Source organism: Hymenobacter aranciens (assembly GCF_030580865.1).
GTDB classification, from domain to species: domain Bacteria; phylum Bacteroidota; class Bacteroidia; order Cytophagales; family Hymenobacteraceae; genus Hymenobacter; species Hymenobacter aranciens.
On record NZ_JAUQSY010000008.1, the window covers coordinates 286,153 to 337,114 of the forward strand.

Consider the following 50,962-nt stretch of genomic DNA (forward strand, 5'->3'; position numbering starts at 1 on the left):
GCCCTGGCCATCGGCACCGGGCAGCGCTGCCCGGCCTGTCTTATCCCCCTAAGAAGCACCCGGCAGCGCTGCCTGGCTTACTTTACCCCCCTAAGTAAGGCCGGGCACCGGTGGCGGAATATCCCAGCCAGCCTCCGCGGCACTGCGTGACGTGCGTAGCTTTGGCCCCATCCAACGGTTGGGATATGGCTACTACTTCTCATTTGCGGCGGCTGCTGGGACTGGGCTTTGCACTGGCGGTATCGGTGGGCGGCACGGCGGGCACCAGCGTGCTCACCGCCCCCGGCGACCTGGTGCGCGCCTTGGGCAGCCCCCAGCTGGTGCTGGTGCTGTGGGTGGGCGGTGGGCTGTTCACCCTGCTGGCGGCCAACACCCTGGCCGAGCTGGCGGGCCGCCTGCCCCAGGCCGGCGGCTGGTACGGCTACGCCGAGGCGGCCTTCGGCGAGTTTCCGGCTGTGGTGGTGGCCTGGGCCGACTGGACCAGCTCCTGCGTGGCCGGCGGGCTGGTGGCCCTGCTGCTCGGCGACTACCTGGGCCAGCTGCTGCCCGCGCCCCTGGCGGGCCATACTACGCTGCTGGCGGCGGCGGCCATCCTGCTGCTGGGCCTGCTGCAATGGCGCGGGCCCCGCTCGGCGGGCTGGGCGCAGGAAGCCACGGCCGGCCTGCTCATTCTGGTGATGCTGGGCCTGGTGGCGGCCAGCGGCCTGCTGCCCGCCGCGCCCCGGCTGCCCAATCCCGGCCGCCTGCTGGTGCCCGGCGCCAGCCTGGTGGGGGCGCTGCAAATCGTGGTGTTTGCCTACGACGGCTGGTACGGCCCCATCTACTTTGCCGAGGAAACGCCGCAGCCCGGCCGCACCCTGGCGCGGGCGCTGCTGCTGGGCACGGGCATCATTCTCACCCTGTATTTCCTGTTGAATTTCATGCTGCTGCGCGCCCTGCCCTGGCCGCGCTTCACGGCCAGCACCCTGCCGCTGGCCGAAATAGCCCACGACCTGCTGGGCCCGCCGGGCCGCCGGGCGGTGCTGGTGCTGGCCGTGGCGGCCCTCGGCGGCGTGCTCAACTCGGTGCTGCTGATGGCCACGCGGGTGCTGTTTGCGCTGGGCCGGGCCGGGCACCTGCCGGCGGCGCTGGGGCGGGTGCACGCCGGCGGCACGCCCCGCCTGGCGCTGGGCGTGGCCGTAGCGCTCACGCTGGTGCTGGCCCTGAGCGGCACCGTGCCCACGCTGGAGGCCATCACCAGCATTCTCTTCGTGGGGTATTATGTGGTGGGCTTCGCCGCTTTGCTGAAAGTGCGCCGCCTCAGCCCCACCCCGCCCGATGGCAGCTACCGCGCCTGGGGCCACCCCTGGAGCACAGGGCTGCTGGTGGCGCTGTCGGTGGCCTTTCTGGTGCTCAACGTGGTGGCCGATACCGTGCACGCCGCCGTGGCGCTGCTGCTGGTGGTGGGCGCCTGGCCCTTGTGGCGCTGGAAAAAGGCCCGGGAAGCGCAAAAACCGCCAAACTCGACCGCAACCTAGCCGCGCCTGCCGGGGTATGGCTGGCTACGCTCTCCTTCCCCCCCGCTATGAAAACCCCCAACGTCGATGCGCTGACCAAGCAGTTCATTCAGCAAAAGCTGACCCTGGCGCTGGCCGAAAGCTGCACCTGCGGCCTGGTGGCGGCGCAGCTGGCCCCGGCCTTTGGCATCAGCCAGGTGCTGCTGGGCTCGGTGGTGACCTACCACATCGAGGCCAAGCAAAAGCTGCTGGGCGTGAAAAAGGCAACCCTGGCCACCTACTCGGCCGAAAGCCAGCAGACCACCAACGAAATGGCCCTCGGCCTGCACCGCCACTTGCCCCAGGCCGACGTGTGCGTGGCCGTGACCGGCCTCTGCGGCCCCGGTGCCTCCGAAACGCCCGACAAGCCCGTGGGCACGGTCTTCGTCACCATCCTGCTCGAGGGCCACGCCCACGAGTTCCGCCAGCACTTTGCCGGCGGGGCCCTCAAAATCCGCGAGCAGGCCACCACTTTTATTTTCGACAAGCTGGCCGAGCTGCTGGAGCGGCGGCAGGCCGCGCCGAGCAATTAGTAGCGCGAACTTTGTAGTTCGCGCTACTAATTGCTACTTCCCCATCGTGTCCCGGTACAGCCTCACCACCCGGTAGGTTCCGGTTTTCTTGTCGAAATCACTCAGAGCCTGGAGCGTCCCCAGGTCTTTGACGGCTGCCACGAAGGCCGGATTACCGGCCTCGTAGGCCAGGCGCAGATTTTTTTCGGTGAGGGGAAAGATGAGGCCACTGAGGCCACGGCTGAAATAATAGCCAGTGGCGGTGTAGGTGCGCATGGCCGGGCCGCCGCTGCCGGCGTTGCGGTTGGGCGCGTTGTTGGAATAAATGGTGAGCGTATCGGCGGCCTCGATGCGGTATTCCTCGCCCTGAAACAAGCGGTAGCCGACGCCTTTCTCATTGACGTAGCCCCACACGCTGTCGTAGGGCACCACGGTTTTACCAAAAGCCTGGGAACCCTGGCGTTGCATCACTATCAGCCCCTGGCGCTTATCCGAAGCGCGCACCTCGGCCCCGGCGGGCGCGGGCTGGCTGCGGCGGTACTGGGCCGCCGAGCGGTACACGCCCGTGGGGGGCGGCGGGGTGAGCAAGGGGGCCGCCAGCGCGCCACCAACCAATAATGAAAAAGCAACTCCGGCAAACAAGCGCATGACAGTCAAATTAGAAACCAGATAAGAAGACAAACCTACGGCCGGACCAGACAACGCCCGGCGCCAGCCGCGGGGTAAAAACCCCGTTGGCGGGCCGAACGTTCGCCCGCCGGGTGGGCAACGGGCTTGCCGGCCGTGCTGTACCTTCGCAGGCGGGTCCGCTTTCCGGCCCCCTTCCCACCCATGAAAAAACTTCTGCTTCCCCTGTTGCTGGCGGCCATCACGGCCGGCTCGGCCAGTGCCTGGGGCTTCTTTGGCCACCGCACCATCACGCAGCTGGCCATCTACGAGTTGCCTTCGCCTATGCAGGCGTTCTACTACCGCCATATGGCCGAGCTGGTGCGCCAGAGCACCGCGCCCGACGAGCGCCGCAACGACGACCCCAGCGAGGGGCCCAAGCACTACATCGACATGGACCATTACTCCGAAGATGACCCCTTCGGCAAGATGCCCCGCGAGTATGACAAGGCCGTGGAGAAATACACCGCCGACACGCTTAAGAAGTACGGCACCGTGCCGTGGGTGATTATGAATATGAAGGACGACCTCGTGACGGCCTTCCGCGACAAGGACACGACGGCCATCATCAAGTATTCGGCCGAGCTGGGACACTACATCAGCGACTCCTTCGTGCCGCTGCACACCACCGAAAACTACGACGGCCAGATGACCGACCAGAAGGGCCTGCACTCGCTCTGGGAAAGCACCCTGCCCGAGAAATACATTCAGGACTACAAGCTCTACGACCCGACGGCACCCAAATTTCTGAAGGACCCGCTGACGGCCGTGTGGACGGAAATCACGAAGAGCTTCGGCTTCCTGGGCGAGACGTTTGACCGAGCCACCAAGATTGAGAAAACCATGAAGCCGGAGGTGCGCTACACCTTCACGCACCGCTACGGCAAAACCCAGCGCCGCTACTCCGACGCCTTCGCCGCCGAGTACGAAAAAGCGGTGGGCGGCATGGTCGACTTCCGCCTGAAAGGCGCGCCTAATGCCGTGGCCTCGTTCTGGCTGACGGCCTGGCAGGAAGCCGGCAAGCCCGACCTCAACGCCCTGATGACCCCGCCCAAGCAGGGCAAGGAGGAAAAGGAAAAGCTTGCCACCGAGCTGGAGTCGTGGAAGAAAAATACCCTCGCCCAGGACCAGCTGCTGCTGGCCCAGCAAAAAGTGAAGAAAGCCGAAGGCGCCGACGAAATCAAAGCCGCCAAGGACATGGCCCCCGCACCCGCCGCCGAACCGGCCGAAGCCGCGCCGGCACCGGCCGCTGCCCCCGCCCCAACTGCCGAGCCCGAGCCCGCCAAGGTGAAAGCTAAAGTGAAGGAAGACGGCAAGACGACCAAACAGAAGGATAAGAAAAAAGACAAGCCCAAGAAGGAAGAGGCGCCAGCTGGCTGGTAAGCCGCTGCCTCCTCCGTAGAATGTCATGCTGAGCGCGGGCTCTGTCATGCTGAATACAGTGAAGCATCTCGCCTGTGGCAGTAATTCCTCTTAACCGGGTTTACTGCTGCAGGCGAGATGCTTCGCTGCGTTCAGCATGACGTTCTTTTTTATTCTTTCACTTTTGCTTTCCGCTCGTTATGTCGCTGAAACCTCTGCTCCTTTCCCTGACCAGCGCCCTGCTGCTCAGCAACTGCGGCCCTGATAAGCCCGCCCCGCCGCCCCCGCCGCCGCCCGCCGCCACCATCCCCGGCCCCGACATCGCGGCCCTCACCGACAGCACCGCCCCGGCCGCGCTACTGGCCTACGGCCAGCAATACCCGGCCTCGGAGGTGCGGGTGAAAACCAGGTTCGGCACCATCCGGGTGAAGCTTTACGACGATACGCCCATCCACAAGGCCAATTTCCTGCTGCTGGCCCGCAAGGGCGTGTTCGACGAAACGATGTTCAACCGCGTGGTGAAGGGCTTTGCCATTCAGGGCGGCCAGACGTTTAAGCCGCGCACCATCCGGCTGCGGCGCTACCGCCTGCCGCCCGAGATGCGCCCGGACCACTTCCATCGCAAAGGCGCCCTGGGCATGGCCCGCTACGACGACGAGGAAAACCCCGGCCGCCTGTCGTCGAACACCGATTTTTACTTCGTGGTGGGCGCGAAGATGCCCGCCGCCCAGGCCCGCGCCGCCGCCGGCCGCCCCCTCACGCCCGCCCAGGCCCAGGCCTACGCCACCGTGGGCGGCACCCCGGGGCTCGACGGGCAGTACACGGTGTTCGGCGAAGTTATCGAAGGACTGGATGTTATCGACAAAATTGCCGCCGTGCCCGTGGACCCGCAGGATAACTGGCCGACGGAAGACGTGGACATCAAGGTGGAAGTGGTGGAGCCTAATGTGAGGTAAGCTTTAGCTTGCCGTGATTCGGTATTGGGTGTTCGGTGTTCGGTGTTCGGTGTTCGGTGTTCGGTGTTCGGTGTTCGGTGTTCGGTGTTTAGGAAAGTTCATATCCAAGACCCAAGACCCAAACACCGAATCACGGCAAGCTAAAGTTTACCTCACACTTTACCTTTGCGGCATGATTCCTCAGCTCGAAGAAAACACCTCCCTACTCCCCTACAACACCTTCGGCCTCGACGTGCGGGCCCGCTACTTCGCCCGCTTCGCCTCGGTGGCCGAGCTGCGGGCGCTGCTGCAGCTACCCGAGGTGCAGGCCGCGCCCAAACTCATCCTCGGTGGCGGCTCCAACCTGCTGTTTACCCAGGATTTCGATGGCGTGGTGCTCAAGAACGAGATTCGCGGGCTGGAAATAATAGCCGACGACCCGACTACCGATACCGTGCTACTGCGGGCCGGCGCCGGCGAAAGCTGGCACGGGCTGGTGGAGTATTCCCTCGGCCAGGACCTGAGCGGCCTGGAGAACCTGTCGCTGATTCCGGGCACGGTGGGCGCGGCCCCGCTGCAGAACATCGGCGCCTACGGGGCCGAACTGCGCGACACCTTTGAGCGGCTGGAGGCGGTGGAAATCAGCACCGGGGCCGTGCGCGAGTTCACGGCCGAGGAATGTGCCTTTGGCTACCGCGAGAGTGTGTTCAAGAATGTGCTCAAAGGGCAGTTTGTGGTGACGGCCGTGCTGTTTCAGCTGCACCGCCAGGGCCAGCCCAACGTGCGCTACGGCGACATCCAGACCACCCTGGCCGAGCAGGGCGTGACCGGGCCGCCCACCCCGCAGCAGGTGAGCCGGGCCGTGGTACACATCCGCCGCTCCAAGTTGCCCGACCCCGCCCAGATTGGCAACGCGGGCTCGTTTTTCAAAAACCCCGAGATTCCGCAGGCGCAGTACGACGCGCTGAAGGCCCGGCACCCCGAGCTGCCCGGCTACCCCGTGCCGGGCGGCGTGAAGGTGCCCGCCGGCTGGCTCATCGAGCGGGCGGGCTGGAAAGGCCAGCGGCGCGGCCCCGGCGCCGGCACCCACGGCGTGCACGACCGGCAGGCGCTGGTGCTGGTGCACCTGGGCGGCGCCCGCGGCGGCGAGCTGCTAGGGCTGGCCCGCGACATTATTGCCTCGGTGCGGGAGCAGTTTGGCGTGGAGCTGCACCCGGAAGTTAACATTTTGTAGGCCCAGAACGGTTTGGCGCCCCGGGCGCGTATGTGGCGGCCGCTCTGCGACGAATGCCGATTTTATGTCCGAACTTTGCGGAGCGCTTCGGCTTCCCGGTCCGTTTTTCTTTCTATTCTGATGATGACAAACCTGCTTTTGCTGGCCAGCCTGCTGGGCAGCGCCACTGCTGCTTTTTTCAACCCGGACGAGCCGGCCGTGCCGCCCGTATTGAGCGTAAAGGCTGCCCGCGCCGCTGGCCCCGGTGCCACGGTCACGCTGCGCGCCGTGGTAATTAACGGCGCCGAACTGGGCAACATCCGCTACGTGCAGGACGGCGAGGCGGGCCTGGCGCTGTATGCCTTGTCGGCCAAAGTGCCTGGTTTTGGCGAGCTGCGGTCCGGCGACAGCATTCAGGTGACGGGGCTGCTGAAAAACTACAATGGCCTGCTGGAAATGGACCCCGTGCAGTCGGTGCACACGCTGGGCCGCAGCTCCCGGCTGCGCGCCCTGCAGGTGCCCGCCGCCCAGGCCGCCAGCCTGATGACCGAAGCCAACGAAGGCCGCCTCCTGGAAATCAAAGGCGTAACCAAGCTGGTTTCGCCGAACGGCAACGACGCCGCCAGCCTCAGCAGCAACTCCAACTACCTCGTCAACGGCTTGCCCGGCGCCCTGGTGCGTGTCAGCAACAGCAGCACCGGCCCCGACGGCCTCGTGGACCACGCCCTGCCCACGGGCGAAACCTTCGACGTGCGCGGCATCCTGAGCCAGTATGCGCCCAGCGGCAGCGGCGGCTACCAGCTATTGCCCCGCGTGGCGGCCGACATCGTGCGCGGCGGCGGCCTGCCCCGTCTCACCGAAGAGCCCGTGCCGGTGAACGTGACCAGCAGCGGCTTCACCATCGTGTTTTCGACCCTTAATCCCGGCGACACCCGCGTGCGCTACGGCCTCAACGCCAAGGAGCTGAAGGAAAGCCGCGTGGATGCGGCCCTCACCACCCGCCACAGCCTGACGCTCGACAATCTCATTGCCGGCACCACTTACTACGTGGAGGTGAGCTCGCGCAACGCCGCCGGCACCGAAACGGCCCCGGCCGTGCCGTTCATCACGGCCAGCGGGGGGAAAAAGCTGCGCATCGGCACTAAAAACTAGACGGCCTTGTTGGGCCGGCCAAGTGTAAAACAGCACGTCATGCTTCACTGCGTTCAGCATGACGTGCTGTTTTTATAGTTCTCATAAGCATAACCTGGCTTTCACCAGTATTTCACGCAAAATTCCAGACCTTTACGGTCCTTTTTCGAATCAGCTTCATTTTCCCCCATTTCTTTCTTTTATGAAGAAAATTACTCTTTTGGCCGCGCTGCTGAGCCTGGCTTGCGGGTGGCAGACGGCTTCGGCCCAAACGGCCATCACCATTGCGCAGGCGCGGGCCCAGGCTCCCGCCACCAACGGCGTGGCTGGCCCCGTAGTAACGGTGCGCGGCATCGTGACCAACGGTGGCGAGCTGGGCTCAACGGTGAGCGTTATCCGCTACATTCAGGATGGTACGGCGGGTATCGGGGTGTATTCCACGGGCTCGCCTACCATTGCGGCACTGCTGAACCCCCTGGTACCCGGCGACAGCATCATCGTGACTGGTGGCCTGAAAATGTTCCGCGGCCTGCTCGAAATCGACCCCGTGCAGTCGCTGACGGTGCTGGCCGGCAACCGCCCACTGCCCGCCCCGGTAACGGTGACGGCGGCGCAGGCCTCGTCGGTGTTTGCCGAGCAGTATGAGGGCCAGCTGGTGCGCATCAACGGCCTGACTTCGCTCACGTCTCACCCCACCAACTGCGCTACTACCGGCGGCCCCGTGTCGGCCTTCGCGGCTCAGACCTCGTACCGCCTCAATGGCACCTGCCCGCTCATCACCTACGTGCCAGCTAATTCCGGCGGGGCCGACGGCCTCATCGGCAAGCCCAGCCCCTCGGGCACGTTCGATGCTATCGGCATCATCAGCCAGTATGCGCCGGGCACCAATGCCACAACGGCCGTCACCGGCGGCTACCAGCTGCTGAACCGGAAGTATGCCGACTTCGTGCAGGGCCTGACCCCCAACCTCACCAGCTCGCCGCTGCCCACCAACATCAGCACCACGGGCTTCACGGTGAGCTTCAACACCCAGAACTCCGGCAGCACGCAGCTGGCCTACGCCACCTCGCCCAACGGCCCCTTCACCCCCACGGCGGCCAACCCGGCCCTGACCACCACCCACAGCCAGACCCTGACCGGCTTGCAGCCCGCCACCATCTATTACGTGCAGGCCATTTCGGTGAACAGCGTTGGCCGCTCCGAGTCGCGCGTGGTGCCCATGATTACGCAGTCGCTGTCGACGGGCACGATTAAGAACTACTTCAACCGCGCCGTGGATGCGACCCTGGCCCTGCCCGGCAACGTGGCGGTAGCCGCCACCAGCGGCGCCATTGCCGATACGCTGGCCCTGCGCTACATCGACCGCGCTACCCAGACGCTGGACATCACCATCTACAACTGGAACAACAGCGCCATTCTGAACGCCGTGAACCGCGCCTTCGGCCGCGGCGTGCGGGTGCGCGTTATCTACGAAGACGACAACGCCAACGTGAGCGTGGGCCAGCTGACGGCCGCTATTCCGCGGGTAGCCCGCCCGGCCGGGGGCTCCAGCAACACCAGCAGCATCATGCACAACAAGTTTGTGATTATCGATGCCAACAATGCTAACCCCAACATTCCGTGGGTGTGGACGGGCTCGATGAACTGGACCTCGGCCCAGCTCACTACCGATGCCAACAACGTGATTGCCGTGCAGGACCAGTCGCTGGCCCGCGTGTACACGGTCGAGTTTGAGGAAATGTGGGGCAGCAGCACTGCCACGCCCGGCGCCAACCTGTTTGGCTCGCGCAAAACCGACAACACTCCGCACCACCTCAACATCGGTGGCAAGCACGTCGAGTCGTACTTCTCGCCCACCGACAACGTCAACAGCCGCCTGCTCGATGCCATTGCCTCGGCCAACAATGACCTGCACTTCGAGTCGATGCTCATCACCCGCGCCGACCTGGCCCGCGCCATCGCCAACCAGATTTCGACCCGCAACATCGGCGCCTGCTCCGACGGCCTCGTGAACGACACCAGCGGCACCGCTGGCTTCTCGTTCCGCCTGATGAAGCCCACCATGGGCAACCGCCTCATCATCAAGCGCAGCGGTGCTGGGTTCGGAATTATGCACCACAAAACCCTGATTGTGGACGCCGGCGCTTCGCAGTCGGACCCCACCGTGTTTGTGGGCTCGCACAACTGGACCCTCTCGGCTGATACCGAAAACGACGAGAATACGCTGGTGGTGCACGATGCGCACGTAACCAACCGCTACTACCAGGAGTACGCTGCCCGCATTGCCGAGCAAAGCCAGGGCTTCACAGCCTGCCGCCTGGTGCTGGCCACCCGCACCGGCACCGTGCAAACCAGCACCATGCAGGCCTACCCCAACCCCACCAAAGGCAGCTTCAGCCTGAAGCTGGCCAGCACCAGCGCCCGCACCGCCACCGTGGTGCTGCGCGACGTGACCGGCCGCGTGGTGCTGGAACGCACCGAGCCCTACACCGGCCAGGACCTCAACGTGGACGCTACGACGCTGAAATCCGGCATCTACATGGTGCAGGTGACGACGCCCGAAGCCGTGCAGGTGAGCCGCGTGGTGGTGGAGTAACCTTCCCTCGCTTAGTTGCTGAAAAAGGCGGCTCCCGGTACGGGGGTCGCCTTTTTTTGTGTAGTTGCGTTACGCTGGCCGCAGTCTTAAGGAAGCGTAGCAACCGTGACTGCTGGCCGCTAAGTGGGGTGAGTCTCCAGACTCAAGGCCGCGCAGCGGCCATCCGATACCGCGCCTTTTTGCTCCGAAAGCCCAGCCGCCAGCTTGCCGCTGCACGGCAGGGAGTTTGGAAACTCCCACCACTGTTCGGCCTGCCGTTACGCACTACGCGCTAAACGGCGGCCAGCACGCAGTCCTCCTACCGCCGCCGCAGGGCCCAGCCCGCCAGCCCGACGCCGGCCAGCAGCAGCAGCCCCACTCCGCCGTCGATGGGTGTTTCGACGGGCGGCAGGTCGTCTTCCTCCATCACGTCGAGGTTGGCGTTGGCGGCCAGGGTTTCCTCCTGCTTGCGGCGCAGGGCTGCTTTTTGGGCATCGTTTTCGAGGGCCAGAAACGAGGTGAAGGGTGTGAGAATGCCCGCCCGGAAGCTGGCCTGCAGGAACGGCAGCCGCTGGCGGTCGGTGCTTTCGGGGTGGAAGGTTTGCCACTGCGAGTAGCCGCTCAGCAGCAGGCCGGTAAGCCAGCGACTGCTGGCCGTGGCCGCCGGTTGCAGCGAGGCTTGCGGATGGCTCAGCACCAGCTCGGCCTGCTGGTTATCGGCCAGGTAGGCGCGGGGCTGCGCGGCCGTGGGCCAGGCCCGCACGACGGGCGCGGGGCCGGGCCGCGGCGCATCGGCCAGCGGCACCGCCGAATGCGCGCGCAACGAATGCGCCAGCAGCTGCTGCTCCGGATTCAGCTCGTAGAAAACGTCGCTTTCGGGGTAGGCGCTTTGGAAGCTCTCGAAATTATCGGCCAGCACCGCGCCGGTGAAATGCTCACTCACCACCACAATGACGGGGTACGTGGGGCCGGGATGCTGCTGCGCCTCAAACAGTACCCGCTGGATGGCCCCAGTGAGGAAGAAGCCGCCGTGGGCCGGCTCGCGGGCCAGCTCGGCCCGCCAGTCGGCCCCGGCGGGCAGGGTAGTCGTGTAGGCATTCACGAGGCTGTAGCGGGGCGCTACACCATTGGGCAATTTCTGAGTCAGCTGGTTATTGATGCGGGCAGCGTAGGCCGTGGGCAGGCCGCGCTGGGTGGAGGCATCGAGCAGAAAATGATAGTAAGGCCGCCGCTGCACCAGCGGCAAACGGCTTTTGGCGGTGGCACTTAGATAAAGCACGCTGCTGTCGGGCGTGGTGACGGGGGCAGCCACGGGCGGCGCGCTGGCATTGCCCAGGGTCAGCTTTTGCCCATCGACACTCAGCTCAAACGGCTCCTTGTGCAGCAGCTGAATGCGGGTGTGGCGGGGCTCTGCGCCGATGACGGGGTACACGCGCAGAGACACTTCGCGGGTATTGTCGTAGGAGAGCAAGCCGGGGTCGCGGCTGGCGCGCTCGTTCAGAATCTGGGCATACACCCAGGCGGCGGCCTTTTTCTCGGCCAGGATGCCCCGCTCCTGCCGCTGCCCGATGGTGAGGTAGTAGTCGCTCACCCAGCACCCGGCGGGCAGCTGGAATTTGGTGGTGTACTCCCAGTCGCCGAAACCGGCCTGGGGATTTGCCACCGTCAAATCGACCCAGCTTACCCAGGATTGCTGGCGGGCATCGTAGCTGCTGGTGGCCGTGAGCGTGCGCAGCTGCGGCGCATCGGCAGGCTGCTGGGTGGGCGGCGGGGCGGGCTGGTAGTCGGGCCGACTTTGGCCGTTAAAAATAACCTGCAAATCGGCCAGCTTGCTTTCTGACAGCATTAGGTTGTCCAGCACCAGCCAGTTGAAATACGTGGACAGGTAGGGCTGGTGCCGCCCAAAGTCCATGCCCCGGCGGCGCTCTTTGTGCTGCCGGATGGTGCCGAGCGTGGTTTGCAGCGCGTTGGCATCGAGGCGAGTGGCTTGGGCGTAGTTGGGCGAATACACGTAGTCCAGCGCTTCGTGTAGGGTGCGCCGGTCGTGCCAATAGCTGGCCGTGAGGTAGAGCGGCAGCACCGTTAGCCCGCCCACCAGCACCGCCAGCACCAGCCGGCGACCGTAGTGCGGCTGCAGGGCCGCCAGGTCGTCGCCCAGCTGCCGCACGTGCACCACGAATAGCAGCACGGGCGTCAGAATCAGAAACCCCACGCCAAAAACCAGAATAGCCGGTATCGACAGCGGCAAAAACGGCAGAAAAACCACCGCGAAGTACAGGGTGAAGCCAAACAGGCCCGCCCGGCCCAGCAGCTGCACCAGCCGTAGCGCCGGGCGGGGGCTGTCGGGCAGGCACAGCAGCACGCCATTCAGCGCCGCCAGAATGTAAAACCACGGGCTGGAAAAATCGCCGAATATTCCTCCGCCGATATTGCCCAACACATCATTCAGCAGCACGCCGCTATTCACCGCCAAGCCGAGCAAGGGCATCACCAAGGCCACCAATACCCGGAATACCCAGCCGCTGCCCGCCCAGAAGCCACCCTTTTTCTGCGCCAGAATGTAGGCCGTTCGTATTAGGAAAAAGAAGAAGCTAATGGTACTCATCACGGCGGCCAGCAGCAGCAGAGCTTCGGCTATGTGCGGAAAGAGGTAATCCCAAGGCAACAAACCCAGCAACCCTCCAACCATCCACCAGCCCAGCGGCACACCCAGAGCCAGCAATAGGCTGGGCAGCACTCGCCCTTCGCCCTCAGGCGTGAAGCGGGCTACCAGCACCAGGACGGCGTGCGCCAGCGTCGGCATCAGCAAGGTCCACGCTATCAGGCCGGGGTCGGTGGGCACCATCCACGGCGGCACGCTGCGCGGGATGGTGCTATCCGACTGGAACACCACCAGCGCGAGCAGGCCGCTGCACACCCCTATCTGCACCAGGCTGTACACCGCGCCCAGCAGCTGCTCGCGCCGCAGCTGCACTGCCGCGAAGCCCGCCGTGCCCAGCCCCAGCAGCCCCAGCCCGGCCCCAAAACGCTGCCACAGCACCACGCTTTCGGGCGGCAGTAGCGAGTGGATAACTGTGTAAATGCCGTAGCACATGGCAAATAGCACCACCAGCGGCCCGGTATTAATCATGAACAGCCACTGTGGTTTGCGGAGGTTTTGCATGGAATTGCGGGTTGAGTGACGAGCGCAGAGAAGGCCATTTCTTTCAAACGGAGCAAATGTATGCAAAAGAACTTTGTATTTCAAAGCAAGCAGCACAAAGTCACCTTGCCCTACCTTTTTCAGCAGGTTTCTTGAAACCCATTAAAGCTCATTCAGCTCAATCAGCCAGCTACTTGGCGGCGCTGAATCAAATCCAGCGCCGGGCCGGTCATGCAGGTGGTGGCCAGGGCCATGAGCACCATCAGGGTGAAGATGCCGGGGCTGAGGATGCCCAGGTCGTAACCAATGTTGAGCACCACCAGCTCCATCAGGCCGCGGGTGTTCATGAGGGCCCCCACGCTGAGGCTGTCGGGCCAGCCGTAGCCCACGGCGCGGGCGGCCAGGGCGCTACCCAGGAATTTGCCGGCCACCGCCACGGCTACGATGGCCGCCCCGACCAGCCAAGCATCGGCTGTATTCAGCAGGCCAATTTCGGTGCGCAAACCGGTGAAAACGAAGAACAGCGGCAGCAACAGTAGCACGGCCACGTCCTGCACCTTGCCGCGCACGGTTTCGCGCAGCTGGTCGTCGGCGGGCAGGATGGCACCGGCCAGGAAGGCCCCGAACAAGGCGTGGATACCAATGACTTCGGCCAGTAGCGCGGAGAAAACCAGCGTGAAGAAGAAGGCGGCCAGACTGCTCAGGCTAAGCACGCCGGCCGGGGAGCGCTGCACCACCCGCGCTAGCAGCGGGCGCACCACGCGCAGCATCAGCAGCACGTAAAGGGCGGCCAGCGCCACGATATAGAGGGCACTGACAAAGGAGCCGGCCTTCACCAGCGCTACCACGGCGGCCAGCAGGCACCAGGCGGTTACGTCGTCGGCGGCGGCGCAGGTGATGACGAGCGTGCCCAGCGGCGTGCCGGTCAGGCCCCGGTCGCGCACGATGCGGGCCAGCACCGGGAAGGCCGTGATGCTCATCGCAATGCCCATGAACAGCCCGAACGAGGCAAACTGCACGCCCGCCGGCGCCCAGTTTTCATACAGAAAATACGCCAGCCCCAGCCCCAGCGAAAACGGAATGACAATGCTGGCGTGGCTGATGACAACAGCCTTGTGCGCCTTGCCGCGCAGGCTACTTAAGTCTAGCTCCAGCCCCACCACGAACATGAACAGCAGCATCCCAATCTGACTCACGAACTTCAGATTGTCGAGCGACCTGGCCGGGAACAGCCCGGCCATGGCCTCGGGCCAGTAGCGGCCCAGCAGCGAAGGGCCCAGCATGATGCCGGCCGCCATTTCGCCCACCACCGCCGGCTGCCCCAGCTTCTGGAACACCCAGCCCAGCCCCCGTGCTACCAGCAGGATGGTGACCATCTGGGCCAGCAGCAGCGCCAGGGGCGCGTGCAGGCCGGCCTGCAGGGCGGCCAGGAAATCCTGCCAGGCGTTGCCATTCGGCGATACCTGGGCGGTGTGCTCCAGCTGCTTGCCGGCCTGCAACACGGCATATATCAGCGCCGAGAAGCCGCCGATGGTGAGGGTGTAAAAGAGCGTGTCGCGCGGGCCCCGGTTTGTCATGGGGCAAATATCGGGGGAGGCTGGCGGGCGCGCAACGCGGGCTCCCTGGCTACTGGGCGGCGCGGGCGGGCAGCTTCAGGAACGTGGCTTTGGGAGCCGTGATTTCCACGCCGCTGGGGAAACGGTCGTCCTCGGGACGACTTTCGTAGCCGTGCAGCCGCAGGGTGTCGCCCGAAAACGCGAAGGAATACTCGCCCAGGTCTTTGCCCCGGGCGTCGCGCCAGCTGAAGCCGTTGGGCAGCAGGAAGTCCCAGTCCATGGCCGCAATTACGTGGTAGGAGCTCACGCCGGGCAGGCCACGCACCCGAAAATCGGGTCCCAGGGTAATGATGCTGTCGGCGGGCCGCTCGCTGTGCAGCCGGCGGTAGCGGCCAGCAAACACCCGCTGGGCCAGTTGCTTTTCCACCATCTTCGGGGTGAGCACCTCCTTGACGCGGTGGTAGGGGTACCACGGCGAAACGGTGGTTTCGTTGCCCGAGATGAGGGTTTCGCGGAACAGCAGGCGGTTGTTCTGCAGCTTCAGGTCCCAGAACTGCCCGTCGCCGCCCAGGCGGTACTCGCCGGTGGCCCTGGGCCGTGCCCGGTAGCCGAATTCCTCGTGCCAGCCACTCATGGCGCAGCTGTCGCCGATGAAACGCAGCGTAGCGGCATACGCCGAATTCCACTTGGAATACGCATACACGTCCTTTTCCAGCAGCAGCGAATCGGGGTAATAATCGAGCTGCCAGATGCCTTGCACCGGCCCGAACGGGTTGGCCGACGGTGCGGGCGGCAGCGTAGCAGCGGCTGGCTCGCGGGGTGTATCGGGGGTGGAGTGGCAACCGCTGGTGGCCAGCATAGTGGCGCCCGACAGCAGGGCAGCAAGGAAACGTGCGGACATAACAAAGCTCTGATGAACCAGAGAAGCGGCAAAATACGCCAACCTAGCTGATAGCACTGTCATGCTGAACGCAGTGAAGCATCCTCTCACCCTATAACGAAATCGTTGCGGCGTGAGAGGATGCTTCACTGCGTTCAGCATGACAGTGCTGCGCTAAAGCACGGCCAGCGCCTTACTTCAGCACGGCGATGGTGACCCCATCCCCGCCCCTATCGGCGTGCTCGTCGGCTACGCTGGCTACGGCGCGCTGGGAGCGCAGGTAGTCGCGCACCACTTGGCGCAGCACGCCGTTGCCGCGGCCGTGGAGGAACTTGATTTCGGGCATGCCCAGCATCACGGCGTCGTCCACGAAGCTCATGGTTTTGGTGAGGGCGTCTTCGGCGCGCTCGCCGCGCAGGTCGAGCGTGGGGCTGAAGTCGGCCATGCGGGAGGTCATGTTGATGTTGCCACCGGTGGCGTTTTTCGAGGCGGCGGCTTTGGCGGCGGTCTCGCGCTCGCGGATTTCGGCGCGGCTCAGCTTTTCGAGCTGGTTGACTTTCACTAGGGTCTTGAGGCCGCCGAACATCACCTCGGCGGTTTTGCCTTTCACGCTCACTACGTCGCCGTGGCCTTCCTGGCCCAGCAGGGCCACTTTGTCGCCGGCGGCGAGGCCGTGGGTGGCGGCCAGCTCGCGGGTGGGGCGGGGCTTGGGCGGCTCGATTTGCAGCTCCTTGCGCACGAACTCGTCCAGCTTTTCGCGGGCCTGCTTATTGACCTCCTTCTCGGCGTTGCCGCGGCGGATTTCGCCGATGGTGGCCTCGATTTTCTGATTGGTATTTACCAGCAGGGCCTTGGCCTGCTGCTTGGCTTCGCGCAGGGTTTCGAGGCGGGTGTCTTCGAGGTGCTTCTTGAGGTCGGCGTATTCCTGGGCGGCCTTCTTGAGGCGGCGCTCCTGCTTGGCGGCTTCGGCGGTGCGTTGTTCGAGCTCGGTTTTCTCTTTTTCGAGGCTTTCGAGCAGCTGGTCGTAGTTGATTTTATCCTTGCCCACGAGCTGGCTGGCCCGCTCCACCACGTCCTTCGGCAGGCCGATTTTGCGGGCTATTTCGATGGCGAAGCTGGAGCCGGGCTTGCCCACTTCGAGGCGGTAGAGCGGCTGCAGGCGCTCGGGGTCGTAGCGCATGGCACCGTTGACGAGGCCCGGGGTGCGCTCGGCGAAGTTCTTGAGATTAGTATAGTGGGTCGTGACGACACCAAATACCCGACTACGGTTTAATTCTTCCAGCACGGCCTCGGCGATGGCGCCGCCCAGGCTGGGCTCGGTGCCGGTACCGAATTCGTCAATCAGTACCAGGCTTTTCTTGCCCGCCAGCAGCATAAACTGCTTCATGGCCAGCAGGTGCGAGGAGTAGGTCGAGAGGTCGTTTTCCAGGCTCTGCTCGTCGCCGATGTCGAGGAAAATATCGTCGAACACGCCGGCCGCTGAGCCGTCGGCGCAGGGAATCAGCAGGCCCATTTGCAGCATGCACTGCACCAGGCCCACGGTTTTCAGGCTGACGGATTTGCCGCCCGCGTTCGGACCCGAAATTACCAGCAGGCGCTGCTCGTTGTTCAGTTCCAAATCCAGCGGCACTACCTGGCGGGGGTCGCCGTTTTCGCGCTTGTGCTCGGCGAAGGCCAGCTGCAGCAGCGGGTGGCGCACGCCGCGCCAGGCCACCAGCGGCTTGGGGAAGAGCACCGGCATCTGGCAGTCGAGCTGCACGGCCAGGCGGGCCTTGGCGCGGATGAAGTCCAGCAAGCCCAGGTAGTCGTAGGCCTTGCGCAAATCGGGCAGGTGGGGGCGCAGCTGGTCGGTGAGGGCGGTGAGGATGCGAATCAGCTCGCGCTGGTAGGCATTCTGCAGGTCTTTGATGTCGTTGTTGAGCTCAAAAACCTCGGCCGGCTCGATGAAAACGGTCTGGCCGGAGGCCGACTCGTCGTGAATCAGGCCCTTCACCTTGCGCTTGTGCTCGGCGATGACGGGCAGCACCAGCCGCCCGCCCCGAATGGTCGGCTCGGAGTCGCCGGGAATCCAGCCCTCGGTTTTGGCGTGGCGCAGGATGCCGGCAATCTGCTTCCGCAATTGCAGCTGGCGCTGAATAAGCTCCTGCCGAATCTGGCGCAGCAGCGGCGAGGCGTCGTCGCGCACGTTGCCGTCGTCGTCCACCACTTTATCCAAAGCGGCCAGTAGGTTTCTATCCACCTGGATGCCGACGCCCAGCAGGCGCAGGGCGGGAAACTCGCCCTCGTCGGCCTGCGAGAAGAAGGTAAGCGCCTGGCGGATGGTGCGCATGCTCATCTTCACCTCGTAGAAGGCCTCCACGTCGAGGTAGGCGCCGGGCAGGGCGGCGCGCTTGAAGTGGGCACGGGCGTCGTGGTAGTGCGAGGCGGGGAAGTCGGCGCCGGAGCGCAGCAGGTAGGCAAACTCGTCGGTCTGGAGCAGCAGCTTGAGCAGGGGCTCGTGCTTGGTCTGGAACTCCATGCGGGCCACGTGCTGGCGGCCCAGGGCCGAGAGGCAGTTGGCTTCGAGCTGCTGCCGCAGGGTAGCAAAGCCAATCTTTTGTTCGAAGTGTTGGGGAAAGAGCAAGTAAGTAGTCGTTCGGTATTCTATCAGTTTCAGGCTACGAAGATAAACAGCCGGCGGGGCGGGAAGATTCGCGGGCTGTGTAGATTGTGTGAAGGCGGACGCTGGCGGGGGCTGGCCGCAGTCTTAAAGGAGCGCAGCGACTGTGACTGCTGGCCAATAGACGGGGGCAGCGCCAGCGGCCGACCGCTTTTTTGTGCCGCTACCGGGCCGCCCGCCCCAAGGCCGCCACTACAGTCACGAGGACATCGATGCAGCTCAGGCAGACATTCACTTTACTAGAAAAGGCATAGATTTTACCCAGGCAGGCCTTATCTGCAACCAGCACGGCATAGGTACTGCTCAGGCGGGCCTTACCTGCCACCAGCACGGCATAGATACTGCTCAGGCGGACCTTACCTGCTACTAGCACGGCATGATTTGACCTGATGCGGACCTTATCTGTCACCAGCACGGCATGATTTGAGCTGATGCGGGCCTTATCTGCCACCAGCAAGGCATTAGCAGACCTCTGGAGGCCGTCATTTATCCCCGGTACCGTCGTGGTTTTGACTTCCAGACGTTTGCCTTTATCTTGCGGGCCTTAGCCGCCCGCTACCATGTCCGAGCCTACTCCTCCTACCCTGGCCGCCCAGTTTGCCCAGCGCCTGCTGGAGCGCGACGCCCCGCCCCCACCGCCCAGCCAGGAGCTCGAGGCAGTGCTCGACCGCATTCAGGCCTGGCTGCTGCCGCCCGGCGGCACCCGCGACACCCGCACCCACCGCCGCCAGGCCCGCATGCTGGTGGCCCTGATGCAGCACCCCGAGCGCAGCACCGAGCAGCTCACCGCCGCCTCCGGGCTGGAATGGCGGGCCGGCTCGCGCATGAGCCTGGTCTTATTCGAGCGCGGCCTGACGCACCGCGAGCGGCGCGGCCGCTACTTCTACCACCGCCTCACCCGGGCCGCCGAGGATGCGCTGCTGCTGGTGGTGGCGGGGTAAAACCCGGCGAGCACAGCTTTTTGCATCACTCTGACAGTCCTGTTTTAGTAGCCCTCATGCGTCTCATCCCGCTGCTGTTCTTAATTCTGGCGTGCTTCGTCGAGCCGGCACAGGCGCAGCATTATTATGCTGCAAGAGCTGATAGCGCCGCCACAGTTCAGGCCGTTCCGGAGCCCGTCGTGACAAGTTTCCGGCGGGTGTTTGCGGTGCTCCCGCCCGATTCCATAGTGTGGTGGGAAGTATTTGGTCCCAATTCCTACTACGGCGTCAATATCGGTAAATATGGGGGCGGCGGGAAAGCGGTTTTCGACTCCTCCGGCCTCGTAACGGAAACGCTACTAAGCATGCAGATGAACATGTTGCCCAAGCCTGTGCAGCATAAAGTTCGGAAAACGGTTCTGCCCTGGATAAAGAGCAAATCCCCTACGGCGGCCGCTCAGCTTCAGGCTTACGTTTACACGGTGGAAGCGGCGGTGAGGTATTATGTAATAGATTTTTACGACCCCGCTGCACCGCGAAGAAGCCGTGACTGGCTGATACGGCCCGACGGCACTTATTACCCCCGCGGCAACCCGGTGTTTCGATAGCTGCAAGGCCGGATTGCAGGCCCGAGTGGCGTGGGGCGCTACCGCTCAGGCCCGAAACGTCCGCAGCCGCAGCGAATTGCTCAGCACCGACACCGAGCTCAAGGCCATGGCCGCCGCCGCCAGCATCGGCGAGAGCAAAATCCCAAACGCCGGGTAGAGCACCCCGGCCGCGATGGGAATGCCCAGCGCATTATACACGAAGGCAAAAAACAGATTCTGCCGGATGACCTGCATGGTGCGGCGCGACAGCGCGATGGCCGTGACCACGCCCTGCAAGTCGGAGCGCATGAGGGTGATGCCGGCGGCGGCCATGGCCACGTCGGTGCCCGCGCCGATGGCCAGGCCCACGTCGGCCTGCGCCAGGGCCGGGGCGTCGTTGATGCCGTCGCCCACCACGGCCACGCGGCGGCCCTCGGCCTGCAGCTCCTTCACTTTGCCGGCCTTGTCGGCGGGCAGCACCTCGGCAAAGTAGCGGGTGATGCCCACCTGCGCCGCCACAGCGGCGGCGGCCTGCGGGTGGTCGCCGGTCAGCAGCAGCACCTCGATGCCCTGGGCCTGCAGGCGCGCTATGGCAGCGGCGGAAGTGGGGCGCACGGTATCGGCCAGGGCCAGCAGGGCCACGGCCTCGCCGGCCACGGCCAGGTAGAGGACGGTTTTGGCCTGTTGGGCGAGCTGGGCGGCGGTGGTTTCCAGGTTGGCGGGCAGGGTGATGCCGGCCTCGGCCAGCAGGCGGCGGTTGCCGATGAGGACGGGCTGGCCGGCCACGGTGGCGGCGGCACCCTGGCCGGCGGTGGCCTGGAAATTGGTAGCCGGGAGCCGCTCGGCGGCCTGGGCTTCGGCGTAGCGCAGCACGGCCGCGGCCAGGGGATGCTCGCTGAGGCGCTCCACGGCGGCGGCCAGGGCCAGCAGGTACGGAGCATTCTGGTCGGGGGCCACGAAGTCCGTCACGCTGAACTCGCCCTGGGTGATGGTGCCGGTTTTATCGAGTAGCACGGTGTCTACCTGATAAGCTTTTTCGAGCGCCTCGGCGCTGCGAATGAGCACGCCGTGCTCGGCGCCCTTGCCCGTGCCCACCATGATGGCCGTGGGCGTGGCCAGCCCCAGCGCACAGGGGCAGGCAATGATGAGCACCGCCACGAAGTTGACCAGCGCCAGCGGCAGCCGCGTCTCGGCCGGGCCCAGCAGCAGCCAGGCAATGAAAGTGAGCACCGCCAGTCCAATCACCACCGGCACAAACACCGCACTTACCCTATCGGCCAGCCGCTGAATGGGCGCGCGACTGCCCTGGGCGTCTTCCACCAGCTTCACAATCTGGGCCAGCACGGTGCCTTCGCCCACCCGCGTAGCCCGGAAGCGGAAGGCCCCGGTGCGGTTCAGCGTCGCACCGAAAACCTGGTCGCCGGGCTGCTTCTCCACGGGTAGGCTCTCGCCGGTCAGCATGGCCTCGTCGAGGGTCGAGCGGCCGTCGAGGATGAGGCCGTCGGTGGGCACTTTCTCGCCGGGGCGCACGCTCAGCACGTCGCCCTCGCGCAGCTGCTCGATGGGCACGTCGGTTTCGGTGCCGTCGGGATTGAGGCGGCGGGCGGTTTTGGCCTGCAAGCCCAGCAGCGCCCGCATAGCGGCCGAGGTGCGGGTTTTGGCTCGCTGCTCCAGCACTTTGCCCAGCAATATCAGGGCAATGATGGTGGCCGTGGTATCGTAGTACACCTCCGGCATCAGCCCCTGCCGGTGGAAAAAGCCGGGGGCCACTGTGGCCGCCAGGCTGTACAGAAACGCCGCCCCGGTGCCCACGGTAATGAGCGTGTCCATCGTTGCCGTGCCGTGCCGCAGAGCCTTCCAGGCCGCCACGTAAAACTCGCGCCCGCTGTAGAGCAGTACCGGCAGCGTGAGCAGCAGCAGACCGTAGTTCAGCCATTGCTCGTTGACGTGCACCAGCATCGGCCACAGCATCAACATGCTCAGGGGCATAATGAGTAGCGTGAGCCCCACGGCCACGCCGAAACGCCGCCGCAACTGCTGGTAGGCCCGGGCCTGCTGCTGCTCGGTTTGGGCCTCGCGCTCGGCGGCGGTACTGGCGGGGGCGCGCTCCATTACACCGTAGCCGGCGCTTTCTACGGCCGCTTTCATGGTGGCCGGGGTGGCCTCGCCGGGCAGGTAGTCCACGGTAGCCTTTTCGGTGGCGTAGTTCACCAGCGCCCGCCGCACGCCGGGCGTGCGGCTCAGCGACTTCTGCACAAAATTGGCGCAGGAGGCGCAGGTCATGCCTGTAATGTCCAGCGTTTCGGTGTGCAGGTCGGGTTCGGGCAGGTCAGCTTCCATAATGCGGGCTTTCGAGGTCGGTTCATCGCCCCGGATTCCAACAACAAAGGAACTACTGCCGGCTCCCGGCTACGGTATTGAATATGGGCCGGGGAGGTGCATAATTTCTCTCGCCCCGCCAACCAGCTACAGCGGCCGCACCCAGATATTGCGGAAGCTCACGGGCTCGCTTTTGTCGCCGTGGGCCTGCAGCTTAATGGGAGCCGGCCCGTGCGCCTGGTAGCTGGGCTGGCCGATGTACTGCGTGGGCCCGGCCAGCTCGGCCGCGTTTTGCACCACCACCCCATTGAAGAGCACCGTGACGCGGGCCGGAGCGGCCAGCGAGCCGTCGGGCCGGAAGGTGGGGGCCAGCCACACCACGTCGTAGGTCTGCCACTCGCCGGGGCGGCGGGTGGGGTTGGCCAGCGGCACGTGCTGCTTATAGATGCTGCCCGCCATACCGTTGGAGTACGTGCTGTTCTGGTAGCTATCGAGGATTTGCAGCTCGTAGCCCAGGTCGCCCTTGCCGGTGGAAGCCAGGAAGACGCCGCTATTGCCCCGCCCCTGCCCGGTGCCGTTGATGTTGACCGGAATGCGCCACTCCAAATGCAGCTGGTAGCTGCCGAAGCTGCGCCGGGTTTCGATGTTGCCAGTGCTTTTGTCGACGGTGAAGGCGCCTTTGGCTACCTTCCATTTGGCCGGCGTGTTGCGGTCGTCGGTCATCACCCATTGGCTTAGGTCTTTGCCGTTGAAGAGAATGATGGCATCGGCGGGCGGGGCGCTGGCGGTAGCGGCCGGCACCACTACCGGCGGCACCGGGGTATATACCTCGGTATCTTCGGGCTTGCCGGTTTGCTGGGCGCAGACGGTGGAAAGGGCGGCTACGCTGAGGGTAGCGGTGAGCAAAAGCTGTTTCATAGAGGATTAAAAAGCGGTGTGGGTTGTAGAGACGCACTATTTTGCGTCTCTACAACCATTTAAAGTGGAGCAACTTCGGCAGCATTTGCCCCAATTTTCTCGTCGCGGAACAGCAGCAGGAACAGCAGTAGCACGACGGCGGCAATAACGGCCGGAATCAGCCAAATCATGCGCCAGTCGTGGGTGCCACCCGGTAGCTGGTAGGCGTCGAAAATGCGGCCCGACAGCAGGGTGCCGATGAGCATGCCCACGCCGTAGGTGGCGAGCGTGATAAAGCCTTGAGCTGCGCTTTTGAACTGCTCGCCCGCCAGGTTGTCGGTGTAAATCTGCCCGGTGACGAAAAAGAAATCGTAGCAGACCCCGTGCAGCACGATGCCCAGCAGCAGCGCCCAGGTAGCATCGGCGCCGCCGAAGGCGAAGAAAACGTAGCGCAGCACCCAGGCGCTCATGCCGATGGCCAGCATCTTCTTCACGCCCAGCCGCCGGAAAAACAGCGGAATAGCCAGCATAAACAGCAGCTCCGATACCTGCCCCAGACTCTGGACGGCCGCCGCCCGCGGCATGTTCACCTCGTTGAGGAAGGGGTTGGTGAAGCCGTAGTAAAAGGCCAGCGGAATGCAGATGGCTACCGAGGCCAGGAAGAAAATCAGGTACGAGCGGTTCTTGAGCAGGCCGACGGCCTCCAGCCCCAGCAGGCTGCCCAGCGAGGTGCCGGCCGCCGCCCGCGGCAGGGGCGGCGTGGCGGGCAGCGCGAAGCTGAACACCCCCAGCACCGCCGAGGCGCCCGCCGCCAGCAGAAAGGTGTTGCGCAGGCCGCCGCCCTGCTCCCAGTTGAGCCAGCCGATGAGCAGGCCCGCCACAATCCAGCCCAGCGTGCCCAGCACCCGGATGGGCGCAAACTCCGTCTGCGGGTCGCGCATCTGCCGGAAGGCGACCGAGTTGACCAGCGCCAGGGTGGGCATGTACAAAACCATGTAGCCCAAAATGCTGGGGTAAAAGTTGCTGAAGTCGGCGGCCCGGGAGGCTTGCCATAGCAGCCCGGCCCCCAGCAGGTGCAGCACGCCCAGGATTTTCTGGGCCGAGAAGTACCGGTCGGCAATCAGCCCCACCACGAAGGGGGCGATAATGGCGCCGATGGATTGCGTGAGAAACGCCGTGCCCACCTGCAAGCCGGTGGCATGCAGGTCGTGCAGCAGGTAGGTGCCCAGCGTCACGAACCAAGCGCCCCAGATGAAGAACTCCAGGAACATCATCAGTGACAATTTCAGGCGGATAGCGGTGGACATGGGTGGGTTTGGATGGTAAAAGAAGAGAATAACTCCAGCTCGGGCGGCTTACTTCAGCGCCAGGATATACTTCGCCATCTCGCGGGCGTCGCTCTCCGAGATGCTAGGGTGCGGGGTCATCGGAATACTGCCCCAGCTGCCGGAGCCGCCGCCGATGATTTTGGAGCCCAGCAGGGCCACGTTGGCGGGCGTGTTGGGGTAGCGCCCGGCAATTTCCTTGTAACCCGGGCCGATGAGCTTGTCGGTCTCGCGGTGGCAGCTGGCGCAGTCCGATTTGGCTACCAGTTGGGCACCCTGGCCGCCGGCCGGCACGCCAGTGGGCGTGGTGCCGATGTGCGTGTTGGCGGTGTCGACCTGCTCCTGGTGCGTCACGGCGGCCTTTTTGGCGTTGGCGGCGCTGTCCTGGTTCAGGGCGTTGGGCGCGGAGGCTGCGGCGCGTTCGGCGCTGGCCACGTCGGGGCCGTCGGGTTTGTAGCCGGTGTCGCAGGCCGTGAGCAGCGCGAGGAGACTAAGCAGGGAAAGAAAATTGGTTTTCATAATCAGAAAGTTACATGCCAAGGAGCTTGTGAAACTGGGTGGCGTCGGCGCCCGAAGCGGCAAAATCGTCGAAGGGCTGCGGCGTGACGCGGATGATGTGCTGGTCGATGAACGGGGCGCCTTCGCGGGCCCCGTCGGCGCTGCTTTTCAGGGCGCACTCCCACTCCAGCACCGCCCAGCCGGGGTAGTTGTACTGCGCGAGCTTGCTGAAAATGGCCTTGAAATCCACCTGCCCGTCGCCCAGGGAGCGGAAACGGCCGGCGCGGTCCAGCCAGGGCTGGTAGCCGCCGTACACCCCCTGCCGGCCGGTGGGGTTGAACTCGGCGTCCTTGACGTGAAAGGCCCGGATGCGCTCGTGGTAGATATCGAGGTAGGCCAGGTAGTCAAGGCATTGCAGCACGAAATGCGAGGGGTCGTAGAGCAGGCAGGCGCGCGGGTGCTGGTCTACCTTGTCCAGGAATTGCTCGTAGCTCACGCCGTCGTGCAGGTCTTCGCCAGGGTGTATTTCGTAGCACACGTCCACGCCGCAGCGGTCAAACTCGTCGAGAATGGGCCGCCAGCGCCGGGCCAATTCCTCAAACCCGGCCTCGACCAGACCGGCGGGCCGCTGGGGCCAGGGGTACACGTAAGGCCAGAGCAAGGCCCCGCTAAAAGTGGCGTGCGCCGTGAGGCCTAGCCGCTGCGAAGCCTGCGCGGCGTAGCGCAGCTGCTGCACCGCCCACTGCTGCCGCGCCGCCGGGTTCCCCCGTAGCGCCTCGGGCGCGAAGCCATCAAACAAGGTATCGTACACTGGATTGACGGCCACCAGCTGGCCCTGCAAATGGGTGGACAGCTCGGTGATTTCCAGCCCGGCGGCCTGCACGGTGCCGCGCAGCTCGTCGGCGTAGTCCTGGCTTTCGGCGGCCAGTTGCAGGTCGATAAACCGGGCGTCGTGGGTGGGCAGCTGCACGCCCCGGTAGCCCAGCCCGGCCGCCCACTCGCAGATGCTGGGCAGGCTGTTGAAGGGCGCGTGCTCGCCCATGAACTGCGCCAGAAAAATACCGGGGCCTTTGATTGTTTTCATAACTTATACTACTAAACCGCAGGAAACTCCGTCCACTTCGCGTCCGACTGCCCCGACGCCACCACGGCTTCGATAAACGCCATCCCGCGCAGGCCCTCAGCGATGCCGGGGAAGTCCAGCATTTCGGCAGTTGGCGGCTGGCCGGCGGCCTCGGCGCGCAGCGTCAGGGCAAAGTTGCGGTAGATGTTGGCGAAGGCTTCGAGGTAGCCCTCGGGGTGGCCGGACGGGATGCGGGCGTTGTGCCGGGCGGCGGCGCTGGTGTAGGGCGCGTTGGTGCGGCGGATTTCGGTGGGCTGGTCCAGCCACTTCACCAGCAGGGTGTTGTTGTCGGCCTGCTGCCAGTCGAGGCCGCCCAGCTCGCCGTACACCCGCAGGCGCAGGTTGTTTTCCTCGCCGGCCGCTACCTGCGTGGCTATCAGCACGCCGCTAACACCCTCACTCAGTTGCAGCAGCACCGCGCCGTCGTCGTCGAGCTGCCGGCCGGGCACCACGGCGCGGATGTCGGCGCAGAGTTGTTCCACGCGCAGGCCGGTCACGTATTCGAGCAAATTAAAGGCGTGGGTACCAATGTCGCCCATAGCACCGGCCAGGCCGCTGCGGGCCGGGTCGGTGCGCCAGCCGGCCTGCTTGTTACTGGCGTCGCCCTCGACGAAGGTGCTCAGCCAGCCCTGCGGGTACTCCACGTACACCTTGCGCAGGCGGCCCAGCGCGCCGGCGGCCACCAGCGCGCGCGCCTCCTTCACCATTGGGTAGCCGGTGTAGGTGTGCGTCAGGACCAGGCGGCGGCCGGTGGTTTGCACGATGTGCGCCAGCTCCCGCGCCTCGGCCAGCGAGAAAGTCAGGGGCTTGTCCAGCACTACGTCGAAGCCGTTTTCCAGAGCCAGCTTGGCCGGGGCAAAGTGCAGGTGGTTGGGCGTTACGATACTGATAACCTGCACGCGCTCATCTACTGGAAGGGCCAGCTCGCCGGCAATCAAGTCTTGGTACGAGTCGTAGACCCGCGCCGGGGCCAGCCCCAGCGCCTGACCGGTGGCCTGCGAGGTGGCAGCGCGGCTGCTGAAGGCGCCGGCTACCAGCTCGTATTCGCCGTCGAGGGCCGCCGCCAGCCGGTGCACCCCGCCGATAAAGGCACCCTGGCCGCCGCCAATCATGGCCAGGCGCAGTTTTGCGTACATTGTTTCCATCTGATTAAGGATTTAGCTGGTAGCCCAGGCCCGGTCGCCCTTCTTGTACGGATAGTCGCCCACGAACTTACCCGGCACCGGCAGGTAGCGCAGCGCCTGCGTGGCGCCCACCTCCGAGGTGAAGAAGCCCAGCAGCGCCAACTCCTTCATCATGCGGAAGTAATGATTGGGCGCTTCGAGCGGCTTGGTTTTGCTGTACTGCTTCTGCTCGGCATCGAGCTGGCGCAATAGGGCCAGGCGCTGCTCGGGCGTACAGCCCAGAAACCCTTTACCGTCGTGCTGCTTTTTGCAGGCTTCTTCCAGCTGGTCAAGGCCTTTGACAAACACCTGCTGGTCGGCCGGCACGTAGCAGTCGCGCACCATCACGGCCATAAAGGGGCCGACGTTGGCGGCTTTGGCGCCGGGGGTTTTGGTGGCGGGCAGCATGGTGTCGGCCACTTCGGTCAGGTAGGCCGTTTGCTCGGGGGTGAGCAGGTCTTTGGGTGGGCCGGGGTTTTCGGCGGCCGTCGGCTGCTTTTCCTGTTTCTGGTCAGATGGTCCGCAGCCCGACAAAAAGGCATCGGAGCCGATGATGGCAGTGCCGCCCATCAGCAAGGCCACGCGGGCCAGGGCTTCTCTTCTGGATATCATGGTGATGTACCGTTTAAGAAGTTACAGGTTTTGCTTGTTCAGCTCGCCCACGGCGTGGTCGACGGCCCGGGCCGTGAGGGCCAGGTAGGTCAGCGAGGGGTTGGCGCAGGCCGAGGAGGTCATGGCGGCCCCGTCGGTCACGTACACGTTGGGGGCGTCCCACACCTGGTTGTGAGCGTTGAGCACCGAGGTTTTAGGGTCGCGGCCCATGCGGGCGGTGCCCATCTCATGGATGCCGCCGCCCATGTTGTAGCCGTTGTTGTAGGTGCGCACGTTCTGGAGGCCGGCGGCTTCGAGCATCTCCTGGGCGTCGTTCATCATGTCAATGCGCATCTTCTGCTCGTTGTCGCGCAGGGTGGCGTCGATGGCCAGCACCGGCAGGCCCCAGATGTCTTTCTTATTGGGGTCGAGCGTGATGTAGTTGTCGTGGTAAGGCAGCGTTTCGCCGAAGCCGCCCAGGCCCATCGTCCACTTGCCGGGCTCGCTCAGGGCGTCTTTCCACTCGCCGCCGATGCTCATTTCCGCAATCTCGCGGCTCCAGCCCTCGCGCCCCGCCGCGCCCTGGTAGCCGAAGCCGCGCAGGTAGTCGCGTTTGTCGGCGCCCACGTTGCGGAAGCGCGGCACGTAGATGCCATTGGCCCGGCGCCCGTACATGTACTTGTCCTCGTAGCCAGGCATGTCGCCGCTGGCACCCACCCGGAAATGGTGGTCCATCACGTTGTGGCCCAGTTCGCCGCTGCTGCTGCCCAGGCCGCCGGGCCATACGTCGGTGGCCGAGTTCATCAGCACCCAGGCCGAGTTCAGGGCCGAGGCGTTGAGGAAGATGATTTTGGCGAAATACTGGTAGGTCTGCCGGGTTTCGGCATCGAGCACCTCCACGCCGGTCGCGCGCTTCTTGTCCTTGTCGTAGAGAATCTTGGTAACAATGGAGAAGGGCCGCAGCGTGAGCTTGCCGGTGGCCATGGCCGCTGGCAGCGTGGCCGACTGCGTGCTGAAGTACGAGCCAAACGGGCAGCCCAGCCAGCACTTGTTGCGGTACTGGCAGTTGACGCGGTTGTGGTGGGGCTTGGTGATGTTGGCCGTGCGCCCGATTATCATGGGGCGCAGGTTGTTGTAGTGCTTTTTGAGACGGGCCGCCACGTCCTTTTCCACCACGTTCATCTCCATAGCCGGCATAAAGTCGCCATCGGGCAGCACGGCCAGCCCGTCGCGGTTGCCACTGATGCCGGCAAACCGCTCGGCGTGCGTGTACCAGGGTGCCAGGTCTTTATAGCGAATGGGCCAGTCCACGGCAATGCCCTCGCGGGCGTTGGCCTCGAAGTCGAGGTCGCTCAGGCGGTAGCTTTGGCGGCCCCATATCAGCGAGCGGCCGCCCACCTGGTAGCCCCGGAACCAGTCGAAGGGCTTCGTCTCCACGTAGGGGCTCTGGCGCTCATCCACCCAGAAGTCGAGGTTGCTCTCGTTTAGGGTGTAGTCGCGCCGCAGCACCGGGTGGTCGGCCCGCATCTGCTGGGTGGGGTTGTCGCGGTGCGGCAGTTCCCAGGGCGCCTTGGTGGCGTTCACGTAGTCCTTGATGTGCTCCACGTTGCGCCCGCGCTCCAGCATGATGGTGCGCAAGCCCTTTTCGGTGAGTTCCTTGGCCGCCATGCCGCCCGAGATGCCGGAGCCGATAACGATGGCGTCGTAAGTATTCTGTGCCATAAAAGTGGGTGGGATTAAGTGGAATGAGCGGCTGGCGCCCTACCGCAGCGTGCGCTTGAGGTAGCTGATGCTCTGCTGAATACTGTCGAAAGGTGAGCCGGGCGTCTCATCCTGCTCGACGAAGAAATGGCGCAGCCCCGCGCACTTGGCCTGGGCGAAAATGCGCGCAAAGTCAATGCTGCCGTTGCCCACTTCGGTGAAGCCGTGTGGTGGCGTTTTGGCCATGTCCTTGACGTGCCAGAGCGGGAAGCGCCCGGGGTGTGCCTTGAACAGGGCTACCGGGTCGTGGCCGGCCTTTACGGCCCAGTACAAGTCCAGCTCCATCTGCACCAGGCTTTTATCCGTCTGACTGAGCAGTACATCGTACGGCAGCTGCCCCCCCAGCGTGGCAAACTCAAAATCGTGGTTGTGGTAGCAGAGCTGAATGCCGGCTGTGCGGCAGCGCTCCCCGGCCTTGTTCAGGCGCTCGGCCAGCAGCTTGTAGTGGTCGAGGTCGCCGCGCTCATCTTCAAACAAATAAGCGCACACCATGTACTTGATGCCGACGGCGGCGGCATCATCCACGGCCCGGTCCCAACCGTGCAGGATGGTGCCCTGCTTGGGCTGGCCGTTCTCCAGCGCTTCGCCCAGCATGTAGTGGCTGCTGGGCATGCTCAGGCCCTGCTGCCGCAGCACCTGCCGGAAGACGGCCGGCATCATCCCGTAAAATTGCTGGGTACCCGTGTAAGTGGCGCCCTCCAGGGACGTAAAGCCCAGTTGGGCCACCTTCGCCAGCGTACCCACGGGGTCCTGCTGCATGGCGTCGCGCACGGTATACAGCTGCAAGCCAATAGCTTTTTGCTTGGCAGTTGCCGCCAGCAGAGCCGGGGCAAGCAGCGCGCCGGTCGAAAGCAGCGCGGCGGATTTTACGAAGTCGCGGCGGGTAGCCATACGGGTGGGATTGGGGAGTGTAGCTGCCTGACATTGCAGATGTCCCTCCTCCCCTGCCTCTTTCCGAACACCTGCCTGCAAGCGGAAGCAAAGTTCGACGCCCTAAAAACGCTTTGCTACGCAATTTTTAGCCAATTTGCATACTCCATTGACCAAAAGCCGGCGTCCGCCGGTCGGCTGGTTTCTTGCCAACGTACCTATGAAGCTTGAGCGCGAACACGTAAGAATTCTGGACGACAGCTCCTTGCAGGCATTTTACCACAATGCGAGCAACCCCTGCCCGGTGCTGTGGCACTACCACCCCGAATACGAGATAGTGTACCTGCCCAGCGGCAGCGGGCAGCGGCGTATCGGCCAGCACCACGGCCGCTACGAGGACGGCGAGCTGCTGCTGCTAGGCCCCAACGTGCCGCACCTGAGCTACGACTACGGACAAGGTCCCGATTTCGAGGAATTCGTGGTGCAGTTTCCGAAAGAGCTGCTGAGCGCCGACATGCTGACCCGGCCGGAGCTGGCCCCCGTGGCGGAGCTGCTGAAGCGGGCCGACTCGGGGCTGGTGTTTGGCGCCGAGGTGCGGCAGGTGGTGGGCCCGCAGTTGCAGCAGCTGCTGACGCTACGCCCTTGGGAGCGGCTGCTGGGGCTGCTGCGCATTCTGCACGAGCTGGCCTCCACCCCTGCCTACACCGAGCTGGAGGCCGGCCCGCCCATCAGCGGCCCGCTGCCGGCGGCCCAGCAGCGGCTCAACCGGGTGCTGGCGCTGCTGGAAAAGCAGCTCTCGCAGGTGGTTAGCGTAAGCGAGCTGGCGGCGGAGGCTTCGCTGACGGTGCCCGCCTTCTGCCGGTTTTTCAAGCGCATGACGCAGCGCACGGTCACCGAGTTCGTGAACGAAAACCGGGTGCAGCACGCCTGCCAGCTGCTGCTGACCACGCCCTCCATCACCGACGCCGCCTACGCCAGCGGCTTCCAAAATCTGTCGTATTTCAACCGCATCTTTCGGCGGCAGATGGGCGAAAGCCCGTCGGCTTACCGTCGGCGGGTGGCAGTTATTTAATAATCTTCCGTGGTGAAGGCTTCTCAGGACTGTAGCATCTGCCCGGCAAGGCGCTACAGTTAATTTCTGAGCATCGAATTAATTATCGCCAAATTCCTAATGATTAATACTTAACCGAAACAAACCGCGGGCGCAGGTGGTGCGGGTGCTTGTGGATGTCGGCGATGAAGTCGAACGAGTTGACGTTGTAGCTAATCAGCAGCTCGCCGGGTTTCGACAGGTGCGGGTGGGCCTTGGCGTTGTAGGTGTAAAAGTCCAGGTCTTCGTACACTTCCGGGGTTTCATACATCTTTTTGGCGGGCTGAAAAGGGCCGGCCGGCGTCTGTCCGGTTTGGATGGCGATGGTCGGGGAATTGGTATCCAGCTGGTACGATGCCAGTACGCGGCCATCCTCCATAAAGCTGACGCTCATTTCGTTCGACACGCGGCTGGTGAGGGCGGCGGCGCGGTGCACGTCCGTGCCCCAGGCGCTGCCGTCCCAGTAGCGCCACTGGCTGAAGTCCTCGAACTGCTGGTCGGGCACCCGTGCCACCAGCAGCTCCTTTTTCTCGCCCCTGATACCGTACACGTAGATGTAGCCGTCGGGCTTGGGTGCTTTGGCACCCACGGTGTTGGCCAGCACGGCCGCCCCAAACACTACCTTGCCTTTGCCGTTGCTGTTTGGGATGAACAGCGGCGTATCCAACTGCCGCTGGTTGGCAAACGGCGGGCGGCTGCCCTTAGGCAGGGCAATGAGCGACACACCCACATCCTCAAAGGGATATACGCCGCCCGGCAGGCTCTTGATGAGGTAGGCGAAGATGTAAATCGTGCTGTCCTTTTGGTGGTTGAAAAAGCCGTCGCCCAGCCAGTAGTAGTCGCCGGGCTTCGATTTGGCCGTGTGTGGCTCAAACATCGAAGCAGCTTTGCCCTTTTCGTCCTTCCGCCAGTGAAACTTAATGTTCTGCGGGTCGGGCTCGCTGCCTGGCAGGTAGCCCACGGAGTTATGCACCATCTCCCAGTCGGCCTGCAGAGAGTCCTCCTTGATGTCCCCGATAATCGTGTCACTGAACCAAAAGAAGCTGCCCTTCCCAGCCGCCTCGCCCGATTTTTCCACGCCGTTCAGCGCCACGCTGTAGATGCCGTCGGCACCCAGCCAGCCGGAGGTTTGCAGCAGCAGCTGGTCCCACTGCGGCATGGCCACGGCCCGCACCGCCGGCTGCGATGTAGCTGCCGAACTGGTCGCTGAGGTTTCCTCGGCGGCGCGTTCCTGCTGGCCGCAGCCCGTAAAAAGCAACGCTAAGGCGGTTAAGGAAAGCAGGCCGGCACTAGCCTGCTGGCGGCGCTGGTGAAGAGTATGGGTTTTCATACAATGGATTTGAGGGCTGACAGATGAGTGGGAAAAGGCCGCCGCTTACCGCTCCCAGGTGTCGGTGCGGAAGGGTTCGGCCGGCAGGCCCAGTTGGTTAGCGAGGTTGGTAACCGGGTAATTGGTAAAGGCGTAGCGCACGGCCACCGGCTTCGGCACTTGGGATGAGGTTAACACTAGGTGCTGCTGCACGATGGTGGCGGTGGCGGGGTAAAAAACCTGGTCCGGCCCAGCCAGGTAAAAGTGCCGGGGTGGGCGGCCATCGTTGGTCGTCAGGCCGCCACCCAGGCTCTTCGGCGCAAAATGCACCTCGACCTGGCGGCCCCGCACCACGTACCTTTTCAGCTGCGGGCCGGTGTCAAGGACTTTGGCGTGGCCGTAGGTGCGGGCCAGCGCCAGCCGGGCCAGGCGTTGGCCGACGGCCTGCTTGTTGCGCGGGTGAATGTTGTCAGGCTCGCCCACATCCATCGTCACCGCCATGCCGGTATTGCGCACGCGGAGCATGGCGGCCTGCGCCTCGCGCAGCCGGGCGTAGTAGGTGGCCGTCGAGTCTTTTTCCTCCCAGTTATAGGGCGTCATCTGCACGTAGTAAAACGGCAGCTCGCCCTGATTGAAGTCGCGGCGCCACCCTTGCAGTAGGGCCGTGCACAGCGCCGTGTAGTCGCGGCCATCCTTTTTATTGGCCTCGCCCTGGTACCACAGAAAGCCCTTGATGGAAAGGCTTTTCAGCGGGTGAATCATGGCATTGTAGAGCAGCGTGGGGCGCGCCAGCACCTCAAACAGCTTTTCCAGGGTTTTCACAGAATCCAGGCTTTCCCGAGCTTGGGGGCTTTGGTCGTAAGGCGTCAGGTATCTGGCCTTGACGCGCAGGTCGGCGGCCAGGGCCTCGCGGCTGGCCCAGGCCTGGCAGGCCGAGCCGCCCATCGAAGCCACTACCAGCCCCACCGGCACCTGCAGTTCCCGCAGCAGTTCGCGCCCGTAGAAATAGGCCACGCCGCTGAAGTCGCCCGCCGTTTGGGGCGAGCACACCAGCCAAGTACCCTTGGCGTTGGGCTGCGGCGTTTTCTTAAAGGAGTTTTCAATATTAATCAGCCGGATGGCCGGGTAATCGGCCGCGCTGATTTCCTTCTCGTAGTCCACCACGCCGCGCAGCCACGGCAGGGCCGGCTTTAGCTCCATATCCATGTTCGACTGCCCGCTGCACACCCACACCTCGCCGATGAGCACGTTGGTGAGGGTCGTTTTCTCCCTGCGGCAAGACACCGTAAGCGTGTGCGGCGCAAAATCCCGGGGCCGGGCGGCGGGCACGGGCAGGCTGCCCTTCCAAGCCCCGCCCGCATCGGCCACCACCCGCACCGGCGCCTGCCGCCAATCGGCCGCCAGCACCACGGTGTCGCCGGCCGGGGCCATGCCCCACAGCGCCAAAGATTTGGCTTGCTGCACCACCATGTCGCTCTGCAGGATGCTGGCCAGCTGAAACGCCGGCCGCGCCGCTGCTGCCGGGCCGCTCTGGCCCACCGAAACCAGCGCAGCCAGTAGCCCAACCAGTGCCAAAACTATCCGTGGGCCTCGCTGCCTCATGATGCGGGGGAAGAAGTAAGCGGAGAAGCCAACCACCACTACTGCAGCTTCACCTTAATGAAGCGCGGGCGGTACAGGTTAGGGTACACCAGAATGTCCTTGAAGAAATCGAAGGAGTTGATATTGTAGCTAATGAGCAGCTCACCGGGCTCCGACAGGTTGGCGTGCACCTTGGCGTTGTAGGGGAAAAAGTCCTTGTCCATCTTCACGTCCTCCGTGCAGTCCCAGAGGTCGATGGGCGGGCCCCAGGGGCCCTGGGGCTTCAGGCCCAGGCGCAGGCCCACGGTTTTGCCCAGGCCTTCGGTTTGAAACACCATCGCGTAGCGGCCATCGGGCAAGGGCGTCACGCTGAGCTCGTTCGAAGCGCGGTCGGTGATATTGGCGATTTTGCTCAGGTCGGCGTTCCAGTCGGTGCCGTCCCAGTAGCGCCACTTGCCGAAGTCCTCGATGTCGGCCGGGAGCACGCGGGCCACCATCACGTTTTTGGCCTTGCCGCGCACGCCGTACACGTACACGTAGCCATCGGGCTGCGGCGCGCCGGCCTCCTTGGTGTTCACAAAAATGCCGCCGCCCAGCGACCCGTAGTCACCGGGGCCGCTGCCGGGCAGGAAAAACGGCGTATCGAGCTGGCGCTGGTCTCTGAACGGCGGCTTGCTGCCGGCCGGAATCACAATCAGCGTATTGCCCACTTCCTGAAAGCCAAATGCTTGGTTGTTGATGTTCTTTACACGGTAGCCGAACACGTACGTGTCGTTATTCTTGGCCGTGTTCACGAAGCCGTCGCCCAGCCAGTAGTACTCGCCGGGCTGCGCGGCGGGCGTATTGGGAATAAACAGCGACTTGTGCTTGCCGGTCGCCGGGTCCCGGTCCCAGTAGAACTCGATGTTCTCGGCCGTCGGCTGGGCGCCTTTCAGGATGGCTACCGAGTTGTTAATCATGGTGTAGCCCGGGCTCAGCTTGCCATCCTTGATGTCGCCAATCATGGTGTCGCTAAAGAGGAGCATCGTCTCGGTATTCCTGGCGGTGCCCGGCGCGTCGACGCCGTTTTTGGGGATGGCAAAGATGCCGTCGGCCCCAAACCAGCCCGAGTTGCGCTTGAACAGGGCCGTCCATTCCGGCGCGGCCTCCACCGTGAACTTCAGGTTCGTAATGTCGGTGTTAGTCGGCTGGGGTGCCTCCTTGCCCGGCGGGTCGCTTTTATTGGAAGAGCAGGCGGCGGTGGCTGCCAGCAGCAGTCCCACGGCGCCTTGTAGCACGATGCGTTTGGATTTCATAACAAGCAGTTTAGAGAATGAAACGGGGCAACTAGTGAGCCCGGAAGCCCCTGGTGCCTGCCCCAGGCCGGCCGTGGGGGCGGCCGACCCGGAACAGGACTTTTCAGGAAAGCGCCGGGGTACCAGCGCCATTCGCCACCAGCCTATTTCGGGCCGGCATCGAAGGTGTACACAAAGGTTTCGGCGTTGGTGTAGGGCGGGCCGAACACGGCCAGGTCCAGGGCGATTTCCATCACCAGCCGGTCTTTGGTCAGGGAGATGACGCGGTAGGTTTCCGTGGTCACTTTGCTCGGGTCGAACACGTCGGAATACGTCTGGGTGAAGGTCTTTTCGTCAGCGCTCAAGGTCCAGCCGCTGTACACGTTGAAGCCGTCGAAGGTGCAGGCCTGCGTGCCGTAGTTCACGGCCATCGTGCCGTTGGCGTTGTACACAAACGAGTCGTCTTTCTCGCACTCCTTGATGTCTTCCACGTCCGGGTTAGGGGTCGTCCACATCTTGGATTTGAGGTTCCAGCGGTAGGTAGCCAGGATTTGGGCTCCCGAGGCAGCAGTGTTCACCGTCAGCACTTTCTCGCTCATCTTGCCGTTGGCATCCTCGGCTTTGAAGGTGAAGCCGACCAGCTTATCCACCTCGCTGGCAGCCAGGGTGTAGGTGAAGTTGTAATCGAGGGTTTTCTGTCCGGCGGTGGGCACGGCAATGGTTTGCACGCCGTTGGTGCCGAAGGTGTTATCGGCCGCCAGGTTCACCTGCTTGCTAACGGTCATGTTCCTGAGTCCGCCGGGGGCCGATACCGAAACCGTTACCGCTACCTGCTGGCCGGATTTACCGCTGAAGTCAGATTGCGAGAGGGTTACGGTGGGCGCGTCGGGCTTGGCTTCTTCGTCCTTGGAACAGGAAACCGTGAATATCATTGCCAGCAGGGCAAGGAAGTGAACGACGAATTGGGTATTCTTTTTCATGTTGGTTTGGGGGTTGAATGGTGGGAATTGAATGATGGATTGGGAGTTGAAAAAAGGCGTTTTTAAGGCATAGGTTAAGCAAGTTGAAAATCAGAATGTCAGAGCCGGATTTAGTTTATTGGCAATGGATTGCCTGGCACCGCCGCCGGCTTATCCGTCCCCCAGGAGTGCTCGATTTCCTCCAGCGTGCGGCCCTTGGTTTCGGGCACTATTTTCCACACGAAGAAGAAGGTGAGCACCGACAGCAGCATGAAAATCCAGAAGGTGTAAGCGCTGCCGATGGACTCCAGCAGGATGGGGAAAAACTGCGACACCAGGTACACCGACACCCACAGCGCGCCCAGGCAGATGGACATGGCCAGGCCGCGGGTGCGGTTGGGGAAAATCTCGGCGATGATGACGAAGGCTAGCGGCCCCAGCGACACCGCGAAAAAGGCGATGTAGGCCAGGATGAACACCAGCACGATGTAGCCCTTCACCATATCAAAATGAAAGGCGCCGCCGATGATGAGCAGGCACACCGCCATGCCCGCCGAGCCCACCAGCAGCAGGCCCTTGCGGCCCCATTGGTCGACGTACTTGATGGCGACGATGGTGAACAGCAGGTTGACGGTGCCCACCAGCACGGTTTGCAGCAGGGCCGAATCGGAGCCGTCGCCGGTCGATTTGAAAATCACCGGCGCGTAGTACATGATGGCGTTGATACCGGTAATCTGCGACAGCACAGCCAGCACGATGCCGATAATCAGTGGCTTGCGCAGCGCCGGACCGAATACCTCGCCCAACGTGCCCGTCTCCTCCGACAGCGCGCTCTGTATCTGGGCCAGTTCGACGCGGGCCTGCTGCTCGCCGTTGATTTTAGTGAGAATGGCCAGCGGCTCGTCCACGTAGCCTTGCTTGGCCAGCCAGCGCGGGCTTTCGGGCACGAAAAACAGCAGCAGCATAAACACCACCGACGGGATGATGCCCGAGCCGAACATCCAGCGCCAGCCGGTGCTGATGTTCCAAGTCTCATCGTAGAGCCCAGCAATACCAGCGTTCACGAAGTAAATGAGCAGAATACCCGTCACAATGCCCAGCTGATTGATGGACACCAGCCGCCCGCGGATAGCCGCCGGGGCAATTTCGGTGATGTACATCGGCGCCAAAATGGAGGCAATGCCGATGCCCAGCCCGCCCACCAGCCGGAACGCCACGAACCAGCTCAGACTCGGCGGCATAGCCGTGCCGATGGACGACACCGCGAAGAGGATGGCCGAGAGCATCAGCACTTTCCGGCGGCCGATGCGGTCGCTGAGCGCACCCGCCCCCAGGGCCCCGAGCATGCAGCCCACGATGGCGCAGGAGGCAATCCAGCCCATCATGGCCGGCGAGAGGCTGTAGTTGGTTTGCAGAAAGCCGATGGCCCCGGCAATGACGGCGGTATCGTAGCCGAAGAGCAGCCCGCCGACGGCGGCTACCGTCGTAATGCGGTACACGAACCAGGTATTTACGGTCTTGTCCATGAGCGGCCTAGTTGTTGAGATTGGCATACTTAGCGTTGAAAGCCAGCGGCGTGCGCACCGACGCTTTCAGCGTGGCGCACTCCTGGCCTAGGCCGGCGCCACAGGGCCGGATGGTGTAGGCGCCCACGGCGGCCGGCACGATAAACGTCTCGGCGTAGTGCACCACGAAGGGGGCAAAGGCGTTAGTCGGGCTTTCCACCACGGCCTCTCGGCCTTCCACCAGGTTCAGCACGTTCACCACGCCGTGGGTGTGATGCGGCACGGCTTTGCTGAACCAGTGCCGGCGGGTTTCGATGAAAGAGGTTTTGTCGAGGCCGGTGCGCTCCTCGCGCCAGCCGTCGCCCTGGCCCAGCGGCTCCACCCGGCTCAGGATATTTTCCCGGGTCCACTCGGTGGTGCGGTCCCACTGAATCACCTGCTTGCCGTGCGCCAGGGAGATGGGGCGCGGCTTGCCGTCGAGGCCCATACGGTTCCAGTCCCAGAGCTTGAAGGTGAAAATGTAAGGCGTAGCGCTGATTTCCAGCACCACGCTGTTGGCGCCGGAGCAGTGCACGGTGCCGGCCGGAATGAGCACGTGGTCGTGCTTTTTGATGGGCCACTTTTCGACGTGGTTTTCGGCCTCGAAGTGCTGGCCCTGAGTTTGGGCGGCCTCCAGCTCCTGCATCATGCGCTCGGGCACCACGCCCTCCTTGAGGCCCAGGTACACGAAGGCATCGGACTTGGCATCCAGCATGTAATAGCTTTCGTCCTGGGTGTAGGGCATCCCGAATTTCTCCCGGATGTAGGCCGTGAGCGGGTGCACCTGCAGGCTGAGGTTTCCGCCCTCCATAGTGTCAAGAAAGTCGAAGCGGATGGGAAATTCATCGCCGAAAGCGGCAAAAACCTCCTCGCCCAGCAGCTCGCGCGGGTGGCTGAACACCAAGTCGAGGGCCGGCACTTCCACCGCGTGCTCGCCGAAGCGGTATAGCAGGCTGTTTTCCTCCGGCACGCAGTCGAAACCCCAGGCGAAATTCTGTTCGCTGCGGTCGAGGTCGCACACTTCCTTGAGCCACTGCCCGCCCCAGGGGCCGGGGTCGAAAAACGGCACTACCCGGAAGGGCCGGGCCACGGTTTCGCGCAATGCTGCGCGTAGGCCGTCGGCGGTGACGAGCTTCGGGGTGGCGGGCACGGTGGTATCGAGCACGTAATCCCACCGGTCCATTAGCGTTTTCTTATGCCGGTCGCACACCCGCCAGTCCACGAAAAACGCTCGTTTATAGAGGTAAGCGAAGCCTTCCTGCCGGTTGGGCACGCCCAGGCTGCCCACTTCTCCGCGCCGGAACCGCAGCTGGATTTCCCAGCGCGGCATGTCGGCATAGATGAGCACGTCAGGCGCCGGCGCCAGGAAGCTGGCGCCCGCGCCCACCAACAGCACCACGCCCTGCGTCACCGCCGCGATTTCGGCCTGAGCGGCCTGCTGCTTCTGCTCGTCAAAAAAGCCCTGCAACGGCAGCGGCGCCATGTAGCCAAATACCGGGTCGTCGGTCACGAAGTCCTGCACGAACTCGTTTATCTGCTGCTCGGCCTTGAACGTAGCGTGGGCATCCACGGTGAGCACCGGCCGGAGCGCGGCTGCCAGCCGGGCCATTACTTCCGGCGAGTCAACGCCGTGGTAGCACTCGACCACCACCACGGTGCGGGTTTGGCTACTATCATTAATGCGCTGCACGACGGTTTGGGCAATAGCGTCCCAGCCGGCCGCGCAGGCGTGGCCTTCTACCTTGATTTCGGGGTACTTGTCGTAGTTCGAAGTGTTTATCATAGCGTTAGTTAGGGTGAGTTACCAGGTAGCCGGCTCCCAGCAGGGCGGCGTGGTCGAGCGAGGCGGCGGGGCGGACTTCTACCCGGCCCCAGGGCGTCCAAGCTAGGGCGTCGATTTTGGCCTGTAGGTAGGGCACGATGTAGGCCCCGCTGCCCATGATGCCGCCGCTCAGCAGCAGCACCTCCGGGTCGTAGGCGTGAATGAGGTTGACGGCGCAGGCGGCCCACACGTCCAGGCACTCGTCGCGCAGCTGCCGGGCCAGGTCGTCGCCCTGCTCGGCGCAACGGAAAAGGGCGGCAAAGTCGATTTTTGGCTCGTCCCGGAGCTGACTGCTGGCGTAGAGCGGGTTGGCTTTCACCTTTTCCCCGATGCTCCACGTCGACGATTCCACCTCCACGCAGCCGACGTTGCCGCAATTGCAGGCGGCGCCATGAACGTTGATGGTGAAGTGCCCGCCGAGGCAGCCGGCCTGAAAGTGTTTACCACGCAACAGCTTGCCTTCAATCACGGCGGAGGTGCCCACGCCGGTGCCGAGGGTCATCAGCGCCACATCGGCGAGGCCCTGGGCGGCGCCGTACTGCCACTCACCCACCAGCGCGGCGCGGGCGTCGTTTTCCAGGATGATGGGCAGGCCCCAGGTTTCCCGGGCCCAGGCCGGGAAGTCCAGGTCCGGCGCATCGGCGTACTTTTTATCGATGGACAGCACCTTTTTCTTCACGCTATCCACGATGCCGGGAATGGAAACGCCCACCCCGACCAACTGCCCCGTGGTGAGGTGCTGCTCCTTCAGCAGCCGGCCGATGGCTTGCTGCACGGCGGGCAGCCGGCCCGCCAGCCCCTGGGCCGACTGGGCTTCGAGCTGCGTGGCGGCCAGCAGGCGACCGTCCTGCACCAGGCCCAGCTTGATGGTGGTGCCCCCCAGGTCCATCGTAATGGCACAATGTTCTGTGTTCATAAGCAACTGGCCTAGTAGCCGTTCTGCGGCAGGTTGGGGTTCAGGTCGCGTTCGCGCTGCGGAATGGGGAAGAGGTAGTGCTTGGCGCTGGGCACCACGCCCGGCTTGGCCAGCGGCACCAGCGTTTCCAGGGTTTTGGTGCGGGCCAGGTCGAACCAGCGGTGGCCTTCGCCCACAAACTCCATTGCCCGTTCCTTCAGAATAGCCGCCCGCATTTGCTCCTGCGTCAGGTTCTGGTAGTCGGGTACGGCCGCGCGGTCAGTAGTGCCGTCGAAGCGGGCGCGCTTGCGCACCATGTTGATGTACTGGTGCGCCAGGGCCGACTGGTTCAGCTCGTTGTTGGCTTCGGCGTAGTTTAGCAACACCTCCGAGTAGCGCATCAGCGGGTAGTCGTTGGCGCTGCCGTTGCCCGTGGGTTCGGCGGCCCGGTCCCAGTACTTCTGGATGTAGGGCCGGATGGGCGTCACCACGCCGCTGCGGTTGGTGTACTGCGTCAGGAACGTAACCTCGCGGCGGCGGTCGTTGAAATCAAACGAGTTATACAGGCTCATGGTGGGCACCTGCCAGCCCTGGGCATTCTCCACGCCCTCGGCGCTCAGCTCAGTGGGCAGCAGCCGCACCTGAAACTGCCCCACTTCCCAGAAGCTGATGGCGCCGCCCTGGTCGCCGAAGCCTACCGAGAAAACCGCCTCCTTGCCGTTGCGACTGCTCAGCTTAAATACATCGGCAAAGTCGGCCCACAGCGCGTAGTTATTGGAGTCGATAACTTCCTTGGATTTCAGACCCGCGTTAGTCCAGTCCTGCCGGGTCAGGTACACCTTGGCCAGCATGGCCTTGGCGGCGCCCTGCGTGGCGCGGCCCCGGCCCGCGCCCGAGGGGTAGCTCACGGGCAGGTTTTCGGCTCCTTTCAGGTCGGCAATGATTTGCGCATAGATTTCGTCGGGCGTGGCTACGGTGGGCGTCAGGGGTTCCACCTCCTTGGTCAGCAGCGGGATGCTGCCAAACATGCGCACCATGTCGAAGTACAGCATCCCACGCAGAAATCGTGCCTCGCCTAGCAGCCGCTCCTTGAGCGCTTGGTCCATCGTGATGCCTGGAATACGCTCAATGGCAATGTTGGCAATGGTGATGGCCTTGTAGTGCATCGCCCAGATTTCCAGCAGCGCCGCGTTCTGCGGGCCGTGGGTGAAGGTAGACAGTTGGTCGAGGTCGGGGGCGAAAATCTGCTGGTTCAGCAGCTCATCCGAGGCCAAACCGGCCGCCACCCAGAACGAGCTGTGGTACACGCCCGCCGTCGAGCCGGTACTCGTCGAGTTCAGGTAAGCGTAAATGGCGTTTACCGCCGCCGTCGCGTCGTCGCCGTTCTTGTAGAAGTTGGTGACGGCCACGAAGTTCTTCGGGTCTTCTTCCAGAAAGTCCTTGCAGGAAGACGCCGACAGCGCCACCAGCAGCGCGGCGGCCCGAGGCACGAGTTTAAGATAAGTTCGCATACGATAGAGCTAAGAAATTAAAAGCCAATGTTCAAACCCACGATGTACGTTTTGGCCTGCGGATACCCGCCACGGTCCACGCCGATGACAGAGGTGCTCTGGCCGAAGGCGTTGGCCTCCGGGTCGTAGCCCGAGTAGTCGGTCAGGGTCCACAGGTTGGTGGCGCTGGCGTAAATCCGCAGGGCCTTCACCCGGGCTTTCTGGGTCAGGGTGCTGGGCACGCGGTAGCCGAGGCTCACGTTTTTCAGGCGCAGGTAGGAGGCATCTTCCACGATGACTGACGAAAACACGCCGTTGTCGAGGCTGCCGGCGGCCAGGGCGCGGGGGTATTTGGTGCTGGGGTTGGTGGGCGTCCAGCGGTCGAGGGCGGGGCCGGCCAGCACGTTGTTCTGGCCGGTGAAATTCTGCAGGTCGAGCAGGTTCAGGTTCGCCAGCTTGTTGCCCTGCGAGCCCTGGAAGAACACGCTCAAATCGAAGCCCTTGTAGGAGAAATTGTTGGTAAAGGCCCAGGTAAATTTGGGCTGGGCGCTGCCCAGAATCGTGCGGTCATTTTCGTCAATCACGCCGTCGCCGTTGATGTCGCGGTACTTGCGGTCGCCGGCCTTCGCCTGCGACGCCGGGCTCGACGAGGTGGCTTCCTGCCCCTTCAGCACCGGGCTGGTGCGGGCTTCCTCGTCGGTCTGGAAAATGCCGGCAAACTCGTAGCCGTAGAAGGTGCCCACCGGCTGGCCCTCGCGCAGCAGCGTGCCGCCGCCCAGCAGAATATCGGTTTCGCTGTTGAGGTTAGTCACCTCGTTGCGGTTTACGCTGAAGTTCAGCGCCGTGCTCCAGTTGAAGGCACTTTTCACGTTCACCGTGCGGATGTCCAGCTCCACGCCGCGGTTCTGGATGTTGCCCACATTCAGCACCGTCGAGTTGAAGCCGGTGGTGTAAGGAATGGGGGTCGAGAGCAGCAGGTCGGAGGTTTTCTTCTGGTACACGTCGGCGGTCACCGTCAGGCGGTTATTCCAGAAGGCGGCGTCCAGGCCGATGTCGAGCTGCGCCGTGGTTTCCCACTTCAGGTTCTTGTTGGTGAAGGTGAGGGGCTCGCGGCCCGTGTACACCTCCGTGCCGTTGAACACACCTTGCCCGTAGGCGCCCACCAGCGACAGCGACTGGTAAGGCGGAATGGCTTGGTTACCAATGATACCGTAGCTGGCCCGCAGCTTCAGCTCGCTCACCGCCGACCACTGCTTCACGAACTCTTCGTCCGACAGCCGCCAGGCCACCGCGCCCGAGGGGAAAAACCCGTACTGCTTGCCCGCCGCGAACTTCGAAGAGCCATCGACCCGGCCGGTGCCCGTGAACAGGAACCGGTTGAACAGCGTGTAGTTGACCCGCGCCAGGTACGACACCAGGCTCCACCGCGACTCGCCATTGGCGGGCTTCTGCGGCAGCAGGCCGGCCGAGATATCGTGGTATCCGGTGCGGGAATCCGGAAAGTCGAACGCATACACCAGCAGGCTTTCGTTGTTGAACTGCTGCAGCGTGTAGCCCAGCAAGAAGTCCACCGCGTGGTTTTCGCTTAACACTGGCTTGTAAGTCAGTGTATTCTCGTTCAGCCAGGTCAGCCCCGACACGGTGCCGATAGAGGCCTCGCCCTTACTGGCCTGCGTGCGCTTCAGGAAGTTGGGCCCGAAAGCGTTTTCGCGCGAAGAAAAGGCATCGATGCCGAAGCTGGTACGCAGCTCCATGTTTTTCAATACCTTGTAGCGGGCATACACGTTGCCCAGAATCCGGGAATTGACGCCGTGCGAGCGAAACTCATTCACGTCGGCCACCGGGTTGCCCAGGGTTTTGCCCAGAAAGTTGCTGCTCCGGTTTTCGAAGGTGTAGCCGCCCGGCTCGGCCGCGTTGTACACCGGCAGAATCGGGTTAAACTGCAGCGCCGCACTCGTGACGCCGGGCACGATGGTTTGCGTCGTCGTCAGCACACCGTCCGTAGCAATACGCGCGTAGGTCAAGCTGTTACCCACGGTCAGCTTCGAGCTCAGGTCGCGGTCCAGGTTGGCACGGAACGAGTAGCGCTCGAAATTGGAGTTGCGGATAACGCCGTCCTGCGTGAAGTAGCCGCCCGTGATGGCGTACTTGGTCTTGTCGTCGCCGCCCGAAAACGACAGCTGGTAGCTGGCGATGGGCGCCGAGCGGAAAATCTCGTTCTGCCAGTCGGTGCCCGCGCCCAGGCTGGCGGGGTTGTTGTAAATTGGAGTCTGCCCGGCGTTTATCTTCGCCTCGTTCACGAAGTCAGCGAATTGACTAGCATTCAGCACGTCCAGCTTGTTAGCCACCCGTTGCGTGCCGTAGTAAGTGTCGAACGTAACGGTGCCAGTGCCCGACTTCCCGCGCTTCGTAGTCACCAGCACCACCCCGTTAGCCCCGCGCGAGCCGTAAATAGCGGTGGCCGAAGCATCTTTCAGAATCTCAATCGACTCAATATCATTGGGATTAATCGTAGAAAGAGCACTGATGCGCGGCCCCAGGTTCACGCCTAGCGACTGGTCGGCCCCGTCGCTGCTCACCAGCATGCCGTCGATAACGTACAGCGGCTCATTCCCCGCGTTGATGGAACTGGTGCCGCGGATGCGGATGGAGGCCTCGGCCCCCGGCTGGCCCGAGGTCTGCGTCACCTGCACGCCCGCCGCCCGGCCCTGCAAAGCCTGGTCAAACGTCGTGGTCGGCGTCGCCAGCAGTTCTTCCGATTTCACCGAAACCACCGAGCCGGTCAAGTCGCTCTTGCGCGCCGTGCCATAGCCAATCACCACAACCTGCGACAGTTCCTGCTTAGCAACCGTGAGCACCACCGCCACCGTGCTCCGGCCTTGCAGCGCCACTTCCTGCGTGGTATAGCCCACGTAAGAAAACACCAGCGTGACGCCGTCGCCCTCCGGCACCGTCAGGGTGAAGCGCCCGCTGGCGTCCGTGGTAGTGCCCTGGCTAGTGCCCTTCACACTCACGCTCACCCCAATCAGCACCTCATTGCCGTCGCTGGCCGTCACGCTGCCCTGAATGGTTCGGTCGGCCGGATTCTGCACCACGGCGCGGCTTACGGCTGCCTCAGCCGACCCCATGCCGATACAACTGCTGCCCAACGTGAGCAGACAACACGTAGCAAGCTGGTTTCTAAGTGAACTCATATTCAGTAGGAATCGGTGAAGGATGGAAACTAGATGGGTTGGTGCCGGGGCCTATGTCCATATGTGCGAACATAAGACCCGATAGTTGGAGGTCAGGCTATTAGTAGAAATTGTTGTAGCGGTAGACTAGGTTAGGTCGGCTGTGAAACTTGGCTCCGTTTCCGGAAACGATTGCGGAGCGCTTAATAAAACTCTACAATCGATTGCAGTAGTAGCAATTATAAAATCCGTAGCGGGCGCTTCGACTTGCTACTCCCGCTTTATCTCGATGGTATAGGTGAAGCTGTCGGCCCGGTAGAAACCCAGATTATACTCGATGGGCCGGCCGCCGGGGTCGCATACTACGCGCTTGCGAAACAGCACGGGGTCGCCGATGGCAATTTCCAGCTTCTCCGAAAGCTCCGCATCCGCCAGAATGGCGCTGATACCTTCCTTGGAAACGGCAGCTACGGTATGGTAGCGCTTCTCCAGCATGTCGTACAGGGGCTGCGTAAAGTCTTCATCGCCCGTCAGTCCCACCCGCGGATGGAAATAGGAGATAAATAGCACCACCGGCCCAGTTTCGACCCCACGCAGCCGCTCCAGCTTCAGCACCTCCGACTTCCGGGCGATGTTGAAGAGCTGGCGCAGCTCCTGGTCGGCCTCTACCCAGGTGGCGTCAATCCGGTAGTTGCGGAACGAGACGCCGCTCTCCCCCATCTCGTGGGTAAAGCTCAGCCATTTGTCCAGCTTGGTAATGATGTTGTTCTGCGCCACGGTGGTACCGACGCCCTTCTTGCGCACCAGCAGCCGCTCGTATACCAGCTTGTTGGTGGCTTGCCGCACGGTATTGCGCGAAATGCCCAGCTGCTTGGCCAGCGCCACTTCATTGGGCAGCAGCTTGCCCTCCTGGTACGCCGGTATCTTAATCAGGTCCCGCAACAGGTCCTCCACTTGCAGGTGCAAGGGGATGGCGCTGCTATGGTCAATGTTAAACGTTTCCATTGGCACGAGTCGGGGATAGTTTGTACGAATGTTCAGACATACTTACCGAGCCCAAATGTACACGTTTTTTTTGTTTCCCAATTTTTTTTCGTGAGCTGGCTGCCGATAGAGTTGTTTGACTGCACAAGCACCGCGTTCAGCAATTGGTTGCTCTTCCCCAATTTACTCTTTCGTAGTTGTCTGACGATGGGAAAAACCGTGAAAGGGTAGTGAATGAGGCTGGCTTGACAGGCTGAAGCAAAATTGCAGGTTGCTCGCAGAAAACTCCGGAAAAGCAAAACGCCCTTCCTGATAGTAGGAAGGGCGTTTTTTGTAGTCCGTAGGGGCTAGAAACTAAGAGCTAGAGGTGTCTGGAGTACTCCAGACAGGATGAAGAAATAGCTTTTTGGTATCAGAAAAAGGGCTCAAACACTACCGGAGACTATTTGGAGCTATTCGGATAGATTACTGGGTCCCCTCCCGGGTCCTCGACCTACCACATCAACCACTGATGCTTAAACGCTCCTTATTGCTCAACTTTCTACTCCAGCACAACTTTGATTATGTTCCTGTTGGTATCTCTACCAGCTGCGTCGTGCGCGCCGCCCAAGACAGGGGAGTGGAGACTGGTGTGCGGGCTCAGAGCTCAGGGCCCGGCATCCTCTTTGCGCACCTACGCGCCCAGTGCAGAGTAATTTTCCCCTGACCTTGCGCGAGCGGCCGGGTCAGGCCGCGCGGCAGGTCAGGTTTGCACGTGAGCTATACGCCCGCACTGGCCCTGCGCTCCCCGCAACGGCCTGGGCGGGCCATGGGGCATGGCCCTGCGGCGGCATACGGGTGTGGGAAGAGGGTCATGGCGGCCGGGGTGGCTCCTGCTCTGCGAGGCACCCAGCACCAGCTTTGCTCAGGCTCACAAACGAGCGCGCCAATAGAATAGCTCACAAAAAAAGCGCCGGCTAACGGCCGACGTTTTCTTAACAAGATTTGGGTAAGGACAAGCACCTAAAGTGTCGGAGCTTGCTCATTCTGTATAGGAAGAGGGTAAGCTTATCTCGCACTACACTGAACACGCAGCCGCCCCCGGAAGGACGACTGCGTGTCAGCGATAGTCCCGGCGTACCGCAGCTCTCCAGAAGCGGGCACCGGCAACTAGAAGGAAGCACCTGTTTAGTCAATCACCACGCGCTTGGCCACGGGCTGGCCGTCGAGCATGAGGCGCAGGGTGTACACCCCGGCGGCCAGGCCGCGCAGGTCCACCGTCGTCTCGGCCGTGGGCAGGGCCAGGGTGCGGATGGTCTGCCCCAGGCTGTTGAGCAGCGTGGCGCTGGCCGCCTTAGCGGCGGGGCGCAGCACCGTCAGCTGGCCGTGGGCGGGGTTTGGGTAGGCCAGCACCTGGGCTTCGAGCGACTGAGCGGCGGTTGCCAGCGGGGCGGCGGCGGGCGTCAGGTTCAGCCAGAAGCGGCCAGGGGCGGTGTAGCCCGTCATCGTGAAGGCGTAGCTCGTGCCGGCCGTCAGCGCGGTGCGGGTGTTGGTCAGGTTGTCCACCAGCTCCACGCGGGTGCCGGTCAGGTTAGCGAAGCTAGCGGCCGTGAGGGTGTAGTTGCCGGCGGCGGGCACGCCCACGAACAGCGGGATGCTGGTAGCGGCAGCGAAGGCCGGGCGGCCGTCGATAGCCAGCTGCTCGCCGGTGGCAGCGAGGGCGGCCAGGTTCAGGCCCGTGGGGTTGCTGAGCTTGGCGGCATCGAACTGGCTGTCGAGGCCAGCCGTGGCCCCGGCTTGGGCATACACGTGCAGGGCGTCGGTGAGGCCGTTGCCGGCCAGAGCCAGCTGCAGCTGCGGGCGCAGGTCGGCGGCGCCGCGACGCACGGCCACCTGGTCGGCGTAGCTGGTGCGGCGCTGGCTGTTGCGGAAGGTCAGCGTGCCGCTGGTCTGGCCGCTGCTTACCCGCACGAAGAAGCCCTGCGAGGACGCTACCAGCGGGTTGCCGCCCACGTTATTGACGTAGGACCGGTACTGGCCGCCGTATTGCGAGTCGCTTTCGTACACGTACATAGAGGCGTCGAGGCCGGTGCGGTCGGCGGGCTGCACGGTGCTCCAGTCGAGGGGGGCCGGGTAGGGGTTGCCCACCAGGTGCCAGCCGCCGTCGGCGGCCGTGGCCCCGCTGGTGCGGGCCAGCGTGCGGCTGTACGGGCCGTTATTCAGGAAGCCCTGGAAGTCCACTTTCTCGCTGGCCGCAATGTTGACGGTGTAACCCATACCAGTGGTCATGGCATCGGTGGCGACGGGCGAGAACCAGCCTTTGCTGAAGGCCGACAGGTTGTTGCTGGCGGTGGCCAGACGGTCCTGGTCGTAGCTAAACACCGTGGGGAACGGCGTTACCAGGCCGGGGGTGGCCGAGGTGTTGTAGGCCGGGTTGAAGGTCGGCGTGAAGCCGGCCGTACCCAGGTCGCTCAGGCGGTTGCCGCTCACCGGCGAGGCGTAGTGGCGGTAGCCCAGGCCGGGGTTGCGGCTGGGGTCGAGGTAGCGTTGCACAATGCCGCCATTGCCGGTCACGCTGCCAGTGCCGCTGTTCACCACGAGGGCGGTGCCGCTGGCGTCGCTTAGCAGCGTCAGGGTGGGGCCGTCGAGGTCGAGGTTGCCGCTGCCGGCCACCGTCAGGACTTGCGCCACGCTGGTGGAGGCGGTCAGGTCCACGCGGTTGTTGTTGGTCGTGGTCAGGTTGCGCACGCGGGCGGGCAGGCCGAGGCCGGTGCCCTGCACGGTGGTGCCGTTGTACACGTAGCTGGCATCGGTGCTGAACGAGCGGGTGCCCGTCACGCGCACCGCGCCGGTGCTGCCGCTGGCCGTGATGCCGGCGGCATCGCAGATGCCGAGCGTGGCCCCGGCGGCCAGCGTGAAGCTGCCCGCGCCGGTCAGGCCCTGGCAGTTAGTCATCAGGCTGCCGCCGCTTTGCACGGTCACGCTGCTGTTCACCACCACCGCGCCGGTGAATTGGGCATAGCCTGGGCTAACCACGGTGATGCTGTTGTAGGTGCCGGCCGGAATGGCCGTGGGGCTGGCACTGCTGCCGGTGCTGATGGTCAGGTCAGGGGCGGCGGCGGCCGTAGTCGTGAAGGTTTGCGCAGCACCATAGCTGGTGCCTACGCTGTTGATGGCATAAGCCCGCACCGTGTATTGGGTGCTGGCCGCGAGGCTAGTGGCCGATGTGGTGTAGCTACCAGTGGTGCCGGTGGCGGTCAGCCTGGTGTCGCTGGTGGTCGGGGTGCCCGTGCCAGCCACGTACACCACGCCGCGCTCGGTGATGGTGGCGTTGCCGTCGCTGGTCACGTTGCCGCCCAGGATAGCGCCGCTGCTCGTGATGCTGGCCGGGGCCGTCGTCGTCACCGTCGGGGCCGAAGTGGCTACCGGAGTGGTGAAGGTTTGGCTTCTGCCATAGCTCGTGCCCACGCTGTTGATAGCATAGGCCCGCACCGTGTACTGGGTGCTGGCCGCGAGGCCGGTTACGGCCTGCGAGAAGCTGCCCGTGCCGGTGCCGATTTGCACCTTCGTGTTGCTGGTCGTCGGGGTGCCCGTACCGGCCACGTACACCACGCCGCGCTCGGTCACGGTGGCCCCGCCGTCGGCGGTCACGTTGCCGCCCAGCGTGGCGCCGGTGGTCGTGATGCTGGCCGGAGCCGTGGTGGTTACGGTAGCGGCAGTGGCGGCTGCCAACGTCGTGAAGGTTTGCGCAGCGCCGTAGCTGGTGCCCACGCTGTTGATGGCGTACGCCCGCACCGTGTACTGGGTACTGGCCGTGAGGCCCGTAGCCGCCAGGGTGTAGGTGCCGGGGTCGCCGGGCTGTACCAGCTTGGTGTTGCTGGTGGTCGGGGTGCCCGTGCCTTGCACGTATACCACGCCGCGCTCGGTCACGGCGGTGCTGCCTTCGCTGGTCACGGTGCCGCCCAGCGTGGCGCTGCTGGCCGTGATGCTGGCCGGGGTGGCCGTCGTTACGGTTGGGGCCACGGCGGCCGGGGCGGCCGTAGTCGTGAAGGTCTGCGCAGCGCCGTAGCTGGTGCCGACGCTGTTGATGGCGTAAGCCCGCACTGTGTACTGGGTGCTGGCCGTGAGGCCGGTGGCGCTCATGGTGTAGCTGCCCGTGGTGCCGGTGGCCGTCAGCTTGGTGTCGCCGGTGGTCGGGGTACCCGTACCGGCTACGTACACCACGCCGCGCTCGGTGATGGTGGCGCCGCCGTCGGCGGTCACGTTGCCGCCCAGGGTGGCACCGGTGGTCGTCACGCTAGCCGGGGCCGTTGTGGTCACGGTCGGGGCGGTTGCCACCGGGGCCGTCGTCACGGTAAAGTTCACGCCGTTGGTGGTGCCGCCGATGGTGGTCACGGTCACGCTCACTACGCCAGCGCCGAGGCTGTTGGGCACCGGTGCCCGCAGGGTGGTGCTGGATATGTAGGTAACCGTAGCCGCCGTGCCGCCGAAGCTCACGGTGCTGGCATTGGTAAAGTCCGTGCCAGTCAGGGTGACGATGGTGCCTACCAGGCCGCTCGTGGGCGAGAGGCTGGTGAGGGTGGGGGCCACTATGGGGATGAGGACGATGCGGCCGCGGCCGCCCGCGCCGCCGGGGTAGCCG

General features: G+C 63.9%; 36 protein-coding genes. 10 read left to right on the forward strand and 26 right to left on the reverse strand.

What is annotated here, in order from left to right:
* The first annotated feature begins 185 nt into the window (after positions 1-185).
* Complete coding sequence (locus tag Q5H93_RS13905; RefSeq protein ID WP_305007161.1) at positions 186-1,517, forward strand: APC family permease; 1,332 nt, start codon at positions 186-188, stop codon at positions 1,515-1,517.
* A 47-nt stretch (positions 1,518-1,564) separates the two neighbouring features.
* Entirely contained in the window at positions 1,565-2,068 is a 504-nt protein-coding gene (locus Q5H93_RS13910; protein WP_305007162.1) for a CinA family protein, read from the forward strand.
* 33 nt (positions 2,069-2,101) lie between these two features.
* Here Q5H93_RS13910 and Q5H93_RS13915 read toward each other — a convergent pair whose 3' ends face one another.
* Complete coding sequence (locus Q5H93_RS13915; protein ID WP_305007163.1) at positions 2,102-2,695, reverse strand: hypothetical protein; 594 nt, start codon at positions 2,693-2,695, stop codon at positions 2,102-2,104.
* 183 nt (positions 2,696-2,878) lie between these two features.
* Here Q5H93_RS13915 and Q5H93_RS13920 point away from each other — a divergent pair, with 183 nt between their 5' ends.
* The 5 genes from Q5H93_RS13920 to Q5H93_RS13940 all read left to right on the forward strand — a co-directional run bounded on the left by Q5H93_RS13920 (position 2,879) and on the right by Q5H93_RS13940 (position 9,950).
* Complete coding sequence (locus Q5H93_RS13920; RefSeq protein ID WP_305007164.1) at positions 2,879-4,096, forward strand: zinc dependent phospholipase C family protein; 1,218 nt, start codon at positions 2,879-2,881, stop codon at positions 4,094-4,096.
* Positions 4,097-4,275: 179 nt separating this feature from the next.
* A complete protein-coding gene (locus tag Q5H93_RS13925; RefSeq protein ID WP_305007165.1) occupies positions 4,276-5,031 on the forward strand; it encodes a peptidylprolyl isomerase in 756 nt (251 codons plus the stop codon).
* A gap of 172 nt (positions 5,032-5,203) precedes the next feature.
* The gene (murB, locus tag Q5H93_RS13930; protein ID WP_305007166.1) at positions 5,204-6,244 is read left to right on the forward strand and encodes a UDP-N-acetylmuramate dehydrogenase; all 1,041 of its coding nucleotides are present in this window, start codon (positions 5,204-5,206) and stop codon (positions 6,242-6,244) included.
* Positions 6,245-6,367: 123 nt separating this feature from the next.
* Complete coding sequence (locus Q5H93_RS13935; protein WP_305007167.1) at positions 6,368-7,375, forward strand: fibronectin type III domain-containing protein; 1,008 nt, start codon at positions 6,368-6,370, stop codon at positions 7,373-7,375.
* Positions 7,376-7,556: 181 nt separating this feature from the next.
* The gene (locus tag Q5H93_RS13940; protein ID WP_305007168.1) at positions 7,557-9,950 is read left to right on the forward strand and encodes a phospholipase D-like domain-containing protein; all 2,394 of its coding nucleotides are present in this window, start codon (positions 7,557-7,559) and stop codon (positions 9,948-9,950) included.
* A 298-nt stretch (positions 9,951-10,248) separates the two neighbouring features.
* Here Q5H93_RS13940 and Q5H93_RS13945 read toward each other — a convergent pair whose 3' ends face one another.
* The 5 genes from Q5H93_RS13945 to Q5H93_RS13965 all read right to left on the reverse strand — a co-directional run bounded on the left by Q5H93_RS13945 (position 10,249) and on the right by Q5H93_RS13965 (position 18,617).
* The gene (locus tag Q5H93_RS13945) at positions 10,249-13,092 is read right to left on the reverse strand and encodes an MSEP-CTERM sorting domain-containing protein (protein ID WP_305007169.1); all 2,844 of its coding nucleotides are present in this window, start codon (positions 13,090-13,092) and stop codon (positions 10,249-10,251) included.
* A 161-nt stretch (positions 13,093-13,253) separates the two neighbouring features.
* Positions 13,254-14,648 (reverse strand): cation:proton antiporter domain-containing protein, encoded by a 1,395-nt coding sequence (locus Q5H93_RS13950; RefSeq protein ID WP_305007170.1) that lies wholly within the window; start codon positions 14,646-14,648, stop codon positions 13,254-13,256.
* 49 nt (positions 14,649-14,697) lie between these two features.
* Positions 14,698-15,528 (reverse strand): hypothetical protein, encoded by an 831-nt coding sequence (locus Q5H93_RS13955; RefSeq protein ID WP_305007171.1) that lies wholly within the window; start codon positions 15,526-15,528, stop codon positions 14,698-14,700.
* Between the two features lie 172 nt (positions 15,529-15,700).
* Positions 15,701-18,130 (reverse strand): endonuclease MutS2, encoded by a 2,430-nt coding sequence (locus Q5H93_RS13960; RefSeq protein WP_305007172.1) that lies wholly within the window; start codon positions 18,128-18,130, stop codon positions 15,701-15,703.
* Between the two features lie 199 nt (positions 18,131-18,329).
* Positions 18,330-18,617, reverse strand: coding sequence for a hypothetical protein (locus Q5H93_RS13965; protein WP_305007173.1), 288 nt, complete (start codon positions 18,615-18,617; stop codon positions 18,330-18,332).
* A 109-nt stretch (positions 18,618-18,726) separates the two neighbouring features.
* On the opposite strand from Q5H93_RS13965, the gene Q5H93_RS13970 reads away from it, so the two are divergent.
* Positions 18,727-19,107 (forward strand): helix-turn-helix transcriptional regulator, encoded by a 381-nt coding sequence (locus Q5H93_RS13970; RefSeq protein ID WP_305007174.1) that lies wholly within the window; start codon positions 18,727-18,729, stop codon positions 19,105-19,107.
* Between the two features lie 56 nt (positions 19,108-19,163).
* Positions 19,164-19,694, forward strand: coding sequence for a hypothetical protein (locus Q5H93_RS13975; RefSeq protein ID WP_305007175.1), 531 nt, complete (start codon positions 19,164-19,166; stop codon positions 19,692-19,694).
* Positions 19,695-19,739: 45 nt separating this feature from the next.
* Here the strand turns inward: Q5H93_RS13975 and Q5H93_RS13980 are convergent, their stop codons facing one another.
* From Q5H93_RS13980 to Q5H93_RS14020, 9 genes are all read right to left on the reverse strand, one after another.
* Positions 19,740-22,013, reverse strand: a complete 2,274-nt coding sequence (locus Q5H93_RS13980) for a heavy metal translocating P-type ATPase (protein WP_305007176.1) — start codon at positions 22,011-22,013, stop codon at positions 19,740-19,742.
* A gap of 126 nt (positions 22,014-22,139) precedes the next feature.
* The gene (locus Q5H93_RS13985) at positions 22,140-22,910 is read right to left on the reverse strand and encodes a 3-keto-disaccharide hydrolase (RefSeq protein ID WP_305007177.1); all 771 of its coding nucleotides are present in this window, start codon (positions 22,908-22,910) and stop codon (positions 22,140-22,142) included.
* 59 nt (positions 22,911-22,969) lie between these two features.
* Complete coding sequence (locus Q5H93_RS13990) at positions 22,970-24,196, reverse strand: nucleoside permease (RefSeq protein ID WP_305007178.1); 1,227 nt, start codon at positions 24,194-24,196, stop codon at positions 22,970-22,972.
* A 48-nt stretch (positions 24,197-24,244) separates the two neighbouring features.
* Complete coding sequence (locus tag Q5H93_RS13995; protein WP_305007179.1) at positions 24,245-24,733, reverse strand: c-type cytochrome; 489 nt, start codon at positions 24,731-24,733, stop codon at positions 24,245-24,247.
* A gap of 10 nt (positions 24,734-24,743) precedes the next feature.
* Complete coding sequence (locus tag Q5H93_RS14000; RefSeq protein ID WP_305007180.1) at positions 24,744-25,796, reverse strand: sugar phosphate isomerase/epimerase family protein; 1,053 nt, start codon at positions 25,794-25,796, stop codon at positions 24,744-24,746.
* Between the two features lie 11 nt (positions 25,797-25,807).
* Positions 25,808-26,971: a Gfo/Idh/MocA family protein gene (locus Q5H93_RS14005; protein WP_305007181.1), complete on the reverse strand. Its 1,164-nt coding sequence runs from the start codon at positions 26,969-26,971 to the stop codon at positions 25,808-25,810.
* 21 nt (positions 26,972-26,992) lie between these two features.
* The gene (locus Q5H93_RS14010) at positions 26,993-27,610 is read right to left on the reverse strand and encodes a gluconate 2-dehydrogenase subunit 3 family protein (RefSeq protein ID WP_305007182.1); all 618 of its coding nucleotides are present in this window, start codon (positions 27,608-27,610) and stop codon (positions 26,993-26,995) included.
* Between the two features lie 21 nt (positions 27,611-27,631).
* Complete coding sequence (locus Q5H93_RS14015; protein ID WP_305007183.1) at positions 27,632-29,311, reverse strand: GMC oxidoreductase; 1,680 nt, start codon at positions 29,309-29,311, stop codon at positions 27,632-27,634.
* A gap of 39 nt (positions 29,312-29,350) precedes the next feature.
* Positions 29,351-30,241, reverse strand: a complete 891-nt coding sequence (locus Q5H93_RS14020; RefSeq protein ID WP_305007184.1) for a sugar phosphate isomerase/epimerase family protein — start codon at positions 30,239-30,241, stop codon at positions 29,351-29,353.
* 199 nt (positions 30,242-30,440) lie between these two features.
* On the opposite strand from Q5H93_RS14020, the gene Q5H93_RS14025 reads away from it, so the two are divergent.
* Complete coding sequence (locus Q5H93_RS14025) at positions 30,441-31,292, forward strand: helix-turn-helix domain-containing protein (protein ID WP_305007185.1); 852 nt, start codon at positions 30,441-30,443, stop codon at positions 31,290-31,292.
* A 103-nt stretch (positions 31,293-31,395) separates the two neighbouring features.
* On the opposite strand, the gene Q5H93_RS14030 is transcribed toward Q5H93_RS14025, so the two are convergent.
* From Q5H93_RS14030 to Q5H93_RS14080, 11 genes are all read right to left on the reverse strand, one after another.
* Positions 31,396-32,640 carry a DUF5005 domain-containing protein gene (locus Q5H93_RS14030; protein ID WP_305007186.1) on the reverse strand — a complete coding sequence of 415 codons (1,245 nt, stop codon included), beginning with the start codon at positions 32,638-32,640 and terminating at the stop codon, positions 31,396-31,398.
* Between the two features lie 45 nt (positions 32,641-32,685).
* Positions 32,686-34,194 carry a sialate O-acetylesterase gene (locus tag Q5H93_RS14035; protein WP_305007187.1) on the reverse strand — a complete coding sequence of 503 codons (1,509 nt, stop codon included), beginning with the start codon at positions 34,192-34,194 and terminating at the stop codon, positions 32,686-32,688.
* A gap of 65 nt (positions 34,195-34,259) precedes the next feature.
* A complete protein-coding gene (locus tag Q5H93_RS14040) occupies positions 34,260-35,495 on the reverse strand; it encodes a DUF5005 domain-containing protein (RefSeq protein WP_305007188.1) in 1,236 nt (411 codons plus the stop codon).
* A gap of 143 nt (positions 35,496-35,638) precedes the next feature.
* Positions 35,639-36,454 (reverse strand): hypothetical protein, encoded by an 816-nt coding sequence (locus Q5H93_RS14045; protein WP_305007189.1) that lies wholly within the window; start codon positions 36,452-36,454, stop codon positions 35,639-35,641.
* 110 nt (positions 36,455-36,564) lie between these two features.
* A complete protein-coding gene (locus Q5H93_RS14050) occupies positions 36,565-37,959 on the reverse strand; it encodes a sugar porter family MFS transporter (RefSeq protein ID WP_305007190.1) in 1,395 nt (464 codons plus the stop codon).
* 7 nt (positions 37,960-37,966) lie between these two features.
* The gene (locus Q5H93_RS14055) at positions 37,967-39,760 is read right to left on the reverse strand and encodes a class I mannose-6-phosphate isomerase (protein ID WP_305007191.1); all 1,794 of its coding nucleotides are present in this window, start codon (positions 39,758-39,760) and stop codon (positions 37,967-37,969) included.
* A 4-nt stretch (positions 39,761-39,764) separates the two neighbouring features.
* Positions 39,765-40,715 carry an ROK family protein gene (locus Q5H93_RS14060; protein ID WP_305007192.1) on the reverse strand — a complete coding sequence of 317 codons (951 nt, stop codon included), beginning with the start codon at positions 40,713-40,715 and terminating at the stop codon, positions 39,765-39,767.
* An 11-nt stretch (positions 40,716-40,726) separates the two neighbouring features.
* Positions 40,727-42,205: a RagB/SusD family nutrient uptake outer membrane protein gene (locus Q5H93_RS14065; protein ID WP_305007193.1), complete on the reverse strand. Its 1,479-nt coding sequence runs from the start codon at positions 42,203-42,205 to the stop codon at positions 40,727-40,729.
* 17 nt (positions 42,206-42,222) lie between these two features.
* Complete coding sequence (locus tag Q5H93_RS14070) at positions 42,223-45,378, reverse strand: SusC/RagA family TonB-linked outer membrane protein (RefSeq protein ID WP_305007194.1); 3,156 nt, start codon at positions 45,376-45,378, stop codon at positions 42,223-42,225.
* A 249-nt stretch (positions 45,379-45,627) separates the two neighbouring features.
* Complete coding sequence (locus tag Q5H93_RS14075) at positions 45,628-46,362, reverse strand: GntR family transcriptional regulator (RefSeq protein WP_305007195.1); 735 nt, start codon at positions 46,360-46,362, stop codon at positions 45,628-45,630.
* 1,146 nt (positions 46,363-47,508) lie between these two features.
* On the reverse strand, positions 47,509-50,962 hold a 3,454-nt coding region (locus Q5H93_RS14080), incomplete at its 5' end, for a DUF8693 domain-containing protein (protein WP_305007196.1).

Excerpts from the sequence above, each read along its gene's own strand:
- Q5H93_RS14005 (WP_305007181.1), bottom strand. The coding sequence starts at position 26,971 with ATGTACGCAAAACTGCGCCTGGCCATGATTGGCGGCGGCCAGGGTGCC.
- Q5H93_RS13950 (WP_305007170.1), bottom strand. The coding sequence starts at position 14,648 with ATGACAAACCGGGGCCCGCGCGACACGCTCTTTTACACCCTCACCATC.
- Q5H93_RS13915 (WP_305007163.1), bottom strand. The coding sequence starts at position 2,695 with ATGCGCTTGTTTGCCGGAGTTGCTTTTTCATTATTGGTTGGTGGCGCG.
- Q5H93_RS13995 (WP_305007179.1), bottom strand. The coding sequence starts at position 24,733 with ATGAAAACCAATTTTCTTTCCCTGCTTAGTCTCCTCGCGCTGCTCACG.
- Q5H93_RS14055 (WP_305007191.1), bottom strand. The coding sequence starts at position 39,760 with ATGATAAACACTTCGAACTACGACAAGTACCCCGAAATCAAGGTAGAA.
- Q5H93_RS13940 (WP_305007168.1), top strand. The coding sequence starts at position 7,557 with ATGAAGAAAATTACTCTTTTGGCCGCGCTGCTGAGCCTGGCTTGCGGG.
- Q5H93_RS14065 (WP_305007193.1), bottom strand. The coding sequence starts at position 42,205 with ATGCGAACTTATCTTAAACTCGTGCCTCGGGCCGCCGCGCTGCTGGTG.
- Q5H93_RS14045 (WP_305007189.1), bottom strand. The coding sequence starts at position 36,454 with ATGAAAAAGAATACCCAATTCGTCGTTCACTTCCTTGCCCTGCTGGCA.
- Q5H93_RS14060 (WP_305007192.1), bottom strand. The coding sequence starts at position 40,715 with ATGAACACAGAACATTGTGCCATTACGATGGACCTGGGGGGCACCACC.
- Q5H93_RS13945 (WP_305007169.1), bottom strand. The coding sequence starts at position 13,092 with ATGCAAAACCTCCGCAAACCACAGTGGCTGTTCATGATTAATACCGGG.
- Q5H93_RS13980 (WP_305007176.1), bottom strand. The coding sequence starts at position 22,013 with ATGGAAGCTGACCTGCCCGAACCCGACCTGCACACCGAAACGCTGGAC.
- Q5H93_RS13935 (WP_305007167.1), top strand. The coding sequence starts at position 6,368 with ATGACAAACCTGCTTTTGCTGGCCAGCCTGCTGGGCAGCGCCACTGCT.
- Q5H93_RS14015 (WP_305007183.1), bottom strand. The coding sequence starts at position 29,311 with ATGGCACAGAATACTTACGACGCCATCGTTATCGGCTCCGGCATCTCG.
- Q5H93_RS13925 (WP_305007165.1), top strand. The coding sequence starts at position 4,276 with ATGTCGCTGAAACCTCTGCTCCTTTCCCTGACCAGCGCCCTGCTGCTC.
- Q5H93_RS14040 (WP_305007188.1), bottom strand. The coding sequence starts at position 35,495 with ATGAAATCCAAACGCATCGTGCTACAAGGCGCCGTGGGACTGCTGCTG.
- Q5H93_RS13985 (WP_305007177.1), bottom strand. The coding sequence starts at position 22,910 with ATGAAACAGCTTTTGCTCACCGCTACCCTCAGCGTAGCCGCCCTTTCC.
- murB (WP_305007166.1), top strand. The coding sequence starts at position 5,204 with ATGATTCCTCAGCTCGAAGAAAACACCTCCCTACTCCCCTACAACACC.
- Q5H93_RS13975 (WP_305007175.1), top strand. The coding sequence starts at position 19,164 with ATGCGTCTCATCCCGCTGCTGTTCTTAATTCTGGCGTGCTTCGTCGAG.
- Q5H93_RS14010 (WP_305007182.1), bottom strand. The coding sequence starts at position 27,610 with ATGATATCCAGAAGAGAAGCCCTGGCCCGCGTGGCCTTGCTGATGGGC.
- Q5H93_RS14075 (WP_305007195.1), bottom strand. The coding sequence starts at position 46,362 with ATGGAAACGTTTAACATTGACCATAGCAGCGCCATCCCCTTGCACCTG.
- Q5H93_RS13910 (WP_305007162.1), top strand. The coding sequence starts at position 1,565 with ATGAAAACCCCCAACGTCGATGCGCTGACCAAGCAGTTCATTCAGCAA.
- Q5H93_RS13905 (WP_305007161.1), top strand. The coding sequence starts at position 186 with ATGGCTACTACTTCTCATTTGCGGCGGCTGCTGGGACTGGGCTTTGCA.
- Q5H93_RS14020 (WP_305007184.1), bottom strand. The coding sequence starts at position 30,241 with ATGGCTACCCGCCGCGACTTCGTAAAATCCGCCGCGCTGCTTTCGACC.
- Q5H93_RS14025 (WP_305007185.1), top strand. The coding sequence starts at position 30,441 with ATGAAGCTTGAGCGCGAACACGTAAGAATTCTGGACGACAGCTCCTTG.
- Q5H93_RS14000 (WP_305007180.1), bottom strand. The coding sequence starts at position 25,796 with ATGAAAACAATCAAAGGCCCCGGTATTTTTCTGGCGCAGTTCATGGGC.
- Q5H93_RS14070 (WP_305007194.1), bottom strand. The coding sequence starts at position 45,378 with ATGAGTTCACTTAGAAACCAGCTTGCTACGTGTTGTCTGCTCACGTTG.
- Q5H93_RS13955 (WP_305007171.1), bottom strand. The coding sequence starts at position 15,528 with ATGTCCGCACGTTTCCTTGCTGCCCTGCTGTCGGGCGCCACTATGCTG.
- Q5H93_RS14030 (WP_305007186.1), bottom strand. The coding sequence starts at position 32,640 with ATGAAAACCCATACTCTTCACCAGCGCCGCCAGCAGGCTAGTGCCGGC.
- Q5H93_RS14050 (WP_305007190.1), bottom strand. The coding sequence starts at position 37,959 with ATGGACAAGACCGTAAATACCTGGTTCGTGTACCGCATTACGACGGTA.
- Q5H93_RS13990 (WP_305007178.1), bottom strand. The coding sequence starts at position 24,196 with ATGTCCACCGCTATCCGCCTGAAATTGTCACTGATGATGTTCCTGGAG.
- Q5H93_RS13970 (WP_305007174.1), top strand. The coding sequence starts at position 18,727 with ATGTCCGAGCCTACTCCTCCTACCCTGGCCGCCCAGTTTGCCCAGCGC.
- Q5H93_RS13920 (WP_305007164.1), top strand. The coding sequence starts at position 2,879 with ATGAAAAAACTTCTGCTTCCCCTGTTGCTGGCGGCCATCACGGCCGGC.